The organism is Flavobacterium hibisci, assembly GCF_020026925.1.
Taxonomy (GTDB): Bacteria; Bacteroidota; Bacteroidia; order Flavobacteriales; family Flavobacteriaceae; genus Flavobacterium; species Flavobacterium hibisci.
Genome location: NZ_JAIQDW010000024.1, coordinates 1 through 57,671, shown reverse-complemented (window position 1 = coordinate 57,671; position 57,671 = coordinate 1). Strand labels below are relative to the sequence as shown.

Sequence of the window (57,671 nt, the reverse complement as noted above, 5' to 3'; positions counted from 1 at the left end):
GTAACGGCATCCTGTTGTTGCGGGGTTCGCAACAACAGATATAGTGGAGAGCAGGATTAGCTCCGGAAAATTATTATTAGAAAACAACATTCAAATTAAACCTTTTTTCAATACCAATGTCTAAGTTTATTAGCATTAGAAAAACCGAAATAAAATAGCTTTAAAAACACTTGTACATACAATTGTTAAATAACCATTAAGCCCTTTTGTATTCACACCAAAAAACTAAATTTGTAACACCAATTCAGACATAAAACTCATTTACCTCAATTTTCATGAAACTAAAACACCTAATTTACGCCCTTATCATTATAGTACTCGGAGGTTTTATCACGTATCGTGTGATATCCAACAAAAAGAAAAACGAAGAATCTAAGAAATTTGGAGATAAGGACAGACCTACAAGTGTAACCGGAATTGTGGTCAAAACTTCGGTTTTTGATAATAATTTATCGTTATCAGGATCTATTGAAGCTAATGAACAGGTGGAGATTCACAGTGAAATTTCCGGAATTGTTGAAGGGATTTACTTTAGCGAAGGAAGTAATGTAAAGAAAGGCCAGGTACTTTTTAAGGTAAATGATATTGAATTGAGAGCTCAGCTGAGACAGGCTCAGACAAAAGAAGGCCTGGCAGGCGAAAATCAAAGAAGGGCTAAACTATTATTGCAAAAAGAAGCCATAAGCCAGGAAGAATTTGATGTTGCCAATGCAGATTACGCTTCCGCTAAAGCACAGACGCAATTAATAAGTGCACAGATTGCGAAAACCTCTGTAAAAGCCCCTTTTTCAGGAAAAATCGGTTTGCGCTCTATTTCACCGGGAACTTATATCACACCAACTGTTTTAGTAGCCAAACTGGTAAACACAGGCAAATTAAAAATTACATTCTCCATTCCTGAGAAATATGCTGCTCAGGTAACTTCGGGATCAGTTATTGACTTTTCAGTTTCTGGATCTGACAAAACCTATAAAGCAAAAATATACGCAATTGAACCGGAAGTAGAAGTCGCAACACGTACTTTGAAAATCCGTGCGATTGCTGAAAATACCGACGGCAAACTTTTCCCGGGAACATTTGCAGATGTAAAATTGCCTTTGAACATCATTAAAGATGCAATCGTAATACCTTCGGAAGCTATTGTTCCGATACAGGATGGCAAAAAAGTGTACATCGCCAATATGGGCAAAGCCAAAGAAGTTAAGGTAGAAGCAGCCACCAGAACAGACGCTTCTGTTTTAATTTTATCCGGATTAAAAGCAGGCGACACTTTAATAACAAGTGGCGTAATGTCTTTAAAAGATGAAGCACCTATAAAGGTTAAAGTAAAATAGTTTTTAAGTTACGAGTCCGGAGTTATAAGTGCTGAAATTCGAATTATTATTTCAGGAATAACTCATAATTCATAACTAACAATTTATAATTCAACAAAATGAGTTTATCCACTACAAGTATAAAGAGACCTGTTTTAACTATTGTACTGAATCTTTTGATTATTTTATTCGGTTTTATTGGTTATACTTTTTTGGGTGTCCGTGAATTTCCTTCGATTGATCCGGCGCAGGTTTCTATCAGAACCAATTATACAGGAGCCAATTCTGATATTATTGAATCACAAATTACAGAACCTCTTGAAAAAGCTGTAAATGCGATTGACGGAATCCGAAATATTACGTCATCCAGTAATCAGGGAAGCAGTAATATTACTATCGAATTCAACTTAGATAAAAATCTTGAAGAAGCAGCAAATGATGTTCGTGACAAGGTTTCTCAAGCTGTTCGGAATTTGCCTCAGGATATTGATGCACCGCCGGTTGTTTCTAAAGCAGATGCCGATAGTGAATCTATTATTTCGATGACGGTTCAGAGTGATACCAGAAGCTCATTAGAATTAAGTGATTATGCCGAGAATGTAATTTCGCAGCGTTTAGAAACGATTCCGGGTGTGAGTGGTGTTCAGATTTGGGGTCAAAAACGTTACGCCATGCGTTTATGGATTGACCCTGTAAAATTAACGGCTTACAAATGCACCGTAGCTGATGTTCGTAATGCCTTAAATGCACAAAATGTTGAATTGCCTTCAGGAAAACTGACCGGAAACAACACCGAGTTAACTGTAAAAACAATTGGAAATCTTTCTAAACCAGAGGAATTCAACAACATTATCATTCGTACAGATGGTGATAAAATCATTCGTCTTAGCGATGTAGGAGGTGCCGAATTAGGACCAGAAAATATCGAAACCTCATTAACTTCTTCCGGACTTCCAATGATTGGTCTGGCAATTGTTCCGATGCCGGGAGCTAATTACCTGGATATCTCATCCGAATTTTATAAAAAATACGAAGCGCTAAAAAAAGATTTACCAAAGGATATCAAACTTAATATTGCGCTGGATAATACGTTGTTTGTAAAGAAATCAGTACTGGAAGTTGCTGAGACTTTAGGTATTTCTATTCTGTTAGTAATCATCATTATTTATTTGTTTTTCAGGGACTGGGCAATTGCGTTCAGACCTTTGATTGATATTCCTGTTTCTTTAATTGCCACATTTTTCATTATGTGGATGCTTGGGTTTTCCATAAACGTATTGACCCTTTTGGCTATTGTTTTGGCTACAGGACTTGTGGTAGATGACGGAATCGTGGTTACAGAAAATATCTTCAAAAAAGTCGAAGAAGGAATGTCTCCTATCGAAGCAGCTATAAAAGGTTCTAACGAAATTTTTTACGCTGTAATTTCGATATCAGTAACCCTTGCAGCTGTATTTTTACCGGTAATTTTCCTCGAAGGTTTCGTAGGAAGGCTTTTTAGGGAATTTGGTGTTGTCATTGGTTCGGCTGTATTGATTTCTGCCTTTGTATCATTGACCTTAACACCAATGTTAAATGCTTATCTGATGAAAGGCGGCGAACAGAAAAAATCCAAATTCTACATGAAGACGGAGCCTTTTTTCGAAAAGATGAACAGCACTTATGCAGAAAGTCTTTCTAAATTTATGGATCGAAAATGGATCAGTTTCCCGATTCTGATTGCCTGTTTTGGAATTATTTATCTCTTTTTTACCATACTCCCAAAAGAAACAGCGCCCTTAGATGACCGCAGTTCTGTGACAATGAGAATGACAACTCCTGAAGGGTCGTCTTATGAATATACCGATCGTTTTATGCAGGAGATTTCAAAATTGGTAGACGATTCTATTCCGGAGAAAAAAGTGAGTCTGGTGATTACTTCACCAGGATTTGGTTCTTCATCAGTAAACAGTGGTTTTATCAGGCTTTCGCTAAAGCAGCCCGACGAAAGAGTTCGTTCTCAAAAAGATATTGCGGATAAATTAACAAAATGGACCAAGCAATATCCGGATGCTAAAACATCCGTAATTCAACAGCCTACTATTGCTGTGAACAGACGTGGCGGTTTACCGATTCAATACATTATTCAGGCTCCAACTTTTGAGAAATTAAGAGAGAAAATCCCTGTTTTCATGGAAGAAGTGGGCAAAAGCGACGTGTTCTCTATTAGTGATGTCAACTTGAAATTCAACAAACCTGAAATCAACGTAAGTATCGATCGTGAAAAAGCAGAAAGTTTAGGGATTTCTATAATGGATATTGCACAGACCCTACAGCTTTCGCTGAGCGGACAACGTTTTGGATATTTCATCAAGAACGGAAAACAGTATCAGGTAATTGGCCAGTTTAATCAGGAAGACCGTTCTAAACCACTTGATTTAACTTCAATTTTCGTAAAAAACAAAAACGGTGAATTGATTCAGATGGATAACGTTGTAAAAATTGAAGAGCAGAGTAATCCGCCTCAATTGTACCACAATAACCGCTACATGTCGGCAACGGTTTCTGCTGGTCTGGCACCAGGAAAAAGCATCAGTGATGGTATTGAGGAAATGGACCGGATTAAAGCAAAAGTTTTAGACCAGAGTTTCACCACTGATTTAAGTGGGGAATCACGCGATTTTGTCGAAAGTAGTTCCAATACTTCATTCGCATTCGGATTAGCATTATTGTTGATTTTCCTTATTCTTGCTGCTCAGTTTGAAAGTTTTATAGATCCGTTAATTATCATCCTGACCGTACCAATGGCGGTCGCAGGTGCTTTATTCTCTTTATGGCTTTTCAATCAGACCTGGAACATTTTCAGCCAGATTGGAACCGTAATGCTTATTGGACTTGTAACTAAAAACGGTATTTTGATAGTAGAATTTGCCAACCAATTACGTGAACAGGGAAAACCAAAATTAGAAGCGATTCTTGAAGCTTCAGAAGCACGTTTAAGACCTATTTTAATGACGAGTCTTGCTATTGCCTTAGGAGCTTTGCCAATCGCAATGTCACTCGGAGCAGCTTCTACCAGCCGAATCGGTATGGGAGTTGTAATTGTCGGAGGAACGATTTTCTCTTTGGCATTAACCCTTTTTGTTATTCCGGCAATTTATCTGATGTGGTCTAAAGCCCGAAAACATTATCCGGAATTTGATCATATTGACGAATACGAAAAAGAAAGTATAAAATAGCGCTAAAATCATGAATTTTAAATTTAGGATTCATGATTTCAGTAAAAGAAAATAAACATGAATAATAGAAATTTATATCGCATTTTAATAATCCTCGTATTATGTATTGGCAAAACCAATGCGCAGGAAGTCCTGACTATTGAAGAGGCCATGAAAATAGCTTTAGAAAATAATTTTGAAATTAAAATTGCCAAAAACAATTCAAAAATATCTGAAACGAATGTAACAGTTGGAAATGCAGGAATGCTTCCAACCGCTACCGCTTCGATTACAGACAACAACAGTATCACCAACTCCTCTCAAACACGTCAGGACGGAACAACAACAGCTTTGGACAATGCCAAAAACAACAGCTTAAATTACGGGGTAAGCCTTGGCTGGACGGTTTTCGACGGAATGAAAATGTTCGCCAGGCTGGATCAATTAAAGGAACTTCAAAAATTGGGAGATGCAGAATTAAAAAGAACGATTTTACTAAAAATTGCTCAGGTTAATTCAGCCTATTATGACCTGGTACAGCAACAGCAGCAACTAGCCGCTTTAGACACCACTATTGTTATTTCAAACCAACGATTAGAACTGGCAAAAAACCGTTTTACAATTGGAAAAGCATCAAAATTGGAAGTTTTGAATGCACAGGTTGATTTGAATTCAGACCAGGTAGCTTTGTTGCGACAAAAAGAATCGTATACCAATTCAAAAATTTTACTTAATCAATATTTAGCCCGTGATCCAAAAATTGATTTCAAAGTCACAGACCAGCTTACCGTTGATGATAAATTAATTTTTGCTGATTTGTTGGATTTGGCACAAAAACAAAATCCTGCATTAGAAGCTCAAATAATCAATAAACGAATTGCAGAATTGGAATTGAAACAGGTAAAAGCAGACCGATATCCTGTGATTAACTTAACCACCGGATATAATTTTGCAGAAAGTCAATCCAGTCTGGGTTTTACAAGTGAAGCTTCTTCCAGAGGATTAAATTATGGTTTTAATGCTACGCTCAACATTTTCGATGGTTTTAATCAGCATAGAAATGAAAAAGTGGCGAAATTGCAAATCGAAAATTCTCAAATTGCTATCGAACAGCAAAATATGATCCTGAATACACAATTAAGTACTGCTTTTCAGACCTATTTAACCAACATCGAACTTATTGGACTGGAAGATGATAATGAAGAAATTGCAAAACAAAATCTTTCAATTACGCTCGATAAATTCAGGATTGGAACAATTACAACATTAGAATTCAGAACGGCTCAATTGAATTATGTGAATGCAAAAGTTCGTAACAGCAACGCTCAATATCAGGCAAAATTATCTGAAATTGCATTGAAAGAGTTAGCCGGAAATATTAGTTTTTAGTTTAATTTTGTCCGAAAAACATTTAAATGATTTCATACAATACAAAGGACTGGGTAACTTTTATATTTCGTTTTCACAAATCTGACACTATAAGAAAATTGTTTTCTGTCATGATTGTCATTGGAATTTATAGTGCAGGTGTCGGGTATCTGGAAGTTTATTATTTTAAAATCGGGAAAAACGATTACATACATAATATAAATATCATGCACGGCATGCTGGGTTTTGTCATCTCGTTGCTGCTCGTTTTCAGGACAAATACCGCTTATGACCGTTGGTGGGAAGGAAGAAAATTATGGGGCAGCCTTGTCAATAACAGCCGTAATCTCGCCATCAAGCTGTCTGCCATCTTAAAAGATGAAACTGACAGAAGTTTTTTCAGGAAATTTATTCCAATGTATGCCCATATTCTTCAAATCCATTTAAAAGATGATGACACAAGCAAACAGCTTTTTGAAGATGTTGATTTAGAAATCGATCACCATAAACACAAACCCAATCAGTTAAAAAAAATCATATATCAAAAAATTAATGATTTGTATGATGCAAAAAAAATCACCGGAGACCAGCTCATTATTTTAAACGAAGAATTAAGATCTTTTACTGATATCTGTGGTGCCTGTGAACGAATAAAAAACACTCCTATTCCGTATTCTTACAGTGCATTTATCAAAAAATTCATTTTCTTTTATACGATGACGCTTCCTTTTGGATATTCTGTGAGCCTGGGTTACTTTGTAGCGCCAGTCGTTGTTTTTGTATTTTATGTGCTGGCAAGTTTAGAATTAATTGCCGAAGAAATTGAAGATCCATTTGGAGATGATGAAAACGATTTGCCTATTAAAAAAATATCGGAAAACATCAAAAAGCATGTTGAGGAATTGATTTAGAAATTATATTTATTTGATTTTAATTTCTATTAATCCATTTCATTTAAACCGAAAACTATATTCTTTCGGAAGAATTATATGCTATAAAAAACAAAAAAATAGTTTCCAACTCCAGCAATCAATCCTTATATTTGTACCCTTATCAAGAATACTGAAATCAACATGAAAATATCTTACAACTGGTTAAAACAATTTATTAAAACAGACTGGACATCAGAGCAAACTTCAGAATTACTTACAGATTTAGGCCTGGAAGTTGAAGTAGTCGAAAAATACCAATCCGTAAAAGGAGGCTTAGAAGGAGTTGTTGTAGGACATGTACTTACCTGCGAAAAACATCCTGATGCTGACCGCTTAAAGGTTACTAGTTTAGATATTGGTTTAGAAAATCCTATTCAGGTAGTTTGTGGTGCTTCAAATGTTGCAGCAGGTCAAAAAGTCCCTGTAGCTACTATTGGAACCGTTTTATATGATAAAGAAGGAGGAGAATTTACCATTAAAAAAGGTAAAATTCGCGGACAGGAAAGCCACGGAATGATTTGTGCTGAAGATGAATTAGGTCTCGGAACAGGTCATGATGGCATTATGGTTCTGGATGAAAAACTAATTCCGGGAACTCCTGCTTCAGAAGTTTTCAAAATCGCAAATGATGAAGTTTTCGAAATCGGGTTAACTCCAAATCGTGCAGATGCCATGAGTCATTTTGGAACGGCACGTGATTTAAGAGCCGGAATGCTGCAGCGCGGAATAAATGTAGAATTGATTACGCCTTCTGTTAGCAATTTCAGGGTTGACATGCGTACTTTAAAAATTGATGTAAGCGTAGAAGAGCCTACCCTTGCACCAAGATATTGTGGCGTTACCATTTCAGGCATTACTGTAGAAGAATCGCCGGCATGGCTTAAAGACCGTTTAAAAGCTATCGGATTAACTCCAAAAAATAATATTGTAGACGTTACCAATTATGTCTTACACGAATTAGGACAGCCACTGCATGCGTTTGATGCTGCAAAAATCAACGGAAAAATAATTGTAAAAACACTTCCTGAAGGCACTAAATTTGTCACTTTAGATGATGTTGAAAGAACCTTACATAAGGAAGACCTTATGATTTGTGATGAAAAAGGACCTCTTTGCATTGCAGGTGTTTTTGGCGGAAAAAAATCAGGTGTTTCTGAAGTAACTACTTCTATATTTTTAGAAAGTGCTTATTTTGATGCCGTAAGTGTTCGTAAAACTGCCAAAAGGCATCAGTTAAATACCGATGCTTCTTTTAGATTTGAAAGAGGAATTGATCCAACTATCACAGAATATGCATTAAAACGTGCCGCACTTTTAATCCAGGAAGTGGCAGGCGGAAAAGTTACATCTGATATAATTGAAGTATATCCTAAAAAGGTAGAAGATTTTTCTGTTTTACTAAATTTTACCCATGTTTATAAAATCATCGGTCAGGAAATACCTAAAGACACCATCAAGAAAATATTAGTTTCCTTAGATATTAAAGTGAATAGTGTTTCTGAATCTGGTTTGGGATTAACTATTCCGGCATATCGCGTAGATGTTCAGCGCGAAATAGATGTGATCGAAGAAATTTTAAGGGTTTACGGATACAATAATATTGATTTTTCTAAGAAATTTAATGCTACAGTAGCCAACTCTCCAAGAACAGAAGACTACAAAGTTCAAAATATAATTTCATCACAATTGAACTCTCAGGGGTTTCATGAAATGATGGCAAATTCATTAACTACGGCTGATTACGCAAAATTATCTGCTGACCTGAAAGAAGAATATAATGTTACGATGCTGAATCCGTTGAGCAGTGATTTATCAACGATGCGTCAGTCGCTATTATTTTCAGGCCTGGAAGCGATTTCATATAATATCAACAGAAGAAATTCTGATTTGAAATTATTCGAATTCGGAAAAACGTACCATAAATACCTTAATGGATACGAAGAACACAAGCATTTAAGTTTGTTAATTTCGGGTAACCGAAATAAGGAGAGTTGGACAAATCCACAAAAAACTACTGATTTCTTTTTACTAAAAGGATATGTTACCGGTATTTTAAATCGTTTAGGAATAGATAAAATTTCAAATGTTCCATCAAAATCAGATGTGTTTTCAGAGGGAACTTCAAAAGTTTATAATAATGAAGTCTTAGTAGAGATTGGAGTAGTTAAAAAATCAATTTTAAAATATTTTGGAATCAAACAGGATGTTTATTATGCCGATTTTAACTGGGATTTGGTACTGAAAATAATCACAGGAAAAATTAAATATTCAGATATTCCTAAATATCCGGAAGTACGCAGGGATTTAGCATTACTAATTGACCAAAGCACAACTTATGAAAGTATTTATACACTGGCTAAACAAACGGAAAAGACACTTTTAAAAGATGTGAATTTATTCGATGTTTATGAAGGCAAAAACCTTCCTGAAGGTAAAAAGTCATATGCTCTGAGTTTCACAATTCAGGACAACACAAAAACACTAACCGATAGCCAGATTGATAAAATTATGTCTAAATTACAGCAGACTTTTGAAACTGAGCTAGGAGCAAGTTTAAGATAAGTTATAAAAAACACCAGCAGTTCATAATGCTGGTGTTTTTTTTATGACTTGCTGTTAATGTTTCATTTTGAAAATCTTTTTAAACAAATTTACGATTACCAAAACAACACAGCCTAAAACAAAACCGGTTACAAATTCTTTTACTATAGAAGGAAGCTCAATACCTTCCGCTAAATGATGAAAATATGGAATATAATGTACAAAGATTCCTCCAGCAACTAACAATAACGCAATTGTACCAATAACTGTTAAACCTTTGATAACTAACGGAAGTGCTTTTACAAGTATATTACCAATAAATTTTGAAATACTTTTTTCGTTTTTACTAAACTTAATAAGCTTGTATCCTGCTTCATCCATCCTGACAATAAGAGCTACAATTCCATAAACTCCAATAGTAGCAACTAAGGCAATTATTGACGTTACAATGATTTGCTGAATAATTGGCTTTCCAATAACGGTTCCCAAAGCGATAATTACAATTTCTACAGACAATATAAAATCAGTAATAATGGCTGATTTTACTTTTCCTTTTTCCATCTCAAGAATTTGTTCTTCAGTATAAGTCTTTTCAGTTATTCCTTCTGACTTTTCATCCGGATGAGGAAACACAAATTCATATATTTTTTCGGCTCCTTCGTAAGCCAGGAATAATCCACCCAGAACTAAAATTACAATGATAGCATCCGGCATAAAAGCACTCAATAAAAACGCTATTGGAAGAATAACTATTTTATTAAGTAAAGATCCTTTGCTAATTGCCCAAAGTACCGGAAGCTCTCTGGATGAAGCAAACCCTGAAGCTTTCTCGGCATTTACCGCTAAATCATCGCCTAAAATTCCTGCTGTTTTCTTTGCTGCAACCTTACTCATTACAGCAACGTCGTCCATAATTGCTGCTATATCGTCTAATAGTACGAAAAAACCTGATGCCATTATATTTTGCTTTTTTTAATGTTAGTGGCGCGAATCTACTACTTTTATCCTAAATCATTTTAAAGAATTCGGGATTTAATTTTAACTGCACTGACCCAACAAAAACCAAAGAATTATAAAAACGATTATGGTACCGAAACACCCTCCTCCTAATTTTTTTGCCCCGTATCCGGCGAGCAATCCTCTAAATATATTGTTCATAATAATCTATTTTTTAATGTTAATGTAAATTTGACAATTAATAGTGTCTATTATTTTATAATACTTTTTAAAAATCTTTCATTATTCACGGATTAAAACAAAAAAAACACCAGCATTTCTACTGGTGTCTATAATATTATCTATTTAATTTTACATTTATATCTAATTACACTACAGGTTGTGACTGATTTCTAAAAACCAGCTTACCATCAAACGCATCGATCAAAATAATACTTTCCGTTGTAATATTTCCAGCCAAAATTTCTTTCGATAACTGGTTTAAAACTTCTCTCTGCACTACACGTTTTACAGGTCTTGCTCCAAATTGAGGATCATATCCTTTGTCTGACAAATAAGCAATTGCTTCCGGAGTTGCATCCATTGTAATACCTTGTTGTGCCAGCATTTTGGTAACCCCTTTCAATTGTAAACTTACAATTCTTGATATATTATCTACTGTAAGTGGTGTAAACATGACTATTTCGTCAATACGGTTTATAAACTCTGGACGAACTGTTTGTTTCAATAATCCTAAAACTTCATTTTTCGCCGCCTCTGTGGCTGCTTCCACTCCGCCTTTTAGGTTTTCGAATTTTTCCTGAATAATCTGGCTTCCCATATTAGAGGTCATGATGATAATAGTGTTTTTGAAATCGGCTAAACGTCCTTTATTGTCTGTTAAACGTCCTTCATCTAGAACTTGCAGTAAAATATTAAAAGTATCAGGATGTGCTTTTTCAATCTCATCAAGCAAAACTACAGAATAAGGTTTTCTGCGAACCGCTTCTGTCAATTGCCCACCTTCATCGTAACCTACATATCCTGGAGGCGCACCTACTAAACGGCTCACACTGTGGCGTTCCTGATACTCACTCATATCAATACGAGTCATCGCATTTTCGTCATCAAAAAGATATTCTGCTAAAGCTTTGGCTAATTCTGTTTTACCAACTCCCGTTGTTCCTAAGAATAAGAATGTCCCAACTGGTTTTTTCATATCCTGTAAACCGGCACGGCTTCTTCGAACGGCATCACTCACTGCCTCTATAGCTTCTTCCTGACCTACTACACGTTTGTGCAATTCATCTTCTAAGCGCAATAGTTTTTCTCTCTCTGTCTGAAGCATTTTCATTACCGGAATTCCAGTCCATTTTGCTACAACTTCTGCAATATCTTCTCTGGTTACTTCTTCTTTGATTAAAGAATTTCCTGATTGAAATTCCTGCAATTGTTTCTGCAAATTTTCCTGACGCTCCTGTGCTTCTTTTATTTTTCCGTAACGAATCTCCGCTACTTTTCCGTAATCTCCGTCACGTTCTGCACGTTCTGCTTCGTATTTAAAGTCTTCGATTTCATGTTTTACAGCCTGAATTCCGTCAACGATATCTTTTTCTTGCTTCCATTTTGCATAGATTTCATTTCGTTCTTCTTTCAGGTTGGCCAATTCCATACCTAAAATCTTAAGTTTGCTTTCTTCTTTTTCACGTTTAATCGCTTCGATCTCAATTTCAAGCTGCATTATTTTACGATCCAAAACATCTAACTCTTCTGGTTTTGAATTGATTTCCATGCGTAGTTTAGAAGCAGCTTCGTCCATTAAGTCAATTGCTTTATCTGGTAAAAAACGATTCGTAATATATCTTTGTGAAAGCTCAACCGCAGCAATAATCGCTTCGTCTTTAATCTGGACTTTATGATGCGTTTCATATTTCTCTTTGATTCCACGAAGAATCGAAATAGCACTTTCTGTATCTGGTTCATCGATTAAAACCTTTTGGAAACGTCTTTCAAGCGCTTTATCTTTCTCAAAATATTTTTGATATTCATCTAAAGTAGTAGCGCCAATCGCTCTCAATTCACCACGAGCCAAAGCTGGTTTCAGGATATTGGCAGCGTCCATTGCACCTTCACCTCCACCCGCTCCTACAAGTGTGTGAATTTCATCAATAAACAAAACGATATCACCTTCTGCGGCCGTAACTTCTTTAACAACCGATTTTAAACGTTCCTCAAATTCTCCTTTGTATTTTGCTCCGGCAATCAAAGCTCCCATATCTAATGAAAAAACGATTTTTTCTTTTAGATTTTCCGGCACGTCTCCGTCAACAATTCTATGCGCTAAACCTTCTGCGATAGCCGTTTTACCAACTCCGGGTTCACCAATAAGCATTGGATTATTTTTAGTTCTGCGAGTTAAGATTTGCAACACACGACGAATTTCTTCATCACGGCCAATAACTGGGTCTAATTTTCCCGTACGGGCTAATTCATTTAAGTTTTTAGCGTATTTATTTAATGAATTATAGGTTTCTTCTGCTGAAGCCGAAGTTACTCTTTCACCTTTACGTAATTCTTCAATTGCCGCTTTAAGACCTTTTCCGGTAACGCCCTGATCTTTTAAAATTTGAGAAACTTTACTTTTTGAGTCAAAAATGGCTAAAATTAAATGTTCGATTGAAACGTATTCGTCGTTCATTTTTTGCGCAATAATTTCAGCTTCATTCAAAGCTTTATTTGCATCCCTTGAAAGCATAATTTCGCCTCCGGAAACTTTTGGAAAACTCTGAATTGTGCTGTCTAAAATTTGCAAAAACAACGGAACATTTACATTTAATTTTTTAAGAATAAAGGGTGCCACATTTTCGTCAACCTCAAAAATGGCTTTGAAAATATGCTCGTTTTCAATTTGCTGCTGTCCATTTCGCTGCGCTAACTGCTGTGAGAGTTGAATAGCTTCCTGCGATTTAATTGTAAATTTGTTAATGTTCATATTTTTATGATTTGATGATTATTTTTTTTTAATATTCGATATCATTAAAGTTAAGATTTATACAGTTCCATTTTTAGCTCAAAAAAATTAACTTTGTAATAAAATGGACAAATTATATTCCATAGTATAAAAACAGACAAAATGACTTTTTAAATCCGATTTTACCGATTCAAACATGTCAAAAAGTCATAAATTAAGCCAAATATGAGTTTTTTAAAATCAATCTTCGGAAGTTCAGATAATTCAGAAACCCCAAAAAGCAATGTAAACTGGACTGAATTAACCAATATTCTTCAATTACAGGAAGTAGAAGCAATATCACACGAAAAACCAGTCGTGATTTTCAAACACAGCACAAGATGCAGCATCAGCAGAATGGCTTTAAAACAATTTGAGAGAGAATATGATCTTGAAAATGTTATTGATGCTTATTTTTTAGATTTGATTGCACACAGAGATGTTTCTAATGAAATTGCCAGCAAATTTGGCGTATATCATGAATCACCACAATTGATTTTAATCAAAAACGGAAAAGCTGTTTACGATGTTTCACACAGCGATATTGATGCTACAGCATTAAAAAACAAGATTTAAGTCTCTTCGTTTTAAAGACACATTTCAAAGGCAGAGAAGTAACTCTGCCTTCGAAATTTCCACCAATTTCATTGACTTATCATTATAAATAAATCTTAATATCGACTTAGGTTGCTACCTTTTTCATAAATTTGAAAAAAATTAAATCAATTGAAGAAATTACTCTTTTTCATATCTTTTTGTTTGCTTATAGGAAGTTTCCAGATAGTTTCAGCCCAAACTCCTAAGAAAATAATAGTTGAAAACTCAGACTTTTCAGATGTCAACGAAGCAGAAATTCCCGGAGCACTTTTGCTTACCGGAAATGTAAAAATAAATCATGATGGCGTAGTACTTACTTGCAACAAAGCCTATTTTTTTCAAAAAGAAAATTATATAAAAGCCTTCGGTAACGTACAGCTTGTACAAGGTGACACCTTATTTTTAAATAGTAAATATGCTGAATACAGTGGTAACGTAAAAAAAGCTTTCGCAACCGGAAACGCTGTTATGACTTCTCCTGATGCAACATTGCAAACTGATACCATTAATTTTGACAGAAATGTTCAGGAAGTTTTTTACAATACCAAAGGCACAATTATAAACAAAGATAATACCCTGGTAAGTAAATCCGGAAGGTACTACGTGACACAGAAAAAATTTCAGTTTTTAACAGAAGTAGTACTTAAAAACCCTAAATATGTTATGAAATCTAATCACTTAGATTACTATAGTAACTCAGGGCACTCTTATTTATTTGGACCATCAACCATCACGAGTAAAACAAATTATATCTATACTGAAAATGGTTTTTATGACACGAAGAAAAACCTCGCCCATTTCCTGCGAAAATCATATATTAAATATGACGACCGGCGAATAGAGGGCGACAGTTTATACTACAATCGTAATACCGAATTTGCATCAGCAACACGAAATGTAAAAATTACAGACTCTATAAACAAGGGAATCGTAAAAGGTCATTACGCCGAATTATACAAACTAAAAGATTCAATGTTTGTAACCAAAAGAGCGGTTGCCATAAATCTGGTCGAAAATGATTCAGTCTATATTCATGGCAAAAAATTAATGGTCACCGGAAAAGAAGGCGAAAGAATTATCAGAGCTTTTAATAATGTTCGCTTTTTCAAAATAGATATGAGTGGCAAATGCGACTCGCTTCATTCAAACAGTAAAATAGCACTCACAAAATTAATAGGAAAACCCATTTTATGGAATGCTGAGAGCCAGATCACAGGGGACCTCATGCACTTAATTGGAGATAATAAAACCCGAAAAATAGACTCGCTTAAAGTGTTCAATAATACCTTTCTAATCTCTAAAGATACACTTGGCACAGGTTACAACCAGGTCAAGGGCATGAATCTTATCGGAAAATTTAAAGATGGGAAATTACACGATGTCGATATAATAAAAAACACCGAAGCGATTTATTACGCAAGAAATTCAGCAAACGAACTTGTGGGAATTGACAAAAGTGTAAGCAGCAGAATCAATCTTATTATAGAGAATAACAGAGTTGAAAACATAACTCTTTTTAAAAATGTTCAAAGTGATAGCTATCCAGAAGATGAGTTGGCGGAAAATGACCGAAAATTAAAAGGTTTTGTATGGCGTGGAGACGAAAGGATAAAATCAAAGGATGATATTTTTCCTCCTGAAGAAAACGAACTCAACGATAAATTAGTCAAAGAAGGCAAAGCAGAAGATGGCAAACCCAATGTTCCTATGAAAATCAGGAAGGAAACACTAAATTACGACAAAAAGAAACCTGCTGCTAAAGCCAGCAAAGGAACTAACAAAAAAGCTAAAAAATAATTTTAGTAAAAAGCAGGTTTTAAACAATCGAAAGAATCAAAACATCAAAATCTTAGTTCTCAAAAAATGAATCCAGATTTTATAAAATATCAGGCACAGACCTCCCCATATCCACTAGGAATGGAAGTTTCACATGCAATAGGCTCCTATATTTACGATACAAGTAATAAAAAATATTTAGATTTCGTTGCCGGTGTTTCAGCCTGTACACTTGGGCATCAGCACCCAAGGGTCAATCAGGCCATAAAGGATCAGTTGGACAAATATTCACATGTTATGGTTTATGGAGAATATTCACAAAGCCCTGCCGTACAATATTGTAAACTAATAGCTTCACTGCTTCCGGAATCATTAAACAAGACCTATTTGGTTAACTCTGGTACTGAAGCAATTGAAGGCGCACTTAAATTAGCCAAACGTTCTACAGGCCGCAGTCAATTAATATCATGTCATAATGCATACCACGGAAACACCATGGGATCTATGAGTGTTATGGGATTCGAAGAGCGCAAACAAGCCTTTCGTCCTTTGCTTCCTGATGTTGATTTTATCACTTTCAACAACGAAGAAGATTTACAAAAAATAACCACACGAACAGCCGCAATCTTACTTGAAACAATTCAGGGAGGAGCTGGTTTTATTGAACCTAAAGACAACTTTCTGCAAAAAGTACGCAAACGCTGTGACGAAGTTGGTGCTATGATGATTGTAGATGAAATTCAGCCTGGTTTTGGCCGAACCGGAAAATTATTCGGTTTCCAAAATTATGATGTCGTTCCGGATATTGTCGTTATGGGAAAAGGAATGGGTGGCGGAATGCCGGTAGGTGCTTTTACAGCATCCGCAGAAAAAATGGATCTTTTAACCGAGAATCCAAAATTAGGGCATATTACAACTTTTGGAGGCCATCCTGTCATTGCGTCAGCCTGCTTAGCAACTTTAAAGGAATTAACTGAGACTAATCTGATGCAGGAAACTTTAGAAAAGGAAAAACTCTTCAGATCACTTTTGGTACATCCTTTGATAACAGAAATTAGAGGAAAAGGATTAATGCTTGCCGCAATGACCGAAAGTGCCGAAATAACGAATCAGGTCATTTTAAACTGTCAGGCCAAGGGACTTATTTTATTCTGGCTATTATTTGAAGGATGCGCCATTAGAATAACACCGCCATTAACCATTTCTAAAGAAGAAATAAAAGAAGGATGTGCCGTAATTCTAGAAGTTATGGATGAAATTTTGAATAATAACGAAGAGCTTAATTAGGAGCTATTTCCAGCTATACGTTGCAATCTTTTTTGAAGCTGAAAATGCTTCAAAAAAGGATTTCCACTTCTATCTGGGCTATGGCTTCCCGTTAAAAAGAAACGTTAGAATAATAAACACATTAATCTTTTATAAATCAAAGATTAAAACTAAAAACAGAACATATATCCTGTCCATATTGTTAATTAAATTGTTCAAAACAATAAATTTCCTTTCCGCACAAAATAATATGGTTGCCTAAATTTATAACAGGCTAATTTCAAAAACAAAAAGTATGCAATTAAGCAACGAAGAAGAAGATTATAACCTATCCCTATCCAAATTTGAGTCGATGTTAAAAACCAACAAAGTACTCTTTTTTGATTCTGAAGAATTCGAAGAAATTATTCTTCATTATTTAGATATAGGTAAGGCTAATTTAGCAAAAAAAGCCTTAAAACTTGCATTAGACCAACATCCAAAATCTACAGGCTTAAAATTAGTACAAGTAGAAATGCTGGTTTATGATGACAAACTTGACATGGCTGAAAAGCTTTTGAACGAGTTGTATGCAATTGAACCTAACAACGAAGAAATTTACATCCAAAAAGCCAATATTTGTTCCAAAAGAGACCAACACGAAAAAGCAGTAGAATTGCTTAAAATTGCCCTGCAATATACAGATGATTTTGCTGACGTGTATAACTTAATGGGAATGGAATATCTTTTTATGGATAATCTTGAGATGGCAAAAGACAGTTTCATCAAATGTCTTGAAGAGGATATAGAAGACCAGTCAGCACTATACAACGTAGTTTACTGTTTTGAATTTTTAGACCAAAATCAGGAAGCTATCGCGTATCTTAATGAATATATCAACAAAAACCCATATAGCGAAATCGCCTGGCATCAGGTTGGACGATTGCATTACGGGATAAAAGAATATGAAAATGCGATTCGTGCTTTCGATTACGCAACGCTGATTGATGAAGAGTTTCTGGGAGCATTCATGGAAAAAGCAAAAGCATACGAACGTCTTAAAAAATATGCACAGGCAATAGAAAGCTACAATCGAACTATCGAATTAGATGATGCAACCTCTTATGCCTTATTGCGAATTGGTAAATGCTACGAAAAGCTGGGAAATAATGTCCTTGCATTAAAATATTACAACCAAACAGTTCACGAAGACCCTCTTCTGGACAAAGGATGGATTGCTATTACTGATTTTTATGTGCGCCAGAAAAATTTTCAGAAAGCATTATTTTTTGTCAATAAAGCATTGGCTATAGACAATCAAAATCGTTTATACTGGAAACGTTATGCTACTATAAACAAACAAATGAACTTTTTTGAAGAAGCTGAGTTTGGTTATAGAAAAGCAGTAGAATTTGGAGATTATGCATTAGATACCTGGTTATTTTGGGTAGATATTCTTCAGTTTTTAGGTGAATTTGAGAGCGCCATACAAACATTACTGCAAGCCTCTGAATATTTTCCGGAAGAAAACGAAATAGAATACCGTTTGGCCGGATTGTATTTTATGATTCAGGACAATACAAAAGCGAAGTTTCATTTAAGCAATGGTTTGCGTTTAAACTTTGATAACTACATTTTGATTGAAGATCTTTTCCCTGTTGTCTGGTCAAAAAAAATGGTTAAAAATTATATTGAAAAACATAGAAAAGAATAATGATTGATATTTTAAGAAGACGCTTTGGCTTATTAGGCCGTAATATTAGCTACTCCTTTTCAAAAGGATATTTTACAGAAAAATTTAATGACGAAATTTTCGCAGGCAACAGCTACGAAAATTTTGATATTTCTGAAATTAGTCATTTCACAGGCTTACTTAAAAACAATCCAGACTTAAAAGGCCTAAATGTTACGATTCCATACAAAGAACAGATCATTCCTTATCTGGACAAGCTTTCCAAAAAAGCAACTTTGATTGGTGCAGTAAACACTATAAAATTTACAAAAAACGGAAAATTAAAAGGATATAATACTGATTATTATGGCTTCAAAAAATCATTAAAGCCATTACTTGAACCACATCACAAAAAGGCACTCATTCTGGGTACTGGTGGTGCATCAAAAGGAGTAGCATTTGCACTTGATGAACTTGACATCCCATATACTTTTGTTTCAAGAGAAGCAAAAGAGAATATCATTGATTACAATTTAATTAATGCAACAACTTTTGACAATTATCAAATCATAATTAATTGTACTCCTGTTGGAACAAGTCCAAATATTGAGGCTTGCCCCGACCTTCCCTATGAGTTTTTTACAGATAAACATATCGCTTATGATTTGATTTATAATCCTGCTGAAACTCAGTTCTTAAAGAATGCCAAAGAAAGAGGAGCAGTAATAAAAAATGGTCATGATATGCTTATTTTTCAGGCAGAAAAAGCATGGAAAATCTGGAATAAATAACTTTCAAAACAATTTATAAGTTTGGCTACACTTAAAATGTAGCCTTTTTTATTCTGTAAATTTACAGGACCCAGTCTAAAAATTTTACTAAAACAATTAAACACATTAGATTTAATCGGTTTTTACGCTAAAAAAGATAAGATTTTTAAATCGAAAAACACATAAACAAACGATTTATTTTGTATTTAGAAACACCTTTACTATCTTTCGCAATGTTTAAAATATAAACCTTATACATTTAAAAATGTTAGAAGAAAAGAATGATAACCTGCAGGAAGCAGATGGAAAATCAGAAATCAACCTGAATGATTCTTCACAAAATGATGCAACAGAAACATCAATTTCTAAAGCAACTACAGAAAAGGAAATTACAGCTCCAGAAAATATTCAGGCTGAAGAAACAAATCATCAGGAAGTATTAGATGCTATAACAAATTCTAATGCTGAAGAAAGCGAAGACGAGACACTAAAGGAACGTCATGATATTCCTATGGAGGATTATGATACTTTTTCGTTAGACAAACTTGTTGATGAATTAAAAAAACTTGTAAACACAGACAGAGTGATGTCTGTAAAAGACCATATAGAAGAAATTAAAAAATCATTTTTACTTCAATTCAATCACTTTATAGAAGAAAAAAAAGAAGAATTCAATGCATCAAACCAAGATCCTAATGAAGAATTCCAATATCATTCTCCTTTAAAATCGAAGTTCGACGAATATTATAACATATTTCGAGAAAAAAGAAATGCACACTTTAAAAATTTACAAAGTAATTTAAAATCAAATTTAGAAATCCGACTTGCTATAGTAGAGGAACTAAAAGAACTTATAAATCCACAGGAAAACATCAAAGACACTCTCAAACATTTTAATGAATTAAGAGAGAGATGGAAAAACGCCGGACCTATTCCAAAAGACAAATACAATCACGTCTGGAACAATTATCATTTTCATGTTGAGAATTTTTATGATTATCTTCATCTAGACCGCGAAGCAAGAGACCTTGATTTCAAATACAATCTTGAACAAAAACAAAAGATAATTACCCGTGTTGAAGAATTAGTGAGCGAGCCTGACATTAATAAGGCATTTCGTGAATTACAAGATTTACACAGAATCTGGAAAGAAGATATTGGTCCTGTATCGAAAGAACATCGTGATACGATTTGGAATAAATTTAGTGAACTAACTAAAAAAATACACGATAAAAGGGAACTTTTGTTCGAAAGCCAAAGAGAAAATGAGCAAAAAAATCTTGAAATTAAAAAAGAAATCATTGCTACTATTGAAACTTTAGCCACTGAAAAAGTAGGTTCCCATTCGCAATGGCTAGTGCAAATACAAAAAGTTGAAGCACTTAGAAATGAGTTTTTTGCTGCCGGAAAAGTACCAAGTGATGTAAACGAACAAACCTGGGCTGCATTTAAAACTGCCGTAAGAAACTTTAATTCTTTTAAAAACTCGTTTTACAAAGACATCAAAAAAGACCAAAACGATAATTTAAACAAAAAAATGGCCTTGGTTGCAAAGGCCAAAGAATTACAAGAAAGTACAGATTTTAATGCGACTACTCCAATCATGAAACAAATTCAGGAAGAGTGGAAACAAATTGGTCATGTTCCTAAAAAATACTCTGACAAAATCTGGAAAGAATTTAAAGATGCCTGCAACCATTATTTTGACAAATTAAAAGAACACAAATCTGAAGAAAACGGAGAAGAAGTTGCTGCTTTTGATAATAAAAAAGCATATCTAGACACTTTAAGAACATTTGAACTTACAGGTGATCATAAAACAGATTTAGATGCCATTAAATCGCATATTGAAACATGGAAAGGATTTGGAAAAGTTCCTTTTTCAAGACGTCATATCGAAGGCAAATTCAATAAAATTCTGGATGCTCTTTTTGAAAAATTAAGTCTTAGTAAAAAAGATACAGAAATGATGCGTTTTTCCAACAGAATTGATTCTTTATCAGAAAGCAATGATACACGCAAGTTAGATAATGAAAAGATTTTCATTATGCGCAAAATTGAAGAAGTACAGAATGAAATATTCCAATTAGAAAATAACATTCAGTTCTTTACGAATACTAAAAATGCAAAAAAAGAAAACTCGATTGTTCTTGAAGTTCGCAAAAACATTGCTATCCATAAAGAGAGTCTTGAGCTATGGAAAGACAAACTTAAACAGTTAAGAAACCTAAATCAGGAATAGGTTTTTTAAATTTAATCACAAAAAAGGTGTAATGAGAAATTTTTCATTACACCTTTTTTAATTAATTTACTTTCCAGCAACAAATTAATAAAACTAATCTGTAAAATATTGACTATATTTGAAAAAGTCATCATTTGGCAATTTAAATGTATAATTATTAACTTTAATAACTACAAAATGAAATTTACAAGAAAAGCTAACGCAAACTGGAAAGGAACCGGTATGGAAGGAACCGGATTAATAAGCACACAAAGTACAACTCTAAATAATGCACAATTATCTTTCAAAACAAGATTTGCAGAAGGAGTAGGAACCAATCCTGAAGAACTTATTGCAGCAGCACATTCTGGCTGTTTTACAATGCAATTAAGCTTTTTATTAAACGAAGAAGGTTTCGTTGCAGACGATTTATCTACAGAAGCAACAGTTACTTTTGAAGATGGTTCTATTACTTTAATTCACTTAGAACTGAAAGGAAAAGTCCCTTCGATAACTGCTGAAAAGTTTTCAGAAATTGCAGCTAAAGCAAAAGAAATTTGCCCAATTTCTAAACTATTGAAAACAGAAATCACATTAAGTGTTAACCTGATTTAAATTTAAAATATTTAATCCATAAAAAAAGCTCTGAGTTTTCAGAGCTTTTTTAAATTTATTCAGATACTGCTTTGCTTTTAACTACAAGTCTAAAACCTTCTCCGTGAATGTTTAAAATTTCAACATCTTCATCGGCTTTTAGATATTTTCTAAGTTTCGCAATATAAACATCCATACTTCTTGATGTAAAATAATTATCATCCCTCCAGATTTTCGTCAAGGCTAACTCTCTTGGCATTAAGTCATTTTCGTGTAAAATAAGCATTTTAAGCAACTCATTTTCTTTAGGAGATAACTTGATTGGCTCTTCATCCTGGAAGGTTAAAAATCTTAATTTAGAATTTAAATGAAACTTACCAATATTAAATTCAAACTGAACTTGCTCTGCTTTTGTATCAGACGATTTTCTTTGAATAATAGCTTTTATTTTCATCAATAAAACTTCAGAATCAAAAGGTTTGTTCAGGTAGTCATCAGCACCCGCCTTATATCCTTTTAAAACATCTTCCTTCATAGATTTTGCCGTTAAAAAAATAATCGGCACTTCACTATTTTTTTCCCTGATTTCTTTAGCTAAAGTATAACCATCCTTATAAGGCATCATTACATCAAGAATACATAAATCATAAACGTCTTTCTTGAATTTTTCGAAACCTTCCATACCATTTTTTGCTAAGGTAACTTCAAAGTCATTTAGCATTAAATAATCTTTAAGAACTGCACCAAAATTAAGGTCATCTTCTACTAAAAGTATTCTTTTATTAATATTTTCCATATTTTAATTTATTAGTGGTATTTTTATTATGAAGGTACTACCTTTTCCCTTTTCGCTTTCTACATAAACCTGACCATTGTGGTCTTCAACTATTCTTTTTACATAGGCAAGTCCGAGTCCATGTCCTTTTACATTATGAAGATCTCCTGTATGTTCCCTGTAAAACTTCTCAAAAACTCTCTTCTGAGCTACTTTACTCATTCCTAATCCATGGTCTTTTATCTTTATCAGGATCATGTCTTTAATATTCTCTGTAAAAACCTCTATTTCAGGAATATCCGGAGAATACTTTATAGCATTTTCTAATATATTAACCAACACATTTGTAAAATGAACTTCATTTACCAGACATGTAGTTCTTGCTGCATTATAATGTTTTACAATTGTACCTTGTTTGTCTTCTAAAATTAAATTTACATGTTCAATTGCATCTTCGATAATATCGTGAATTACAGTAGGTTCTTTGGTGATATCCAGTTCCTTTTTCTCTAATTTCGAAATTCGGAGTACATTTTCTACCTGAGCATGCATCCTTTTATTTTCATCTCTGATCATTTGAAGATAACGATATACCTTCTCTTTATCTTCAATAATTTTGGGGTTACGAATCGCATCAAGAGCTAAATTTATGGTAGCAATAGGAGTTTTAAACTCATGCGTCATATTATTTATAAAATCTGTTTTAATTTCAGATATTTGCTTTTGTCGTATTAACTGATTTAGAGCACTTGTATATGCAATTACAATAATTAATGTAAAAATTATAGATAGTATTGTAATGCTCACCAGTTGAGATAACAAAAACTTCTTTTTATACGGAAAAGTAACTAATAGCTCATACTTACTATTCCCTTCATTGTCTGTAAAGACAGGAATACTGTAAGTCGCATCTTTATCATAATGAAAACCATCCGACTTAACTTTTGTAGGAATACCATTGCTATAAATCCCAAACTCAAATTTAGTTTTTATACCATGTTCTTTAAGTTCTTTCTTTAAAAGAGAATTTAATTTATCTTTGGTAATTCTTTCATCTATTGGCAATATTGACGCATAATCATTAGATGTAATTGTTAATTGAGCTTTATTTAAAATATCAAGATTACCATCTTTTTCAACTTTTATATCCGGAATTGTACTTTGATTTAAAACTGAATTATCAATAATATTATTATTGTAAACTTCTGTCAACCTCTTTGAACTAAAACTTTTAAAACCGTCTGAATTGAATTTCTTATTAAAAATTGATCCATTTGTATCATACTTTTCAGAAGTGATACTATTTTTATAAACTATAGTTTTATTTGTTTTAGTATTTCTCTGAACAAATAAAATTTCCAGCAAATCTTCTTTTTGTGGAATTTTACCTGTACTATCCCTTATATGATTGATTTTATCCCGAAAACTATATTCTTCCAGTTTTGCGAGTGTTTCTGAAACATCACTAACTACCTGCGTTACATGATATTTAAATTGTTCATCATTATTCTCTAACGAAGAATTGAACCAATATACCTGAACCAGAATTATCCCAATTAAGGACAAACTCATTAGCAAAACAAGTATTCTAAAAAATAATTTATTCATCGAAACAAAATTAATATTTTAACAATATACTAAATAATACATTAACCAAATATTAACATTTAAGAATGATTTTGTTTTATATTTAAAATTTTAAGAATTTTAACAACTTCTCGCTTTGCATTTTTATGACTATCATTAAAGATAATAAAATTACTCATTGGAATTCGTTTTTCATCATTCCATTGCATATTCATTCTTTCTAAGACCTGTTTTCTACTTGTTTTGTCACGTTTTATAACCCTTTCAATTTTTATTTCTTCAGGCGCTGTAACTGTAATAACAACATCACATTCTTTGTACCTTCCACTCTCAAACAAAATTGCTGCTTCATAAATTACATAATCATAATTTTTATTTTTTTGAAGCCATAATTCAAAATCTTTCTTAACAGCCGGGTGTATTATAGCATTTAACTGGTTAAGCTTATCGGCATTATTAAAAACAATATCTGCTAATTTTGCCCTGTTAAGCACTTCTTTTTCAAATATCGCCTCACCAAATACAGCTTTGATTTCTTTAATTATGGAATGAGATTGCATTATTTCCTTTGCTTTATCATCAGCTATATAAACAGGCACGCCCATTTCCTTAAAATAATTTGCAATAGTTGTCTTTCCACTTCCAATACCTCCTGTCAAACCAATAATCTTTGCCATCTTATATTCTGAAAAACATATTAGGAAAAGCTTTCTGAGGCTTTCTCTTTAAAATAATAATTTTTACAAAAGATTCTAAAAAACCTATTCCATAACCATAAAATTGTTTCCAAACAGCAATTACAGAAAGATATCCAATTTTAAAACTTTTATTAGCAACACTAGATGTAAGAAAAATTATAACGAAATATACAAAATATATTTGTAATAAAACATCAATATTTAAAATTAACAATAAAAAAGCTAATAATAATCCCAACATAAAAAAAGTAGGAAAGAAAAAAGTAAGCTTATTATGTTCCGGATACCAGCTATTCAATATTGGTCTTGCTTTTCCAAATTTATTTACCTGAATAGAGAACTTCTCCCAGTCTATCCTTCGTTTATGATAAACAAATGCATCAGGAAATAATCTCGTTTCAAAACCTAAATTCCATAATCTGATAGACAAATCGGGATCTTCACCAGGATGAATATTCCCAAAACCTTTTGATGCTTCAAAAGCTTTTTTTGAAATCCCCATATTGAAGCTTCTTGGTTGGAACTTCCCGATTTTCTCAGAACCACCACGTATTCCACCGGTAGTCAAAAAAGAAGTCATAGCAAAATTAATTGCTTTTTGTATGTCTGAAAAGCTATCCAAAGCCTTGTCAGGTCCGCCAAAACAATCTACATATTCCCTGTCTAATTCTTTACGGACTTCTGTCAAATAATTGGAAGGAATGATACAATCAGAATCGAAAATAATAAAATAATTACCTATTGCTTTTATCATCCCAAAATTCCTGGAATCTCCTGGTCCTGAATTAGGCTTAAAGTAATATGATATGTTTAGTTTTCCCTGATATTTCATTACTACACTCTTGCAAGGAATTGAAGATCCATCTTCAACAAGAACAATTTCAAAAGCTTCATTATAATCAGATTTCGTTAAACTTTCTAAAAGCTCATCTACTTCATCCGGGCGATTATAAACGGGTATAATTAAAGAAAAAACCATAATTAGGACATAGGAATTAAGGACAGTTTTATAAAATTAAAATTTTGCGCAAAGATAAGTTTTATTCATAAAAAAACCACCAACTTTGGGTTGATGGTTTTCCTTTGTAATGATTTAAATAAATTATTTAATACTTTCTACCTGAACCATTTCATTTGCTTCTGCTTTATAATCTATTCCGGCTAATTCAAAACCAAACAGATTTAAGAAATCGTTTCTATATCCTTCTAAATCACCAATAGCTGGTAACGTTTCCGTGGTAGTTTCCAACCAAAGTTTTGCCACTTCTGCCTGAACATCTTCGCGCATTTCCCAGTCATCAATCCTGATTCTTCCTTTATCATCAGTAAGAATTTCAGTCCCGGCGTACAATCTGTCTTTAAACAAACGCTGAATCTGCTCAATACAACCTTCATGAATTCCTTTTTCTTTCATTACTTTATATAAAAGAGAAATATACAAAGGCACAACCGGAATTGCAGAACTTGATTGTGTCACTAAAGCTTTATTAACAGAAACATAAGCTGTTCCTCCTATTGATTTCAAACTATCAGCAATAGTAAAAGCTGTAGCTTCTAAATCATCTTTTGCGCGACCAATAGTTCCTTTACGGTAAACTGCTTCTGTTAGTTCCGGCCCGATATACGAATAAGCTATAGTTTTAGCGCCATCACCCAATAAATTTTCATTTTTTAAAGCCTCAATCCACATTGCCCAGTCATCTCCTCCCATAACTTCAACTGTGTTAACAATGTCTTCCTCGTTAGCAGGAGCAATTGAAACTTCAGTTACTTTTCCTGTATGAAAATCAACCGTTTTATTAGTATATGTCTGACCTATCGGTTTCAAAACTGAACGATGTGTAACTCCTGTTTTAGGATTGGTACGTACCGGAGAAGCCAAACTATAAATTACAAGATCTACTTGCCCTAAATCTGCTTTTATCAAATCTAAAGTTTCTCTTTTTACCTCATTTGAAAAGGCATCCCCATTGATACTTTTTGCATATAATCCGGCTTTATGAGCTTCTGATTCAAAAGCCGCAGAATTGTACCAGCCCGGTGTAGCCGTTTTACCTTCAGCAGATGGTTTTTCAAAAAACACACCAATAGTTGCTGCATTAGATCCAAAAGCACTTGTAATTCTTGAAGCTAATCCAAAACCTGTTGAAGCACCAATTACCAATACTTTTTTAGCCCCTTCGATAGGCCCTTTTGATTTGATATATTCAATTTGATTTTTAACATTTTGCTCGCATCCTTTTGGGTGTGATGTCAAACAAATAAATCCTCTCATTCTAGGTTCTATGATCATCTTGTAATTATTTATTGTATTAATTCAATTTCAATTTTAATTTTTCAAAAATAGACATTTTATCCTTAACCCTTTTCATGTTTGCATCCATATTGTCTATAAAATTAGGATTTAAAGCATTCTTTTTGGCTAACTTATAGTAATTATAAGCAGCTAAATATTGATTCTCATACTCTGCCATCCTTCCCAATTCACTATTATAAGATGATGAATCGAAATTTTCCAGAGTTTTCATAGTAAAATTAATATGCTCTTTCGCTTCTTCATACCTTCCAATATCAATAAGGAGATAAGTATAATTTAAATAAGGCGCAGGATATTTAGGTTCAAATTTCATAGCCAGTTTATAATGATAAATTCCTTTATCATAATTACTCAGCTTATTGTAATAAATCCACCCTAAATGATTATGTGCTTTACCGAAATCCGGATATTGAGACAATATTTCTTCAAGCAACTCTTTCCCTTCAGCAATATTTCCGTCAGAGATTAATGAATCTGCTTTTATAAATTGATTTTCGTAATAACTAAGGCTTTCCATTTCTATTTTAACTTAATAATTGTTTTGCATGATTCAATGCAGAATCAGATATATTGGCCCCTGACAACATTTGAGCAATTTCTATAATTCTTTCGTCCTGAGACAAAAGCTTTAATTCCGATTGTGTGTCATCATTAATTGTAGATTTGAACACCTTAAAATGAGAGTCACCTTTAGCCGCAATCTGAGGCAAGTGTGTGATGGCAAATATTTGCATCTTGGTACTCATCTCTTTCATGATCTCTCCCATTCTAATCGCAATTTCACCGGAGACACCTGTATCTATTTCATCAAAAATTAAAGTTGGCAATTTAGAATATTGTGCCAATATTGCTTTTACAGCCAGCATTATACGGGACATTTCTCCACCAGAAGCAACTTTTTTCAGTAAGCCGAAGTCAGTTCCTTTATTTGCAGAAAACAAAAATTGCAACTCATCTTTTCCATTTTGAAAATAAGTATCCGATGCTGTTAATTCCATTTTAAACTGAACATTTGGCATTCCCAATGTTTCCAATATTGAAATTAGCTGTTTCGATAAAACCGGAATTGCTTCTTTTCTATTTTGATGGATTTTAGCTGAAAGTAAATCTAACTCTTCTGTTTTTTGTTCGATCGATCTCGACAGAATTGCTATTTCTTCTTCAATATTACCTAATTCCAACACAGATTTTTCCAAGTTTGACTGAATTTGCAACAATTCATCTACAGTAGTAACCTGATGCTTTTTCTGTAAATTATGAATCAACTGCAATTTCTGATTGGTCAATTCTAATTTCTCAGGATCATTTAATAACTTTTCAGTAGCATTTTGCAATTCTTTCGAGATATCGTCAAATTCAATTGCTACGCTTGTGATTCTATCAAACAAGCTTTGATATTCTGATGAAAAAGCTGCAATTTTTTGCAACGAGGCTTTAATCTCATTCAAATTATGAATAACACCAAATTGCTCTTCATTAGCAACTAAAAGCGACTTATCAATCGACTCCTTTATAATTTCAACATTATTCAGCTTTTCAAAATCAGCTTCCAGTTCTTCCTGTTCTCCTGATTTTAATTTTGCAGCGACCAGTTCATTCAATAAAAAAGTATTGTATTCCTGCTCCTTACCTGCATCACTTTGTTTTTTAAGCAAAGCATTTAATTTTGATTTATCTGATTTATATACTTTTAGCGATTTTTGATAAGAATCTATAATTCCTGAATTTTGAGCAATTGCGTCAATGATTTTAAACTGCACACCTTCATCTGAAAGTCCCTGGGTTTGCTGCTGCGAATGAATATCAATCAAAAACACACTCAGATCCTGTAATTCCTGAAGATTTACAGGGCTATCATTAATAAACGCACGTGATTTACCAGAAGGAAGAATCTCACGTCTAATAATTGTTTCATCTTCATAATCAAGATCATTCAATTCAAAAAAATCTTTCAGATTGTATTTAGAAATCTCAAACTGTGCTTCGATGACACATTTTTCTTCTTTGTTTTTAAGGGAAGTTAAATCAGCTCTCTTGCCTAAAACCAATCCTAAAGCTCCTAAAATAATTGATTTTCCAGCTCCGGTTTCTCCGGTTATTATAGAAAAACCTTTAGAAAAATCTATAGAAAGTTTTTCAATTAAGGCATAATTTTTAATTGACAGCGAAGTAATCATATAGCTTTAAAAGTAAAATTATTGAAGTATAAATTTCAGTTAGTATTTAATTTGAGACCATTTTGTAGAATTTAAAGGTGAAACCCTGTTTAAATTTTCTACCAAATCTGTAATTGTAATACTGGGTCCTCCTGAAAAAACAGATACTATCTCATCTGATTTTGCATCAAAAAATACTCTTGTCAAAAAGGCATTTGGTTTAACCGAATTCAATTTACCTATTAACATTAATGAAGATTTTATTTTTTCTTTTGCTTCTTTCAAATCCTGATTCATTATATCTAATCCTGAATAATATAAAAAAGCAGTTTGCCTCAAATCTGAATAAACAGGAGCAAGCATATCATTTATCAGGAAATATCGGTTTTGGAGTCCATCTGACTGAGTCCATCCTTTGGAACCGCCTTGTTGTGCAATATTGGCAATATTTTGGGCGGTTTCAAAATACGGATTTCCACCTGCGAACTGAAATGTATCACCATCCATCCCTAAAATCATATAACTGTAAAAGGATATTACCGATATTAAATTAGACTCAAATGTAGTGGGATTATACAACAAAGGCTCATATTCTGTATATCTGAAATTAAAATCTTTATCGTTAAAATTAAAAACAGGAGAAGAATAGGTAGAATTATAGATTAATCTTGAAGATTGCACCTGTATTGTCCCTGAAAACTGATCAGAATTATGTGAAGAAAGTGTAATGTACATGGAACAGTTAATTCGCTCATTTTGTTTCAAAACAGCTCCCATCCAATCTGTTTTATTGACAAATTCAGACAAAGAAGCCTGAAGTGTTTTATAGACCTGTAAATTTGGATTTGGCAGCCTTTCTGTATTTATAGTAACTGTACAATTTAACTGTTGTGCCTGTGCAAAACCAAAAAACAAAAACAATAAAAAAGTAACTAATTTACTCATAAAAATGCCCTATAACTTTATTTAAAATATCAACCGCAACAGATTCTTTTGATTTTAAATCCATTGGTTCAATTTTAAATTCCTTATCTATAAAAGTAACTTTATTAGTTTGATACTGAAAACCTGCTCCTTTATCCTGCAACGAATTTAAAACAATCAAATCTAAGTTTTTTTTCTGGATTTTCAACTTAGCATTTTCAATTTCATTTTCAGTTTCTAAAGCAAAACCAATTAAAAACTGATTTTTTTTAATTTTTCCTAAAGAAGACAAGATATCTTTTGTTTTTTCCAGTTCGATCGAAAACTCATCAGCAGCTTTCTTAATTTTCTGAACTGCAACGAACTTTGGTTTATAATCGGCTACTGCGGCGGCAGCAATAGCCACATCAGCATCATCAAAATTCAAGTGGCAGGCGTCATACATTTCCTGGGCAGAAACAACATTAATAACCTTAATCAAAGAATTTTCAACCTTTAACTGAGTAGGTCCTGTTATCAATATAACCGAAGCACCAAGATTAGCTGCTGCTTTTGCAATATCAAAGCCCATTTTTCCTGAAGAGTGATTCCCAATAAAACGCACCGGATCTATTGCTTCGTATGTAGGACCTGCAGTTACAAGTATTTTTTTTCCTTTTAAAGGAAGCTTACTTTCTAAATCAGCTTCCAAAAAAGAGACTATGTTTTCAGGTTCTGCCATTCTTCCTTCGCCTGACAAACCACTTGCCAACTCGCCATTTTCAGCTGGAATCATTACATTTCCAAATTGCTTTAAAGTATTAAAACCAGATAAAGTTGAAGGATGTTTGTACATATCCAAATCCATAGCCGGAGCAAAATAAACTGGACATTTAGCAGATAAATAAGTCGCGATTAAAAGATTATCACTATTTCCCGTTACCATTTTTGACAACGTATTGGCTGTAGCAGGAGCAATTATCATAAGATCAGCCCAGAGTGCCAAATCAACATGATTGTTCCAGACTGCATCCTGATCCTCTTCATTAAAAAAACTGGAATATACAGGATTTTTTGATAAGGTAGATAATGTAAGTGGAGTTACAAAATCCTTAGAAGCAGGTGTCATGATCACCTGAACATGTGCACCTGCTTTTATAAAGAGTCGTACTAATGAGGCTGTTTTATAGGCTGCTATTCCACCGGAAACCCCCAGTAAAATTTTCTTACCGTTTAAAACTGACATTGTACTGTATTATTTGTTTGAGCTTCTGTGGTATGTTTTACCGTCTAACCATTCCTGAACAGCTAAAGCGTGTGGTTTTGGTAATTTTTCGTAAAATTTAGAAACTTCAATTTGTTCTTTATTTTCAAAAACTTCTTCAAGACTGTCATTGTAAGTAGCAAATTCTTCTAATTTCTCAGTCAATTCTTTTTTAATTTCAGAATTAATCTGGTTTGCTCTTTTAGCCATAATAGTGATTGCCTCATACACATTTCCTGTTGGCTCTTCAATAACTGTTTTATTGTAAGTTATTGTATTTACAGGAGCATTCGTCTTTTTTAAATCCATGACTTTATTTATTTAGTAAATTTTTGTAAATCTGTTTCTACTCTGGCATTCATTTCGTCTGCCTGTTTTTTATATTTTGTATCGCTTTTAAACTTCAACAAGTTGTTATACGCCACTTTTGCAACATTTAAACGCTCTTCCATTTTTTGAGGAATACTGTTTATTGCTAATTGGTATGCTGAATCATATTTATAAAACAAGGCATCTTCTTTAAATGGAGTTCCTGGATAATCTGCGATAAAATTATCAAAGGCCACTAATGCCGATTTATAGTCAGAAATAGTATTATACCCTTTTGCATTTTCATACGCCTTTTTTTCAAGTTTACCACTTAATACCTTAACAGCCTCATTTGCCTGAGCAATGTATTCTGAATTTGGATAATTATCAATAAAAGCTTGTAATTTATCTAATGCTTTTACTGTATCTGTCTGATCAAGACTATAAACAGGAGCTAATTTAGAATAACTGTAAGCTCCTAAAAAAGCAGCCTCCTGAACTTTTTCACTTCGCGGATAACCCGAAACAAAACTTTCAAACTGATAACCTGCTAAATAATACTGTTTTGTTTTATAATATGACTGAGAAAACATATAGAATAGCTTTTCTGCCTGAGGTTTTCCTCTGTATGTAGGCGCTAATTGCTCAAAAAGTCTAATTGCTTTATTATACTTCCCTGCTTCATACATCTTTGTTGCGATTTCAAATTTTGCCGCAACATCTTCATTTTTCAATGCCTTCTGATAATCACTACAAGAGCAAAAAAGGGCAACAACAATTAACAGCGATACTAGTTTTTTCATTTTCTTACTTTTATTATGATTTCTTAGACAATTATGCCAAAGCAAAATCACACCGAAGTTTCGGTGGCAAATTTAGTTATTAATTTAGCTACTACAAAATATTTTTTGACACAATAAAATACGGGGAATATTGTATTTATTTTAATGCTGCTTTTACAAATTTATCTAATCGGTCTGCTAATGATTCATCAACTGAAACTAATGGTAAACGAACCGTATTATCAGCAATTCCTAAAGACTGCAACACCTGTTTAATTCCGGCAGGATTTCCCTGTTCAAAAATCATATCAATACAATCAGACAATAAGTATTGGGTTTTAAAAGCCTCATTTACTTTTCGGTTCAGGCCTAGACGAATCATTTCTGAGAATTCTTTTGGGAATCCCTGTCCAATAACCGATATAACTCCTGCCCCGCCAGCTAATACAATTGGCAAAGCAATCATATCATCTCCTGAGATTACCAAAAAATCCTTTGGTGCATTTTTAATGAGTTGCAAAGCCTGAGCCATGTCTCCTGCCGCTTCTTTTATCCCTACAATATTGTCAAAATCGTTTGCAAGACGAACTACTGTTGAAGGTGCCATATTACTTGATGTTCTTCCTGGAACATTATATAAAATTACCGGAACAGGAGAAGCTTCTGCAATGGTTTTAAAATGCTGATAAATCCCTTCTTGTGTAGGTTTATTATAGTAAGGAGAAACAGAAAGAATAGCTTCAAATGCTGAAAAATCCCTTGTTTTTAATTCTTCTACAATCTGCATTGTATTGTTGCCTCCAACTCCAAGAACTAAAGGCAATCTTCCGTTATTAACTTCAACAACCGTACTGATAACCAACTCTTTTTCTTCTAATGTTAAAGTTGCATTTTCTGCAGTTGTACCCATAACGACCAGATATTCCACTCCACCGTCAATCGAAAAATTAATGATTCGATGCAAAGCTTCAATATCAATTGAAAAATCTTTTTTAAATGGAGTGACAAGCGCAACACCAGTTCCTATTAATGATTGCATAATCTAAATTATATTTTTACTTTATATTTTTTAAATACCTGAACAATTCGAAAACGAAAAGTCTATAATTGCTTAAAGAAGTATTTATCATCCAACGATTTATATCTTTGTCTATTGATGCAAACCCAACTTTAAATTTTGCTTTTGATTGATTCGTAATCAGTTTCAAAATGGGTTTCTGAACATCATAATAACTAATCAAAAGATCAAATTCTGTTTCAATAAATTCAGTTAAAAAATCTACTTTACTATCCCCTTTCCAACCTATATGCTTTTGGGTGAAAGTTGGAAAAGAATATGTTTTTTTATCCTCAAACTTATCTCTGTACACCACAATTTTAATTCTGTCAGAATCAACCCCTTTAGAAACTAACTCCTCAATAAGTGCTTTTGAATGCCTGAAATCACTCTCATCAATCAACAAGCCAATTGTTTGTACATTACTGGTAAATACTTCTTTTTTTACATTACGTAAATTATTTTTTAATGTTTTTTTTATAAAAAAATCCTTTAAGTAATTTAAAAACATAGTACTTTTACCAGATTACAAAATTAATTATTTAAGTCTCATTTAAGATGGTAAAACTAAAAAAGTATAACGGATTTTTAAAACTTTTTGTTATATTCTTAACATTCTTATTTGCTTTATCATGCAGTAAAAAAAATTACCATCTGGATAAAATAGAAGGGAAACAACTTCCTATTACTGAAAAAAACAACCAGATTCCTGAGATAGAAAACTTTATTAAACCTTATCGTGATCACATCAATAAAGATTTAGACAGTGTATTAGCTTATTGTCCGGAAACACTTGATAAAAGTATTGGAAAGTGGCAAACCAATATTGGAAACCTGATAGCTGATGTTTGTTTACAAAAAGGAACTCAGGTTTTTAAGATCCGTGAAAAAAAAGACATCGATTTATGTTTGCTAAATCATGGCGGAATAAGGGCTATATTACCAAAAGGAAATGTAACAACAAGAACTGCTTTCGAAATTATGCCTTTTGAAAACAATCTCGTTGTATTAGCTTTAAAAGGTGATCAGATTCTGGAAATTGCTTCGGATATAATTAAGCAAAAGAAAGCCCATCCTTTAGCCGGTATGACTTTTACAATTTCAAAAGATAATACTGCTAAAAATATTCAAATTCAGGGAAAACCTCTTGACATTACTAAAACGTATTATGTAGCAACAAACGATTATCTGGCAAATGGCGGGGACAGCATGAATTTTTTCCTCAAAGCTTTACAGAAATATGACCTGGACTATAAACTTCGAAATGTATTAATTGATTATTTTAAAGAAGTAGATACGATTCCGATTCCAAAAGATATTAGAATTACAGAAGAATAATCAAAAACTTGAATCCAAAATAAAAAACAGGCGTTTTAGAGCCTGTTTAAATTTTATCTAATTGCTTTTTACGGATTATTTTCCGCTATATTTCGTTAAATTTACTCAAAAATAAGTCTATTATTCTTTCAAAATTTGCCTCATCTATCGAAAAATAATCTCATAAATATCTAAATATTTAAATTTTAAACAGGGTCTTAGTAAAAAAACACAAAATGAAAAGAAGAGAATTTATTGAGAAAACCGCTGCGGGGACGGCTTTATTAAGCCTGGGCCTTTCATTGAGCAGTTTTGAAACAAACGATATAAAGCATCTAACTGTTCTGCATACTAACGATGTGCACAGCCACATAGATCCTTTTCCTGCTGATGACCCTCGTAACCCAAACAAAGGTGGCGTATCGCGTAGAGCTGCTCTCATTGAAACCATTCGAAAAGAAAATCCAAATGTGCTTTTACTAGATGCCGGAGATATCTTTCAGGGAACCCCTTATTTCAATTATTATGGTGGAGAACTTGAATTCAAACTAATGAGCATGATGAAATATGATGCTTCTGCAATTGGAAACCATGATTTTGACAATGGTCTTAATGGATTGTACGCACAAATGCCGCATGCCAGTTTTGATTTTATCTGCTCGAATTATGATTTTAAAAACACAATCATGAACGGACATGTAAAACCATATAAAATTTTCAATAAAAACGGAATTAAGGTTGGTGTTTTTGGTTTAGGAATAGAACTTGCAGGATTGGTTGACAAAAAAATGTACAAGGAAACTGTTTACAATAATCCTGTAGAAATTGCACAGGATATGACGCAATTGTTAAAGAAAGAAGAGAAATGTGACCTTGTCATCTGTCTTTCTCACCTGGGCTATAAATACAAAGAAAACGAGACAAAAATTTGTGACTTAAAATTAGCCGAACTGACACAAGACATTGATTTGATTATTGGTGGTCATACACATACCTTTTTGGACAAACCTACTATTGTAAAAAATAAATCAGGCGAAGATGTTCTGATAAATCAGGTAGGATGCTACGGAATAAATTTAGGCCGAATCGATTTTTATTTTGACAAAAATAAGTCACATACTAATCAAGGGAAATCAATTATTGTTTAACCCTCTTTTTATTTGATACTATAAAATATTTTGCCATAAAAAAGTAGGCCAGAATCTGCGCAATGTCCCTAATTAGGATTAATACTAAAGAATAGGAGAAATATTCATTGAAAATAAAAAAGATATCAGAAATTATAAAACAGGTAATCATTACTGTTAGCAGTAAACTAACATAAGTTCCTCTGGTTATATATTTTGTATAACAAACAACCCCTAACACACTTAATACAATACCGTAAATACAGTATAGAAATTGAAAGTCTTTGATTTTATCAAACTGCAAACTTAAAACAGAAAACAATAAATAGATAATAATTAAGATTACCATAGCTACAGGCAACAGGTCTGCTCTTTTAAGTTTTATCTTTTCAACAATGATTTTTTTGATTAATATAGAGTAAACAAACAGAAAGCATATTGAAGATCCAAGGGTAGAAATTTCTACATCCATAAGATGAAATACTTCTCCGACAAAGCATAAAGCAAAAATTAAAATCTGAGTTGTATCAATTTTAAAATTATTTGACGAATAAAAATAAAAGAATACAGAAGGAATTACAATCGATTTCATACAAACCGTCAGATAATCATATTGAAGAATATCAAACACGATTGTAAAAAAAAATGCAATCGAGTATAAAATCAATGACGGCCTACTCGGTTTCATTCAGTTTGGTTATAAATTCCTGTTCAGATAGTATTGGAATATTTAATTTATTTGCCTTTTCTAATTTTGCCGGCCCCATATTATCTCCAGCTACTACAAAATCTGTTTTTGCAGAAATAGAACTTCCCACTTTACCGCCGTTATCTTCTATGGTTTTCTTTAATTCATCTCTTGAAAATTCAGTAAAAACTCCCGACACAACAAAGGTTTTCCCTAAGAACTTGTTGGTTGCATCAGGATTTACTTTCTCAACGATTTCAAACTGAACGCCATATCTTTTTAATCGTTCAATTATTTTTTGATTTTCTTCATTCTCAAAAAATTCAATAACGCTTTTTGCAATTCGTTCTCCAATTTCATCTACTAAAATCAATTCCATTAACGAAGCCTTACTTAGTGCATCAATATTTTTGTAATGTCTTGCTAACTTCTTGGCTACAGTTTCACCTACAAAACGAATTCCTAATGCAAAAAGAACACTTTCAAATGGAATTTCTTTTGATTTTTCAACACCGTTTACCAAATTTTCAGCTGATTTTTGTGCCATTCTTTCCAGATGCAGAATATCCTCTACTTTTAATTCATACAAATCAGCATAATTATGAACAAGACCATTTTTGAAAAGTAAGCCCACTGTTTCACCGCCAAGGCCTTCAATATCCATGGCTTTTCTTGAAATATAATGCTGGATTCTACCAATAATCTGGGGTGGACAACCGTAGAAATTTGGACAATAATGATTCGCTTCACCTTCGTTTCTGACCAATTCCGTCTGACATTCCGGACAATGAGTAATATAATGCGTTTTTTGTGAATCTTGAGGACGCTGTTCTAAATCCACAGCAATTATCTTCGGAATAATTTCGCCTCCTTTTTCAACAAAAACAGTGTCGTTTATTCGAATGTCTAATTTTTCGATTTGATCTGCATTATGCAATGAAGCTCTTTTTACAATAGTTCCAGCCAACTGTACCGGTTCTAAATTTGCCACCGGAGTAATTGCTCCGGTACGGCCCACCTGATACGAAATTGATTTTAACCTGGTCGAAACCTGCTCTGCTTTAAATTTATATGCTATTGCCCAACGAGGTGATTTTGCTGTATAGCCTAATTCTTCCTGATGACGGAAACTGTTTACTTTTACCACAACACCATCTGTTTCGTAAGGCAATTTGTGACGATGCGTATCCCAATAATCAATAAAATCAAAAACTTCCTGCATCGTATTGGCTAATTTTGCCTCACTTGGCACTTTAAATCCCCATTCTCTTGCTAATTGTAATCCTTCAATTTGAGAAGAAAAAGGTAAATTATTGCTTGTAACCGAATACAATAAACATTCTAAAGGACGTTTGGCAACCTCAGCACTGTCCTGTAGCTTTAAACTTCCGGAAGCTGTATTTCTTGGGTTTGAATATGGGGTTTCACCAATTTCAATTAAATCCTGATTCATTTTTTCGAAGCCTTTTAAAGGCAGGATGATTTCGCCACGAATGTCGAACTTATCAGGATAATTCCCTTTTAATTGCAATGGAACTGATTTAATGGTTTTAATATTATTGGTAACCTCATCTCCCTGAAAACCATCTCCACGTGTCAAAGCCTGAACCAGTTTGCCGTTTTCGTATGTAATGCTTATTGAAGCTCCGTCGTATTTTAGTTCACATGTATATTGTAAATCGACATTTCCAAGAACTCTCTGGATTCGGTTTTCCCATTCTACTAAATCTTCTTTTGAATAAGAGTTATCCAAAGAGTACATTCTGAACTGATGTGCAATGGTTTTAAAATTTTTGGTCACCATTCCGCCTACCCTTTGAGTCGGAGAATGTTCGTCAAAAAATTCAGGATGTTTTTTTTCTAAATCCTGAAGCTCTTTTAGTTTAGTATCAAAATCATAATCAGAAATTGTAGCATCATCAAGTACATAATAATTGTAATTGTGTTGATTAAGTTCGTTTCGTAAATTCTGAATTGTCTCCTGAATACTCATAAATATTAAAAATAGTACTGATTATAATGTATAAAAACCCAGTCTCAAAATTAGGATTATTTTTTATTGTAAAATATTAAAAACTAAAACTTTTTTTAGTACATGACAAAATTATATTTTGCTAAAAATCAATAATATACAGGTTAATTAATTTGCAAAAAAGACTGATATTTCGTACATTATAGAATTATTACGACATAATTTTTATAATGAAGAATACCAGTCTTGAGGGTAAAGATACAGAGCTTATTTCAGTTTTACAAGGTCATTTCAAAGGGAAACTCAATTTAGCAAGGGTCAAGCTCATTTGTTTATTTATAACGGCTTTATGCAAAATAAAAACAGTTAATTATGATAGGTTAGCATCGGGATTTGATACAACCGCCAATAAAAATAGCTCTTATAGGAGGGTCCAAAGATTCATGAAGGAATTTGACTTTCCTATGAAAATAGTTTTTTCTTTGATATTCAATATATTACCAGTAAAATGTGATTTGGTATTGGTCTTAGATAGAACCAATTGGAAGTTCGGAACTAAAAATATCAACATTCTAATGTTGGGAGTCAGTTATAAAAATGTTGCATTTCCATTGATGTTCAAAATGTTGGATAAACGAGGAAATTCAGATATACAAGAGAGGATTGATTTAATCAAAACCTACATAGAATGGTTCGGGAGGCAAAGTATAGATTGTCTCTTGGCTGATAGAGAGTTTTTTGGGGATAAATGGTTAGAGTTTCTAAACCAAAACAATATTAGGTATTATATTAGAATCAGAAATAATTTCAAAATTTATTCTTATCAAAAACAGGAAGAGATTAAGGCTTTTTGGTTATTCAATAATTTAAAAATAGGCGAGTTTTACCACTACCCGAGAATTGTGGAGTTACATGGTCAAAAATGCTATCTTTCTGGGAGCAAGACCATTGCTAGGGATGGAAAAATAGAATTTTTAATTATTGTATCATTCAATAAACCAGAACAAGCAATGGTTTATTATAAACGAAGATGGCAAATTGAAACTCTTTTTAGAGGTTTAAAAAGTAGTGGTTTTAACATAGAAGACACACATGTGACGGATTTAAAAAGATTAGAAAAACTATTTTCTCTAACAATGATTGCTTTTGTATGGTGTTATAAAATTGGCGACTATTTGGATGAATGCATCCAGAAAATAATAATAAAAAAACATGGCAGAAGAGCAGTAAGTGTTTTCAAGTATGGATTAGATTATTTGTCAAAATTTCTTTTGACAGGATTTAAATCTTTGGAAAACAATATGTTTTGCTTTTTGTCATGTACTTAAAAAAAATTAAAAAAAATATTTATCCTGTTTTAAATCAATTTATTAAAAATAAAAAATTTATTTTCAAAGAGAATTCCTCCCAGTATAAGTAATTTATTCGCTCAATAAAAAAATTAAAACTAATATGGAATTAAATTGAAGAGAATTGAAAGAAGCAGGTAAAAATACGGGTATAGAAATAGAAAAAAGATTAAACAAAAGTTAAAAACATTAGAAAACTTCAAAAAAAACAAAAAAAATATAACTATCTAAGTATCAGAATAAAAACCACTAAGATTCCAAAATTGAATTAATTTGTTTAAATAACTGCCCATCACTTAAAAAAGCCCCTTGTTTTATCAACTCAAAAATAGAAGAGTTTCGATCTTCAGTAAAAATTTTTTTTCCCCTTTTCATTTCTATCGCATCTGTAAACATATTATCACTTAACCATTGCAAACCATCTTTAGTCAGGAAATCAATTTCAACAACCAAAGATTTCAATACAATAGATTGCACATAAGTTTCAAAACACTGAAATAAAAATATATGATTTTTAGAAAAATGTTCTAAAAATTCTGCTCTTGACAAAACACCTTCCCAAATTAAATCCGAAAAAACATCCAATTCCTGTTCGGCAACTTCCGGCTTATTTAATTTTAAAGAATCCCACTCCGCTTTATCGATAGCCTGTGCAGCTAAAAAGCTGGTAAATTCTGCATGTAATTCCTCAAATTGTTCTTTTGTTAATCTTATATATTTCATTTTCTAAATATAAAACGCTTACTTTTTTTTTAAGCTTGCAAATTTATACTTTTAAAAGTTAATGAGAGACTTTCTTAAGAAAAAGACTTCTCTTATTGAAACAACATTTAACGGAAATTCAGCAATAACATGAAGCATACTTAAGAAATACAAAACTATAACACCAATCCTATAACTGTAAACATACAAAATCACTGATGTTAGCCATAAAATCAAAATTGACACTAAATAAGGTTTAGAAATGCCACTACACCATCCAATTATTGATGTTTTAGAAAACCAATTCAAATAATGATAGGTATATGAAAAAGCAATAAATGTTTGAATTTTTATAACTAGAACAGAATTAAAGTCAAAGTATGAAAATATTATTTAAAATTTGGTTTAAAGAAACAATAATATTTTTAAAACCAGTCTCTAAAAACATATCTTTCACTGATTCAGATGTATGAAATACAGACAAAAAGGGATTATACGAAATAAACAGAGGAATCAAAACAAAAAGAACAATTGTAATTACACCATAAACAGAACGATTTTTTAGAGTTCCAACAATAATAAATAATAGCGTAAAAAAATAAACATGAATAATCGTTGGTAAAAAGATACTTATAATAAAAAAATAAAAGGGTGAGGTTTTAAGAAACAATAACCCAAATGTAAAAGCGAAAATAAAGGCCGCAAAAATCTTTTTAGATTCTTTAAAAAACACCAATCCTATAGAAAATATTAAACTAGAAACAATCAAAACACCAAACAACAACACAAAATAGCTATTTAAATAACTAGAAAAAAAAGCTTCTAATTTTAAATATTTAAAAAGCATAAGAAAAGTGATTACTACAGTAATCACCATTAAAATCGAGATATATTTTCTGTCCTGAATAAAATAATTCTTTTGATGGAGCCAATTAATTTCAGTCAGGTAATGCAATGGCCCTAAAACCGCGTAAGAAAAAAGAAAAAGTTCAAATGGAAGCATTATAGACAGAAGCAAAGATATTAGAATCAAAATTATATTCAATACCTCAATTTTATTTGCTTTAGTCATATTAAACATTTCTAAAGTATAAATATAAAAAAAATCCCGAATTCATTTTTTAGAATGAAACGGGATTTTAATTTTATATATAAACTATTACTTTTCAGCAACAATTTCATATGGCAAATCAACAATAACATCTCTGTGTAAACGGATGCTTGCCGAGTATTTTCCAGTACGTTTTACGATACCGCTAGTGATGAATTTTCTATCAATAGCATTACCTGATTTCTCTAAAGCTTCTGCAATATCGATGTTTGTGATAGAACCAAAAAGTTTCTCTCCACCAGCTTTAGCAGTAAGTTTAATTTCAAGAGATTTTAAAGTTTCAGCTAACGCTTTTGCATCAGCAACAACTTTAGCTTCCTTGTGTGCTCTTTGTTTTAGGTTTTCAGCTAAAACTTTTTTAGCAGAAGGAGTTGCTAAAGTAGCAAAACCCTGAGGAATTAAAAAGTTACGACCGTAACCAGGTTTTACAGATACTACATCATCTTTAAATCCTAAGTTTTGTACGTCTTGTTTTAAAATAATTTCCATGTTGTTGTCCTTATAATTTTAGAAGTTAGGTTCTGCCTTACAGAAACCAGCGACTAGAGTTTTTTTATACTATTTTAATAAATCGGCCACGTATGGCATTAAAGCTAAGTGACGGGCTCTTTTTACAGCTACAGAAACTTTTCTTTGGTATTTTAATGAAGTTCCTGTTAAACGACGAGGAAGAATTTTTCCTTGCTCATTAACGAATTTCAATAAGAAATCAGCATCTTTATAATCGATATATTTGATTCCTGATTTTTTGAAACGACAATACTTTTTAGTTTTGTTAGTTTCTATGTTTAAAGGCGTTAGATATCTGATATCTCCGTCTTTTTTCCCTGAAGCAGATTGTTGTAATGTTGCCATAATAATTAAGCTTTTGTAGATTTAAGTTTAGCTCTTCTTCTTTCAGCCCATGAAATAGCATGTTTATCAAGACTTACAGTCAGAAAACGCATAACTCTTTCGTCACGTCTGAATTCAGTTTCAAAAGCAATCAGAACTTCTCCAGCTACTTTGAATTCGAATAAGTGATAAAAACCACTTTTTTTGTTTTGGATTTCGTAAGCCATTTTTTTAAGGCCCCAATCCTCTTTCGATACCATTTCAGCTCCTCTACTAGTAAGAAATTCTTCAAATTTCGTTACTGTTTCCTTTACCTGAACTTCAGATAAAACGGGATTTAAAATGAAAACAGTTTCATAATGATTCATAAATACAATATTTATTTGTTAAAATTGGGTGCAAAAGTAACCATTATATTTGAATAACCAACATTTTTTTTCTTTTATTCGTTGAAATGCAAAAAACAGGCTTCCATCTTAGTTTTTTTTCTAAAAAAATAATACATTTACTATTGTAAACTTGAATTTATTAAATCTAAACTCTTATGAAACTAAACTGTGTTGTTGTAGATGATAGTTCTATACAGAGGGCAATTATTGCAAAATTAGTCAACAATCATCCTGGCTTACACCTTATTGGTGATTTTTCTAATGCAATCGAGGCAAAAAGTTGCATGTCTTTAAACAATATCGATTTAATATTTCTGGATATTGAAATGCCTGTTATTAATGGCTTTGACTTTCTTGATGGTTTAAAATCTAAACCTCAGATTATATTTATTACTTCTAAAGCTGAATACGCATTGAAGGCTTTTGACTATGATGCTACAGATTATCTGCAAAAACCTATAGCCGTTGAGCGTTTTAATGCTTCTGTGAAAAGGGCAATTGATATGCATATACTTAAAAAAGAAGTAAAGGAAGAAGAAGGCGAACACATTTTTATCAAAAGCAACCTTAAGAAACTTAAAATTTTCACATCAAAAATCAAATGGATTGAAGCATTTGGAGATTACGTAAGAGTTGTTACTGAAGATGACAGCAATTTGGTATTGTCAACAATGAAATCTTTTGAGAATGATTTATCAAAAGAAAAATTTATCCGTGTTCATAAATCATATATCATTAACATTGATAAAGTGGAACGCTTCAACAGCAAATTTGCAGAAATTGGCATCACTAAGATTCCTCTTAGCCGAAACAAAAAAGAAGACTTAGTAAGAGCGTTGTCAACGCCTTAAATAACTAGTAAAAATCTACATTTACAACTACCTTTATAGCTCTGTATTGCGGAACTGCTTCAAAACTATTCAAGATTTTCTGAATAGTTTTTTTTGTTGCTCCTAAAGGAATATTGTGCGGAATCTTAATTAAAATTGTTCTGATATATTCGTTTCTTATCCTGTTAATTGCCGGTTCTTCAGGACCCAACACAGGCATATTCAAATTTTGGTTTAAAACCTGATACATCCACATAGTACCTTCTTTTAATTTATCAAAATCACGGTGTCTTAAAGTCAGTTTTATAATTCTGAAATAAGGAGGGTATTTATAGATTTTCCTGTCATACAATTGTTCCTTATACATACCTGCATAATTATGCATCGTAACCTGCTGAATTGTATTATGATTTGGATTATAAGTCTGAATCACCACTTTTCCTTGTTTTTCAGATCTTCCGGCTCTTCCTGCAACTTGTGTCATCATCTGAAAACTACGTTCAAAAGCTCTAAAATCAGGATGATGCAGCATATTATCGGCATTCATAATTCCGACCAGACTTACATTATCAAAATCAAGTCCTTTGGCGAGCATTTGGGTTCCAACTAGAATATCTATTTCTCTATTTTTAAAAGTATCTATGATTTTTTCAAAACCAAATTTTCCGCGGGTTGTATCCTGATCCATCCTTCCAGTTTTAGCTTTCGGAAAAAGAGAGAGCAGTTCTTGTTCTATTTGTTCTGTACCAAAACCTTTTGTAGTCAAGTCAATACTGGAACAACTATGACAATTTGTTGGCTTTGCTATTGAATAACCGCAATAATGACAACGAAGTTGATTTTTGTGTTTATGATAAGTCAAACTTACATTGCATTGCTGACAATGCGGCACATGACCACAGGTTAAGCATTCTATTACAGGAGAATAACCCCTCCTGTTCTGAAACAAAATCACTTGTTCTCCTAAAGACAATGCTTCAGCAATTTCTTCAATTAGAAGGTCGCTAAAGTGTCCTGTCATTCTTTTCCTAAAATGCTTGTCTTTTAAATCTACCAAAACAACTTCCGGCATTCGGACATTATTATAACGTTCTATAATCGTAACCAAACCAAATTTTTCAATTTGAGTATTATAATAAGTTTCAATACTTGGAGTTGCAGATCCTAAAAGTACTTTGGCACTATGAAAATTAGCCAAAACTATTGCTGCGTCACGGGCATGATATCTTGGGGCAGGATCAGTCTGCTTGAAAGTCTGTTCATGTTCTTCATCAACAATCAATAAACCCAGATTATTAAAAGGTAAAAACAAAGCTGATCTCGCCCCTATTACAATTTGAGCCTTTTCTGAGTTTTCGAGTGTCTGTCTCCATACTTCTACTCTTTCATTATTACTGTATTTAGAATGAAAAATAGCTACTTTATCCCCAAAATGAAGTCGCAAACGAGAAACTAATTGTGTCGTAAGTGCAATTTCAGGTAAAAGATATAAAACTTGTTTTCCTGTTACTAAATATTCCTCAATTAACTTAATATATATTTCTGTTTTGCCGCTTGAAGTAACACCATGAAGCAGACAAACCTCTTTTTCTGATAAGCTATTTTTAATTTCATTTAAAGCTGTATCCTGAGCTTTGCTTAACAATAATTGTTTCTCTGAGACACTTCCTTCAAAAGAAACTCTGTCATGCTGTAGATAATATTCTTCAAAAATTTCTTTTTCAATTAATGCTTTTACAACTGTAGGTGTCGAATTTGAAACCTCAGTCAATTTTTTTACTGTAATAGGCTTTTTTTCTGAAGCACTAATTTGAAAATAGGCTAAAACAATTTCTTTCTGTTTATTGGCATTTTTCAGTATTTCTAACAATTCATTCAAACCACTGTCCGATTCATATTTCGAATGCAGTTTTACATAGCGGACCAATTTTGGCTTATAACTTTCTTTTATTTCTTCTTCTAAAACAATAATATCTTTTGAAATCATTTTTTGAAGAACCGGAAGTATATTTTTCTTATTCAGAATTGAAATGATATCCTGAACCTTAAGTGAACTTTGATGGTGTAAAGCTTCATAAATCAAAAATTCATCATCAGAAAGTTCACTATCCTTTACCGTAACATTTGGTTTATGCGAAATAATCGTTTCACTTTCCAGCAATAACCCAACAGGAAACGCCCCTCGATACACATCTCCAATTCCACACATATAATAGTTTGCTATCCAAAGCCAGTGTTTAATCTGGATTTCTGTTGCAATTGGCTTTTCGTCTAATATCTGATGGATTTCTTTCGCTTCATACAAGCCTGGTTCATTTTGATGCAGATCAATAACCAATGCTGTGTAAATTTTGCTTTTGCCAAAAGGTACTGCTACCCTCATTCCTTTTTTAATAAAATGGAATTCAGCTTCAGAAATGCGATACGTAAAAGTTTTAGCTAAAGAAAGCGGTAAAACAACTTCGACAAAAAACATGTAATTATTTTAAATTGATGAATTATTTTTTACCCGAAGTTTGTACCACATTATATTTCCGGACCATATCCAAAGTATGTTTCAGAGATTCTTTATTCGTCCAATCATCATGACCAGGAATAATATAAAATGGATTCTTAAATTTCGCTTGTACCTTTTGGATTGATTTCTCCCATTCTTTCACATCAGCATCGCCCAGGTAGCCTAAATCTTTTGCTTCTGTACTTTTAACAAAACAGCCTCCATAAAGCACTTTCTCTTTATCAAACCAAACTACAATATTATCCGGAGTATGTCCTTTTCCTGGGTAATAAACTTCAAAGGTGTGTTGTCCTACTGTAAAAGTAGTATCATTCGGAATTATAAATTCGGCTTTTTTTTTGTTTTCAATCTTAAGGATTTGATCTGTCGCTTTAATGGTATACGTTTTAATTCCTTTTTGTCTGTAAAAATTCAAACCTCCTGCCCGATCTTCATGAGAATGTGTTGCAAAATACATTACTACATTTTTATTGTGCTTTGCTTTTATACTATCTAACAAAGGCTGATACTGTGTTTCATCCCAGGGTGCATCAAACAAAACAACACCTTTACCTGTCACAAGATACATACCATTTGCAGAAACCAGTGTTCCTTTGTAATCATGAAACGTCTTATAAATATAAAAGCCACCTGCAAGATGACTTATTTGTAATGGTGAATTCTTAGATTGTCCGAAGCTATCAAATAGTATTGCTAAGAATAAAATTATGGATGCTAAATTTCGCATTTTATTGAATTAATTTTTAACTCGCGCCCAGTATTGTGTTCTTCCTACAATAGAAATTCCAATATAACCACGTAGTTTTAATTTATCAGCAGAATCGAGAGTAATATAGCACTTGTATTTTTTTCCATTTGTTGGATCTAAAATTGTTCCTCCATTATACTCAGCCCCGTCTTTTTTAAGCCCGTTAATAATTATCATACCTAAAATAGGCTTATTTTTTTCGGCTCCATCACACTTTGTACATACATCTTTTTTATGATCAGCACGTAGTATATCTACAACCTTTCCGTATATTTTTCCAGATTTTTCATAAATCTCTACTATTGATTTTGCTTCACCAGTTTCATCATCAATTGTTTTCCATTTCCCAACCACACTTTGCGCCTGAACAGTATTTAACGTTAGAAAAAAAACACTAATGGCTAATATCAAATTTTTCATAATCCTATTTATTTTTTTGTCTTAATTTCCTGATCGAAGCATTGAGTTCAAACCCCAGCAACAGTATCATACAGTTTATCCAAATATAAAACATTAGAATTAATAATGTGCCAATAGAACCATAAAGTTCGTTGTATTTTGAAAATTTTATAACCCAAATCCCAAAAAAGAACGAAGATATAACAATTAATACTGTTGTAAAAACTGACCCGATACTAATAAAAGGCACCTTATTATATTGTCTGGTTCCATAACGCAATAATATTGAAGTTGTTATCAAAATCATAAGCATAACAAATAAATATCTTCCTAAAATAATCAAAGGAATTCGGTCGCTCAGTACATCCTGAATCATCGTTTTTTGAATGAACACCTCAAAAACAACAATTGTAGCAACAGTTACAAATAATATAATCGTCATTACAAGCGAAATCGCAATAGCTACTAAATATTGACTAAAGAAGCCGCGCTTATCAAAAACATGCTTAGACGATTCGAAACCGCTAAGAATACCGTTAATACCATTTGCCATCAAAAAAATTGAAAGCAAAAATCCCGATGACAATAAGCCTGAGTGACTATTGTTTAAAATATCACTGATAATTTTACTAATAGCATCGTAAGTATTTGGCGGAACTCCCTGTTGCACAAATTGCAGAAAATCATTCTGAAATCCTTCAATTGGAATATAAGGAATCAAATTCAGGATGAATAGTGCAAAAGGAAATAAAGCCATAAAGAAACTAAACGATACTGCACTGGCATGGTATGAAAAAGCCCCTTCCAGGATACCCAAAATATACATTTCGAGTAAGTCATACAACGAAAAACCTTCTAACCATGGTAATTTAATATTCTTTAAAAATCGAACCAAAAAACGCACAACTGGCATTTTTTCTAAACGATCTCCTATTTCCTGCGACATGTATTATAGTTTTAGTTAGTTGAGTCTAAATTTTAGATTACAAACTCTAATGTACTACGATAAGTTGTTTCTAGAAAGCTTTTAAACTAAGATCCATATTATAAACTGAATGTGTCAAAGCACCTGATGAAATATAATTTACACCGCAAAGCCCATATTCCCGAATCGTTTTTTCGCTAATGTTACCTGAAGATTCTGTCTGGCATTTGTTACCAATTAATGCTACCGCCGTTTTCGTATCTTCATAATTAAAGTTATCAATTAAAATTCTGTGAACTCCGTCGCTCAATAAGATTTCACGGATTTCATCCAGATTTCTGGCCTCAACAATAATCTTTAAATCCAGATTATTAGCTTTCAAATATTCTTTTGTTTTATTTATTGCTAATGTAATTCCTCCTGCAAAATCAATATGATTATCTTTTAACATTATCATATCATACAAAGCAAAACGATGATTTTCTCCGCCCCCGATTTTTACTGCCCATTTTTCGGCCACTCTGAAATTGGGAGTTGTTTTGCGTGTATCTAATATTTTAGCACCAGTTCCTTCCAAAAGCTGCATCAAATGATTTGTTTTGGTAGCAATAGCAGACATGCGCTGCATGGTGTTCAAAACCACTCTTTCAGCCTTCAAAATAGCTTGTGAACTTCCTGAAACTTCAAAAACAACTTCGCCATATTCCACGTGAGAACCGTCTTCTATAAAAGTTTTCACTTTCAATTTTGGGTCAACATATTGAAATACCATTTTGGCAAGCTCAACTCCTGCAATTATACCCTGGTCTTTTACCAATAATTTAGCTTGTCCGTTTGCTGTATCAGGAATACATGCCAATGAACTAAAATCTCCCGGACCTACATCTTCCCGAATTGCATTACTTATCAATAATTGTAATTCAGTTTGAAATTGTGCTTCGCTAATCATTTTCTAAAATTTTATAAGATGCTAAAATAGGACTTATTTTGGGGATTTAAAAGTCTCAATAACATGAAAAGTTATACAAAATACCAAAAAAATTATTTTAACTATTAACAGATTAAGAAAATTTAAGTTCAACTTTCCAATATAACTTTCTGTTTTTAATTGAATAGTAAAACATTAAATACTTCTTTTTAAAGAACTAAGAAATTAAGAAAATTGAAGTTAAAAATCTTAATAAACTTAATATATTAATTCTAGACAAATAGAAGAACATTAAATACCTTTGAGGTTCATTCAAACAAAATTATGGGATTAATTAAAGATATTTACTCGGTTTCTTTTTACGAAAAATTTGGTCAGGCTGTCGTCGAAGTGATTCCTTCATTCAACAAACAGAAATTCATCCAAACTATTTATGAAGGTGATTTCGCTCAAAAAGAATGGAAAGACCGAATGAAACATACAACAGTTGTCCTGCATCAGTTCATGCCTCAAAATTTTCCCGAAGCTGTTGCTGTAATTGACAAAATCATAGAGAACCTAAAGAAAAATAGTTTTGCCGATGGCAATCTGGCTTTTATTTTTTTTGCAGATTATATCGAAATGTACGGTTTAGATGATTTTGAAACTTCAGCAAAAGCTTTCGTTTCCATAACCAAGTTTATAAGCTGTGAGTTTGCTGTTCGTCCTTTTATTTTAAGATATAAAGAAAAAATGATTGACGAAATGATAAAATGGTCTCTACATGACAATCACCATGTACGCCGATTAGCAAGTGAAGGTTCGCGACCAAGATTACCATGGGCAATGGCAATTCCATTTTTAAAAAAAGATCCAACTTCTATTCTTCCAATTTTAGAAAATTTAAAAAATGATTCTTCCGAATATGTCCGCAGAAGTGTTGCTAATAATTTGAACGATATTGCAAAAGATAATCCGGAAATTGTACTCGAAATCGCTTCCAGATGGAAAAATCATAGCAAAGAAACTGATGGAATCATCAAACATGGATGCCGCACTTTATTAAAGCAGGGACACCCTGAAATTTTAAGTCATTACGGCTTAGAAAGCACAAATATTGAACTCTCATCTTTTCAAATCAAAACACCTGTTGTAAAAATTGGAGATTATCTGCAATTTCATTTTCATATAAACAACAAAAATGAAGAACCTAAAACAGTTCGTTTAGAATATGCGGTTCATTACAAAAAAGCTAAAGGGCATCTGACTAAAAAAGTGTTTAAAATCAGTGAGAAAAATTATTCCCCGAACCAATTAACAAAAATTGAAAGAAACCAGTCTTTTAAACTGATTACAACCCGTGTTTTTCATCCGGGAGTTCACCAGTTATCAATTATAATTAACGGAACTGAAAGTGACGTTTTAGAATTTGAACTAATTGATTAAAACATATTTCTCAACTTAGCATGAATTGATTTGTTACAATTTGTATAGTTCAATGTCTTTTATTTCTTATTTTTATAAATACAAATCTATAATGACTTTTCTTAATCTAAATTAAGTTACACACTCGTACCACTGCTGTAATTTTGTTTTCAAATAAAATCAATCATGTCAAATATCAGTTTAATTATCGAAGAACGTGCTGCCAATATTGGCAATTTTATGGTAGGCAGATTATTACCTTTCCGTGAAAAAAGAGCCGTTGGACCATTTGTATTCATCGATCATATGGGACCGGCACATTTAAATCAATACCAAAATATGGATGTTCCGCCGCATCCGCATATCGGACTTTCAACGCTAACTTTTTTGTTTGAAGGAAGCATTATGCACCGCGATAGTTTAGGAACTGAATTAGAAATAAAACCAGGTGCCGTAAACTGGATGACAGCCGGAAAAGGTATTGTCCATTCTGAGAGAACTCCCGAATATCTAAGACATTCAGACAAAATGCTTCACGGATTACAGATTTGGGTAGCGCTTCCGAAAGAACTGGAACAAATGGATCCGAATTTCACTCATGTTGAGGCTCAGGATATTCCTGCCTGGGAAGAAAATGGCGTTTCATATAAACTGATTGCCGGTGAAGCTTTCGGGAAAAAATCTCCGGTTCCTGTTTACAGTCCATTATATTTTATTGAGATTAAAAGCAAAGAAGCTCGAAAAATCAATATCGGAAAAGATTTATTCGGCGAAAGTGGTCTGTATATTTTAGAAGGGAGCATTACAAGCGGTGGACACGTTTACGATCCAAAACAAATTTTGATTACACATGACAGTACGCTTTGTGAGTTTGAAATTGCAGCCCATTCAACTGTGTACATTTTTGGTGGACAACCTTTTCCTGAAGAACATTTTATCTTTTGGAATTTCGTATCTTCTGATAAAAACCTTATAGAGAAAGCCAAACAAGACTGGACATCGCAGACTTTCCCAAAAGTTCCGGGAGAAACCGAATTTGTCCCATTACCAGAACCAAGAATTAAATAACTTATGGAAACATTATCAGCAAAAATAGATACACGATTGTATCGCACCGAAATAACATCAGCCAGCGGGAATATTGTAATCGCAGACGAACCACAGGAAGCTGGAGGGAAAAATTTAGGATTCAGTCCTTCTGAACTTTTGGCTTCTGCTTTAGCTTCCTGTACTTTAATTACTTTACGAATGTATATCAACAGAAAACAATGGAATGTTTCGGAAATAGATATCAAAGTAGATTTAGAAAAAGACAGCGAACAAAATATTTCTTTATTCACCCGGAAAATTGAAATAACAGGAGAGATTGATGAAAGCCAAAGACAAAAACTGCATATAATTGCCGATAAGTGTCCAATTCATAAAACACTTACCAACACTATTATAATACAAACAACTATAATTTAATTATCATGGAAATTAAACAAATAAACGATATCAAAAGAGGCTATTTTGAAGCTATAGAAGACGACAAACAAGCTGGAAAAATGACCTATACCTGGGCCGGGGATGCCAAATTCATCATTGACCATACTGAAGTAAATGAAGAATTTAACGGAAAGGGTGTTGGCAAAAAACTAGTTATGGCGGCTGTAGAATACGCCAGAAATAATGGCCTGAAAATTATTCCGCTTTGTCCTTTTGCAAAAAGTGTTTTTGACAAAACAGAAGATATTCATGATGTATTATTCCGTTAAGTATTAAGGCCTAAGAAAATAGTTATTTCAAGAGGTAGATCAAACTCGTTCTCAAAAAATATCAATTGCCTTTTGTAAACAGTTTCAATCAAATAGTGATTTCCTCTAAAATACGTTCTTCTCACTTTAACTTCCAAATCAGAATGCTCAACCATGATCAACTGATACGGATAAACTAATAATTTTTCAGATTCATCTTCGGAAAGTCGCAATAAATGAGTTGGAATCTCATTAACTTCTCCAAAAAGAGATGCAACATATTTCGAAGATGGATTTGTATAAATTTCCGCCGGATTTCCTTTAGTAATAATTTCACCGTTGCGCATAACGATAGCTTCATTGGCAAATGATAAAGCATCTGTACTGTCATGTGTAGCAATAATACAGGTAATTTTTTTCTGTTTTAAATACCGGAACAGATTTCGTCGTAAAGCATTTTTTCTAAAAGCATCAATCTGGCTAAAAGGTTCATCAAGCAAAATCACTTCAGGTTCTAATGCCAAAACACGAACTAATGCTACTCTTTGCTGCTGTCCGCCACTTAAAAATTTTGCTTTAACATTTGAAAACTGCTCCATCTCAACCATTTCTAAAAGCTCCTGAACACGCAGCTTTTTCATATTAGCAAAACCATTAGAAAGAAACTTTCCTACGTTTTCAGCAACTGTTTCATAAGGAGATAAATCAAAATCCTGAGCCAGATATTTCATGTAAGGCATTCCTGGTATTAAGTTATATTTTGGACCTAAAACTGGTTTGCCTTCATAAAAAATTTTTCCTTCATCCAGATCATACAGTCCATATATTAGTTTTAAAAGCGTGCTTTTTCCACAGCCGCTTTCGCCAATAATAGCAATATTTTCACCTTTATTTATGGCGAAAGAAACGTTTTTTATAACCGGTTTATCAGTGTACGAAAATGAAATATTTTGAATGTCAAGCATGTGTTCTAATTGAGAGTTCAAATTTACAATGTTTAATTTCGAAAGGCAAAAAAAAGCTGCTTCAATTAAGAAACAGCTTTTAATAAATTTTATTGCAATTTAATTATTTTCCAGCCTGCGCTTTAGCCTCATTGACCATTTTATCATTTGCAGTAATCGCAAACTCAACACGACGGTTTTGAGATCTTCCTTCAACAGTTTCATTAGATGCAATCGGATCAGCAATTCCTAAACCTGATGTCTTAAAACGACTTGATTGTAATCCTTTTGAAACTAAATAAGCTTTAACAGATGCAGCTCTTTGTCCTGAAAGAGTTAAATTATATTCTGGTTTACCAGTATTGTCCGTATATCCAAAAATTTGAATATCAGTATCTCCGTACTCATTAAATACCGGAACTAATTTATCTAAGTTTGCTTTTGCCTGAGAAGTCAAAGTTGATTTATTGGTATCAAAGCGAACAGCATTTTCGTTAAGAGTTAAGTGAATACCTTCACCTACACGTTCTACATCAGCACCTGGCAAAGCCTGATCAATTTCACGAGCCTGTTTGTCCATTTTATTTCCAATAAGTGCTCCGGTACCTCCACCAACAGCAGCTCCAATTGCGGCTCCCAGAGCAGCGTTTCCACCTTTACCTAAATTATTTCCTAATACAGCTCCAATTACACCTCCTGCAACGGCACCAATTCCGGCACCCTTTTGAGTATTATTAGCATTTTTAACTGAATCGCAGCCTGCAAACAAACTAACTAATACAAGTAAGCTGCTCAATCCTAAAACTGTTATCTTTTTCATCTTTTTTATTCTTCTTTAAAATTAATTAGCTCTTTGAAATTGGTAAGTGACATCTTTAGATTGTCCACCAACATTAATTGTATCAATCAACTGAAATGAATTATCAGTTAATCCTGCCACTTTTAGCAAGTATCCTGTTCTCACATTTTTTGATTTTGTTCCCGGATCAACAATTTTCAACACAAAAAGTCCTTGATTATTAATACTCCATACAATTGGAGAAGTAAAGGCCGTACAACTCGGAGAATTCAATGTCATCGTACCTTTATTATTATTTGAAATAAAATTCCAGGTACTTCCTATAAAACATTTAGAATCTGCAAGGTCAAAAGAATTAACTTTGATATAATCAGATCCTGCATAAGAAACATTTGTAAGCACCCAGTTTCCTTTGATAGCTACTTGAGTTGGTCTGTCAAGTTTTTTTGAAATTTCTGTTTCTGTTGAAGCAGTAGTTGATGAAGCTGATTTACACGCAAATAAGATCGTGGACATCATGCAAATGAAAATAAATTTCTTCATTTTGTAGAATTATTTAAGTTATTACTTACACATTTAACAATTATTGTATCACAAAGATACGATTCATTAAAATATATTGAGTTCCAAAATCCTATTATTTTCTTTCAAAATTAACATATGCGACATTTTGTCATTATAAAAAAATTGGTATTTAATTTGAATAAGTGAAAATCATCTAATTAAACTAAAAAATTAAAAAAATATGACAACAGGTAAAATTAATGTTTCCGTAGAAAACATCTTTCCCTTAATCAAAAAGTTCTTATATAGCGATCACGAAATCTTCTTACGTGAGCTGGTATCGAATGGTACAGATGCTACTTTAAAATTAAAACACCTGATTAGCATTGGGGAAGCAAAAGTAGAGTACGGAAATCCAATTATTGAAGTTAAAGTGGATAAAGAAGGTAAAAAAATCCACATTATCGATCAAGGTTTAGGAATGACAGCTGATGAAGTTGAAAAATACATTAATCAGGTAGCTTTTTCTGGTGCTGAGGAGTTTTTAGACAAATATAAAGACTCTGCGAAAGATTCCGGAATCATCGGACATTTTGGTCTTGGCTTCTACTCTGCTTTTATGGTGGCTGAAAAAGTTGAAATCATTACAAAATCGTATAAAGATGAACCAGCTGCACACTGGACTTGTGACGGAAGCCCTGAATTTACTTTAGAACCAGCTGACAAAACTTCACGCGGTACTGAAATTATTTTGCATATTGCAGAAGATTCTCTTGAGTTTTTAGAAGATTCTAAAATTAGTGGGTTATTGAATAAATATAATAAATTCATGCCTATTCCGATTAAATTCGGAACCAGAACAGAAACACTTCCAAAACCAGAAGATGCACCTGAAGATTACGTTAATGAAACTGTAGAAACTGACAACATCATTAATAATCCAAATCCTGCCTGGACAAAACAACCTTCTGAATTATCTGATGAAGATTACAAAAAATTCTACAGAGAATTGTATCCAATGCAATTTGAAGAACCGTTATTCAATATTCATTTAAATGTTGATTATCCATTTAACTTAACAGGGATTTTATACTTTCCTAAATTAGGTTCTGATATGCAAATTCAGAAAGATAAGATTCAATTGTACCAAAATCAGGTTTATGTTACCGACAATGTTGAAGGAATTGTACCTGAATTTTTAACAATGTTAAAAGGAGTTATCGATTCTCCGGATATTCCATTGAATGTCTCTCGTTCAGGATTACAAGCTGATGGTGCAGTAAAGAAAATTTCAAATTATATTACTCGTAAAGTTGCCGATAAATTAAAAGCATTATTTAATGAAAACCGTTCTGATTTTGAGCAAAAATGGAACGATATCAAAATTGTTTTAGAATATGGAATGCTTTCTGAGGATAAATTCTACGAAAAAGCTGGTGCATTTGTATTGTACCCGACTGTAGATGACACGTATTTTACTCTTGAAGAATTAAAAGAGAAGATAAAAGAAAATCAAACAGATAAAGACGGGAAACTTGTAGTTCTATATGCAGGAAATAAAGATGCTCAGCACTCTTATATTCAAACAGCAAAAGAAAAGGGGTATGAAGTATTACTTTTAGATTCTCCAATTATTTCGCATTTAATTCAAAAAATAGAAGGTGACAACAGAGATCTAACTTTTGTTCGTGTAGATTCTGATCACATTGACAATCTAATTAAAAAGGATGAGAATACAATTTCTAAATTATCTGATGAAGAAAAAGAAACTTTAAAAACTTCATTAGAAGCTTACATTCCAAAAGCATATTCTGTTCAATTAGAAGCGATGGACAGTCAAGCCGCACCATTTATAATCACTCAGCCAGAATTTATGCGCAGAATGAAAGAAATGAGTCAGTCAGGTGGTGGTGGAATGTTCGGAATGGGTAACATGCCGGAAATGTACAATTTAGTAGTAAACACTAATTCTGATTTAGCTTCCAATATTTTAAATACCGAAGACAAATCAACTCAGGAAAATTTGGTCAAACAAGCTTTAGATCTTGCCAAATTATCTCAAAACTTATTAAAAGGAGAAGAACTTACAGCTTTTGTAAAAAGAAGTTTTGATTTAATTAAATAAACATATTTAAATCATAATAATTATTAAACCTGCAAACTTACATTTGCAGGTTTTTTTATTTTAAAAATCTGTATTATAATTTTTTAATATCAGCCTATATAAAAAAGCTTTTTTAATAATATCTAAGATTATTTAGGTATTACTATTTGATTTGAACTTTTTAGTATCTATATCTTTATGGCGTTACCCTATGGGTCTGGCTGTCCGCTGTATCTTTTGTTCGGGGATGTTTTGGATATACAAGAATATTTAAAGACTCACAAAAGGATGCCGCTTCCATCCCTAACGCAATATGGGATAAG

At 32.8% G+C, this 57,671-nt stretch carries 51 protein-coding genes; 21 read left to right on the top strand and 30 right to left on the bottom strand.

Features of this window, described 5'->3' with window-relative positions; genetic code table 11:
* The first annotated feature begins 275 nt into the window (after positions 1 to 275).
* The 5 genes from K8B81_RS18615 (at position 276) to pheT (ending at position 9,372) form a co-directional block, all read left to right on the top strand.
* Positions 276 to 1,334, top strand: coding sequence for an efflux RND transporter periplasmic adaptor subunit (locus K8B81_RS18615; protein WP_223683058.1), 1,059 nt, complete (start codon positions 276 to 278; stop codon positions 1,332 to 1,334).
* Positions 1,335 to 1,432: 98 nt separating this feature from the next.
* Positions 1,433 to 4,531 (top strand): efflux RND transporter permease subunit, encoded by a 3,099-nt coding sequence (locus K8B81_RS18610; protein ID WP_223683057.1) that lies wholly within the window; start codon positions 1,433 to 1,435, stop codon positions 4,529 to 4,531.
* A 57-nt stretch (positions 4,532 to 4,588) separates the two neighbouring features.
* A complete protein-coding gene (locus K8B81_RS18605) occupies positions 4,589 to 5,899 on the top strand; it encodes a TolC family protein (RefSeq protein WP_223683056.1) in 1,311 nt (436 codons plus the stop codon).
* A 26-nt stretch (positions 5,900 to 5,925) separates the two neighbouring features.
* The gene (locus K8B81_RS18600) at positions 5,926 to 6,789 is read left to right on the top strand and encodes a bestrophin family protein (RefSeq protein WP_223683055.1); all 864 of its coding nucleotides are present in this window, start codon (positions 5,926 to 5,928) and stop codon (positions 6,787 to 6,789) included.
* 162 nt (positions 6,790 to 6,951) lie between these two features.
* Entirely contained in the window at positions 6,952 to 9,372 is a 2,421-nt protein-coding gene (gene pheT, locus K8B81_RS18595; RefSeq protein WP_223683054.1) for a phenylalanine--tRNA ligase subunit beta, read from the top strand.
* 54 nt (positions 9,373 to 9,426) lie between these two features.
* Here pheT and K8B81_RS18590 read toward each other — a convergent pair whose 3' ends face one another.
* A complete protein-coding gene (locus K8B81_RS18590) occupies positions 9,427 to 10,308 on the bottom strand; it encodes a DUF808 domain-containing protein (RefSeq protein WP_223683053.1) in 882 nt (293 codons plus the stop codon).
* 367 nt (positions 10,309 to 10,675) lie between these two features.
* Positions 10,676 to 13,279 (bottom strand): ATP-dependent chaperone ClpB, encoded by a 2,604-nt coding sequence (clpB, locus tag K8B81_RS18585; RefSeq protein WP_223683052.1) that lies wholly within the window; start codon positions 13,277 to 13,279, stop codon positions 10,676 to 10,678.
* Positions 13,280 to 13,483: 204 nt separating this feature from the next.
* Between clpB and ytxJ the strand changes: the two genes are divergently transcribed.
* From ytxJ to K8B81_RS18550, 7 genes are all read left to right on the top strand, one after another.
* Complete coding sequence (gene ytxJ / locus K8B81_RS18580; protein WP_223683051.1) at positions 13,484 to 13,873, top strand: bacillithiol system redox-active protein YtxJ; 390 nt, start codon at positions 13,484 to 13,486, stop codon at positions 13,871 to 13,873.
* 150 nt (positions 13,874 to 14,023) lie between these two features.
* Positions 14,024 to 15,691 (top strand): OstA-like protein, encoded by a 1,668-nt coding sequence (locus tag K8B81_RS18575; RefSeq protein ID WP_223683050.1) that lies wholly within the window; start codon positions 14,024 to 14,026, stop codon positions 15,689 to 15,691.
* 66 nt (positions 15,692 to 15,757) lie between these two features.
* Positions 15,758 to 16,957, top strand: a complete 1,200-nt coding sequence (locus K8B81_RS18570; RefSeq protein WP_223683049.1) for an aspartate aminotransferase family protein — start codon at positions 15,758 to 15,760, stop codon at positions 16,955 to 16,957.
* Positions 16,958 to 17,231: 274 nt separating this feature from the next.
* Positions 17,232 to 18,629, top strand: a complete 1,398-nt coding sequence (locus K8B81_RS18565; protein WP_223683048.1) for a tetratricopeptide repeat protein — start codon at positions 17,232 to 17,234, stop codon at positions 18,627 to 18,629.
* The gene (locus K8B81_RS18560) at positions 18,629 to 19,378 is read left to right on the top strand and encodes a shikimate dehydrogenase family protein (RefSeq protein ID WP_223683047.1); all 750 of its coding nucleotides are present in this window, start codon (positions 18,629 to 18,631) and stop codon (positions 19,376 to 19,378) included. Before K8B81_RS18565 ends, K8B81_RS18560 begins: the two co-directional genes overlap by 1 nt.
* 244 nt (positions 19,379 to 19,622) lie before the next feature.
* Positions 19,623 to 21,599, top strand: coding sequence for a DUF349 domain-containing protein (locus K8B81_RS18555; protein ID WP_223683046.1), 1,977 nt, complete (start codon positions 19,623 to 19,625; stop codon positions 21,597 to 21,599).
* A 177-nt stretch (positions 21,600 to 21,776) separates the two neighbouring features.
* Entirely contained in the window at positions 21,777 to 22,193 is a 417-nt protein-coding gene (locus K8B81_RS18550) for an OsmC family protein (RefSeq protein WP_223683045.1), read from the top strand.
* A 55-nt stretch (positions 22,194 to 22,248) separates the two neighbouring features.
* Here K8B81_RS18550 and K8B81_RS18545 read toward each other — a convergent pair whose 3' ends face one another.
* From K8B81_RS18545 to K8B81_RS18485, 13 genes are all read right to left on the bottom strand, one after another.
* Positions 22,249 to 22,968 carry a response regulator transcription factor gene (locus K8B81_RS18545; RefSeq protein ID WP_223683044.1) on the bottom strand — a complete coding sequence of 240 codons (720 nt, stop codon included), beginning with the start codon at positions 22,966 to 22,968 and terminating at the stop codon, positions 22,249 to 22,251.
* Positions 22,969 to 22,971: 3 nt separating this feature from the next.
* Entirely contained in the window at positions 22,972 to 24,555 is a 1,584-nt protein-coding gene (locus K8B81_RS18540; protein WP_223683043.1) for a sensor histidine kinase, read from the bottom strand.
* Between the two features lie 59 nt (positions 24,556 to 24,614).
* A complete protein-coding gene (coaE, locus tag K8B81_RS18535; RefSeq protein WP_223683042.1) occupies positions 24,615 to 25,211 on the bottom strand; it encodes a dephospho-CoA kinase in 597 nt (198 codons plus the stop codon).
* 1 nt (position 25,212) lies between these two features.
* Positions 25,213 to 26,211, bottom strand: a complete 999-nt coding sequence (locus K8B81_RS18530; protein WP_223683041.1) for a glycosyltransferase — start codon at positions 26,209 to 26,211, stop codon at positions 25,213 to 25,215.
* A gap of 123 nt (positions 26,212 to 26,334) precedes the next feature.
* Positions 26,335 to 27,525 (bottom strand): enoyl-ACP reductase FabV, encoded by a 1,191-nt coding sequence (gene fabV / locus K8B81_RS18525; protein ID WP_223683040.1) that lies wholly within the window; start codon positions 27,523 to 27,525, stop codon positions 26,335 to 26,337.
* A 19-nt stretch (positions 27,526 to 27,544) separates the two neighbouring features.
* The gene (locus K8B81_RS18520; protein ID WP_223683039.1) at positions 27,545 to 28,066 is read right to left on the bottom strand and encodes a tetratricopeptide repeat protein; all 522 of its coding nucleotides are present in this window, start codon (positions 28,064 to 28,066) and stop codon (positions 27,545 to 27,547) included.
* 7 nt (positions 28,067 to 28,073) lie between these two features.
* Positions 28,074 to 29,726, bottom strand: coding sequence for a DNA repair protein RecN (gene recN, locus K8B81_RS18515; protein WP_223683038.1), 1,653 nt, complete (start codon positions 29,724 to 29,726; stop codon positions 28,074 to 28,076).
* Positions 29,727 to 29,765: 39 nt separating this feature from the next.
* Positions 29,766 to 30,650: a type IX secretion system protein PorD gene (gene porD / locus K8B81_RS18510; protein WP_223683037.1), complete on the bottom strand. Its 885-nt coding sequence runs from the start codon at positions 30,648 to 30,650 to the stop codon at positions 29,766 to 29,768.
* Positions 30,643 to 31,854, bottom strand: a complete 1,212-nt coding sequence (gene coaBC / locus K8B81_RS18505; protein WP_223683036.1) for a bifunctional phosphopantothenoylcysteine decarboxylase/phosphopantothenate--cysteine ligase CoaBC — start codon at positions 31,852 to 31,854, stop codon at positions 30,643 to 30,645. Before coaBC ends, porD begins: the two co-directional genes overlap by 8 nt.
* A gap of 9 nt (positions 31,855 to 31,863) precedes the next feature.
* Positions 31,864 to 32,181 carry a DNA-directed RNA polymerase subunit omega gene (locus tag K8B81_RS18500; protein ID WP_008463064.1) on the bottom strand — a complete coding sequence of 106 codons (318 nt, stop codon included), beginning with the start codon at positions 32,179 to 32,181 and terminating at the stop codon, positions 31,864 to 31,866.
* 8 nt (positions 32,182 to 32,189) lie between these two features.
* Positions 32,190 to 32,984, bottom strand: coding sequence for an outer membrane protein assembly factor BamD (locus tag K8B81_RS18495; RefSeq protein ID WP_223683035.1), 795 nt, complete (start codon positions 32,982 to 32,984; stop codon positions 32,190 to 32,192).
* 136 nt (positions 32,985 to 33,120) lie between these two features.
* Complete coding sequence (dapA, locus tag K8B81_RS18490; protein WP_223683034.1) at positions 33,121 to 34,002, bottom strand: 4-hydroxy-tetrahydrodipicolinate synthase; 882 nt, start codon at positions 34,000 to 34,002, stop codon at positions 33,121 to 33,123.
* A 16-nt stretch (positions 34,003 to 34,018) separates the two neighbouring features.
* On the bottom strand, positions 34,019 to 34,531 hold the full coding sequence (locus K8B81_RS18485; RefSeq protein ID WP_223683033.1) for a DUF6913 domain-containing protein: 513 nt from the start codon (positions 34,529 to 34,531) through the stop codon (positions 34,019 to 34,021).
* A gap of 47 nt (positions 34,532 to 34,578) precedes the next feature.
* On the opposite strand from K8B81_RS18485, the gene K8B81_RS18480 reads away from it, so the two are divergent.
* Together K8B81_RS18480 and K8B81_RS18475 are read left to right on the top strand one after the other, a co-directional pair.
* The gene (locus tag K8B81_RS18480) at positions 34,579 to 35,358 is read left to right on the top strand and encodes a 5'-nucleotidase C-terminal domain-containing protein (RefSeq protein WP_223683032.1); all 780 of its coding nucleotides are present in this window, start codon (positions 34,579 to 34,581) and stop codon (positions 35,356 to 35,358) included.
* Positions 35,359 to 35,573: 215 nt separating this feature from the next.
* Entirely contained in the window at positions 35,574 to 36,485 is a 912-nt protein-coding gene (locus K8B81_RS18475) for a bifunctional metallophosphatase/5'-nucleotidase (protein ID WP_223683031.1), read from the top strand.
* Here K8B81_RS18475 and K8B81_RS18470 read toward each other — a convergent pair.
* Together K8B81_RS18470 and ligA are read right to left on the bottom strand one after the other, a co-directional pair.
* Complete coding sequence (locus K8B81_RS18470; RefSeq protein ID WP_223683030.1) at positions 36,475 to 37,152, bottom strand: hypothetical protein; 678 nt, start codon at positions 37,150 to 37,152, stop codon at positions 36,475 to 36,477. The genes K8B81_RS18475 and K8B81_RS18470 overlap by 11 nt on opposite strands.
* The gene (gene ligA, locus K8B81_RS18465) at positions 37,139 to 39,145 is read right to left on the bottom strand and encodes an NAD-dependent DNA ligase LigA (protein ID WP_223683029.1); all 2,007 of its coding nucleotides are present in this window, start codon (positions 39,143 to 39,145) and stop codon (positions 37,139 to 37,141) included. Before ligA ends, K8B81_RS18470 begins: the two co-directional genes overlap by 14 nt.
* A 209-nt stretch (positions 39,146 to 39,354) precedes the next feature.
* On the opposite strand from ligA, the gene K8B81_RS18460 reads away from it, so the two are divergent.
* Positions 39,355 to 40,452 carry an IS4 family transposase gene (locus K8B81_RS18460; protein ID WP_223683028.1) on the top strand — a complete coding sequence of 366 codons (1,098 nt, stop codon included), beginning with the start codon at positions 39,355 to 39,357 and terminating at the stop codon, positions 40,450 to 40,452.
* Positions 40,453 to 40,722: 270 nt separating this feature from the next.
* On the opposite strand, the gene K8B81_RS18455 is transcribed toward K8B81_RS18460, so the two are convergent.
* The 5 genes from K8B81_RS18455 to rpsF form a co-directional block, all read right to left on the bottom strand.
* Positions 40,723 to 41,196 (bottom strand): DUF6495 family protein, encoded by a 474-nt coding sequence (locus K8B81_RS18455; RefSeq protein ID WP_223683027.1) that lies wholly within the window; start codon positions 41,194 to 41,196, stop codon positions 40,723 to 40,725.
* Between the two features lie 352 nt (positions 41,197 to 41,548).
* Positions 41,549 to 42,247, bottom strand: a complete 699-nt coding sequence (locus tag K8B81_RS18450; RefSeq protein WP_223683026.1) for a hypothetical protein — start codon at positions 42,245 to 42,247, stop codon at positions 41,549 to 41,551.
* A gap of 87 nt (positions 42,248 to 42,334) precedes the next feature.
* Complete coding sequence (rplI, locus tag K8B81_RS18445; protein ID WP_223683025.1) at positions 42,335 to 42,775, bottom strand: 50S ribosomal protein L9; 441 nt, start codon at positions 42,773 to 42,775, stop codon at positions 42,335 to 42,337.
* 69 nt (positions 42,776 to 42,844) lie between these two features.
* On the bottom strand, positions 42,845 to 43,141 hold the full coding sequence (rpsR, locus tag K8B81_RS18440) for a 30S ribosomal protein S18 (protein WP_007138295.1): 297 nt from the start codon (positions 43,139 to 43,141) through the stop codon (positions 42,845 to 42,847).
* Between the two features lie 5 nt (positions 43,142 to 43,146).
* Complete coding sequence (gene rpsF / locus K8B81_RS18435) at positions 43,147 to 43,488, bottom strand: 30S ribosomal protein S6 (protein ID WP_007810575.1); 342 nt, start codon at positions 43,486 to 43,488, stop codon at positions 43,147 to 43,149.
* 176 nt (positions 43,489 to 43,664) lie between these two features.
* Here rpsF and K8B81_RS18430 point away from each other — a divergent pair, with 176 nt between their 5' ends.
* The gene (locus K8B81_RS18430; protein WP_223683024.1) at positions 43,665 to 44,360 is read left to right on the top strand and encodes a LytR/AlgR family response regulator transcription factor; all 696 of its coding nucleotides are present in this window, start codon (positions 43,665 to 43,667) and stop codon (positions 44,358 to 44,360) included.
* A 4-nt stretch (positions 44,361 to 44,364) separates the two neighbouring features.
* Here K8B81_RS18430 and priA read toward each other — a convergent pair whose 3' ends face one another.
* The 5 genes from priA to nadC form a co-directional block, all read right to left on the bottom strand.
* A complete protein-coding gene (gene priA / locus K8B81_RS18425) occupies positions 44,365 to 46,815 on the bottom strand; it encodes a replication restart helicase PriA (RefSeq protein ID WP_223683023.1) in 2,451 nt (816 codons plus the stop codon).
* Between the two features lie 22 nt (positions 46,816 to 46,837).
* Complete coding sequence (gene bla-B1-FLAV, locus K8B81_RS18420) at positions 46,838 to 47,584, bottom strand: subclass B1 metallo-beta-lactamase (RefSeq protein ID WP_223683022.1); 747 nt, start codon at positions 47,582 to 47,584, stop codon at positions 46,838 to 46,840.
* 9 nt (positions 47,585 to 47,593) lie between these two features.
* Entirely contained in the window at positions 47,594 to 48,025 is a 432-nt protein-coding gene (locus K8B81_RS18415; RefSeq protein WP_223683021.1) for a DUF2147 domain-containing protein, read from the bottom strand.
* Positions 48,026 to 48,029: 4 nt separating this feature from the next.
* Positions 48,030 to 48,950 carry a YihY/virulence factor BrkB family protein gene (locus tag K8B81_RS18410; RefSeq protein ID WP_223683020.1) on the bottom strand — a complete coding sequence of 307 codons (921 nt, stop codon included), beginning with the start codon at positions 48,948 to 48,950 and terminating at the stop codon, positions 48,030 to 48,032.
* Positions 48,951 to 49,020: 70 nt separating this feature from the next.
* Complete coding sequence (nadC, locus tag K8B81_RS18405; RefSeq protein ID WP_223683019.1) at positions 49,021 to 49,878, bottom strand: carboxylating nicotinate-nucleotide diphosphorylase; 858 nt, start codon at positions 49,876 to 49,878, stop codon at positions 49,021 to 49,023.
* Positions 49,879 to 50,181: 303 nt separating this feature from the next.
* Between nadC and K8B81_RS18400 the strand changes: the two genes are divergently transcribed.
* The 4 genes from K8B81_RS18400 to K8B81_RS18385 all read left to right on the top strand — a co-directional run bounded on the left by K8B81_RS18400 (position 50,182) and on the right by K8B81_RS18385 (position 53,018).
* Positions 50,182 to 51,282 carry a DNA alkylation repair protein gene (locus K8B81_RS18400; RefSeq protein WP_223683018.1) on the top strand — a complete coding sequence of 367 codons (1,101 nt, stop codon included), beginning with the start codon at positions 50,182 to 50,184 and terminating at the stop codon, positions 51,280 to 51,282.
* A gap of 165 nt (positions 51,283 to 51,447) precedes the next feature.
* Positions 51,448 to 52,329, top strand: coding sequence for a pirin family protein (locus K8B81_RS18395; protein WP_223683017.1), 882 nt, complete (start codon positions 51,448 to 51,450; stop codon positions 52,327 to 52,329).
* A gap of 3 nt (positions 52,330 to 52,332) precedes the next feature.
* Positions 52,333 to 52,728, top strand: a complete 396-nt coding sequence (locus K8B81_RS18390; protein WP_223683016.1) for an OsmC family protein — start codon at positions 52,333 to 52,335, stop codon at positions 52,726 to 52,728.
* 5 nt (positions 52,729 to 52,733) lie between these two features.
* Positions 52,734 to 53,018, top strand: a complete 285-nt coding sequence (locus K8B81_RS18385; RefSeq protein WP_223683015.1) for a GNAT family N-acetyltransferase — start codon at positions 52,734 to 52,736, stop codon at positions 53,016 to 53,018.
* Here the strand turns inward: K8B81_RS18385 and K8B81_RS18380 are convergent.
* From K8B81_RS18380 to K8B81_RS18370, 3 genes are all read right to left on the bottom strand, one after another.
* Entirely contained in the window at positions 53,015 to 53,962 is a 948-nt protein-coding gene (locus K8B81_RS18380; RefSeq protein WP_223683061.1) for an ABC transporter ATP-binding protein, read from the bottom strand. The genes K8B81_RS18385 and K8B81_RS18380 overlap by 4 nt on opposite strands.
* A gap of 103 nt (positions 53,963 to 54,065) precedes the next feature.
* Complete coding sequence (locus K8B81_RS18375; protein ID WP_223683014.1) at positions 54,066 to 54,761, bottom strand: OmpA family protein; 696 nt, start codon at positions 54,759 to 54,761, stop codon at positions 54,066 to 54,068.
* Positions 54,762 to 54,782: 21 nt separating this feature from the next.
* Positions 54,783 to 55,283, bottom strand: coding sequence for a lipocalin family protein (locus K8B81_RS18370; protein ID WP_223683013.1), 501 nt, complete (start codon positions 55,281 to 55,283; stop codon positions 54,783 to 54,785).
* A 202-nt stretch (positions 55,284 to 55,485) separates the two neighbouring features.
* Here K8B81_RS18370 and htpG point away from each other — a divergent pair, with 202 nt between their 5' ends.
* The gene (gene htpG / locus K8B81_RS18365) at positions 55,486 to 57,369 is read left to right on the top strand and encodes a molecular chaperone HtpG (RefSeq protein ID WP_223683012.1); all 1,884 of its coding nucleotides are present in this window, start codon (positions 55,486 to 55,488) and stop codon (positions 57,367 to 57,369) included.
* Positions 57,370 to 57,671 lie beyond the last annotated feature (302 nt).

Coding starts and splice junctions, on each gene's coding strand:
- K8B81_RS18410 (WP_223683020.1), bottom strand. CDS start 48,950: ATGTCGCAGGAAATAGGAGATCGTTTAGAAAAAATGCCAGTTGTGCGT.
- recN (WP_223683038.1), bottom strand. CDS start 29,726: ATGATTACTTCGCTGTCAATTAAAAATTATGCCTTAATTGAAAAACTT.
- K8B81_RS18395 (WP_223683017.1), top strand. CDS start 51,448: ATGTCAAATATCAGTTTAATTATCGAAGAACGTGCTGCCAATATTGGC.
- ligA (WP_223683029.1), bottom strand. CDS start 39,145: ATGAGTATTCAGGAGACAATTCAGAATTTACGAAACGAACTTAATCAA.
- htpG (WP_223683012.1), top strand. CDS start 55,486: ATGACAACAGGTAAAATTAATGTTTCCGTAGAAAACATCTTTCCCTTA.
- K8B81_RS18545 (WP_223683044.1), bottom strand. CDS start 22,968: ATGGAAAATATTAATAAAAGAATACTTTTAGTAGAAGATGACCTTAAT.
- K8B81_RS18460 (WP_223683028.1), top strand. CDS start 39,355: ATGAAGAATACCAGTCTTGAGGGTAAAGATACAGAGCTTATTTCAGTT.
- K8B81_RS18400 (WP_223683018.1), top strand. CDS start 50,182: ATGGGATTAATTAAAGATATTTACTCGGTTTCTTTTTACGAAAAATTT.
- rpsR (WP_007138295.1), bottom strand. CDS start 43,141: ATGGCAACATTACAACAATCTGCTTCAGGGAAAAAAGACGGAGATATC.
- K8B81_RS18385 (WP_223683015.1), top strand. CDS start 52,734: ATGGAAATTAAACAAATAAACGATATCAAAAGAGGCTATTTTGAAGCT.
- pheT (WP_223683054.1), top strand. CDS start 6,952: ATGAAAATATCTTACAACTGGTTAAAACAATTTATTAAAACAGACTGG.
- K8B81_RS18375 (WP_223683014.1), bottom strand. CDS start 54,761: ATGAAAAAGATAACAGTTTTAGGATTGAGCAGCTTACTTGTATTAGTT.
- K8B81_RS18610 (WP_223683057.1), top strand. CDS start 1,433: ATGAGTTTATCCACTACAAGTATAAAGAGACCTGTTTTAACTATTGTA.
- porD (WP_223683037.1), bottom strand. CDS start 30,650: ATGAGTAAATTAGTTACTTTTTTATTGTTTTTGTTTTTTGGTTTTGCA.
- coaE (WP_223683042.1), bottom strand. CDS start 25,211: ATGGCAAAGATTATTGGTTTGACAGGAGGTATTGGAAGTGGAAAGACA.
- K8B81_RS18415 (WP_223683021.1), bottom strand. CDS start 48,025: ATGAAAAATTTGATATTAGCCATTAGTGTTTTTTTTCTAACGTTAAAT.
- K8B81_RS18590 (WP_223683053.1), bottom strand. CDS start 10,308: ATGGCATCAGGTTTTTTCGTACTATTAGACGATATAGCAGCAATTATG.
- K8B81_RS18380 (WP_223683061.1), bottom strand. CDS start 53,962: ATGCTTGACATTCAAAATATTTCATTTTCGTACACTGATAAACCGGTT.
- coaBC (WP_223683036.1), bottom strand. CDS start 31,854: ATGTCAGTTTTAAACGGTAAGAAAATTTTACTGGGGGTTTCCGGTGGA.
- dapA (WP_223683034.1), bottom strand. CDS start 34,002: ATGCAATCATTAATAGGAACTGGTGTTGCGCTTGTCACTCCATTTAAA.
- K8B81_RS18450 (WP_223683026.1), bottom strand. CDS start 42,247: ATGACTAAAGCAAATAAAATTGAGGTATTGAATATAATTTTGATTCTA.
- K8B81_RS18370 (WP_223683013.1), bottom strand. CDS start 55,283: ATGAAGAAATTTATTTTCATTTGCATGATGTCCACGATCTTATTTGCG.
- K8B81_RS18550 (WP_223683045.1), top strand. CDS start 21,777: ATGAAATTTACAAGAAAAGCTAACGCAAACTGGAAAGGAACCGGTATG.
- K8B81_RS18605 (WP_223683056.1), top strand. CDS start 4,589: ATGAATAATAGAAATTTATATCGCATTTTAATAATCCTCGTATTATGT.
- K8B81_RS18560 (WP_223683047.1), top strand. CDS start 18,629: ATGATTGATATTTTAAGAAGACGCTTTGGCTTATTAGGCCGTAATATT.
- K8B81_RS18520 (WP_223683039.1), bottom strand. CDS start 28,066: ATGGAAAGCCTTAGTTATTACGAAAATCAATTTATAAAAGCAGATTCA.
- K8B81_RS18570 (WP_223683049.1), top strand. CDS start 15,758: ATGAATCCAGATTTTATAAAATATCAGGCACAGACCTCCCCATATCCA.
- bla-B1-FLAV (WP_223683022.1), bottom strand. CDS start 47,584: ATGCGAAATTTAGCATCCATAATTTTATTCTTAGCAATACTATTTGAT.
- K8B81_RS18565 (WP_223683048.1), top strand. CDS start 17,232: ATGCAATTAAGCAACGAAGAAGAAGATTATAACCTATCCCTATCCAAA.
- K8B81_RS18540 (WP_223683043.1), bottom strand. CDS start 24,555: ATGAATAAATTATTTTTTAGAATACTTGTTTTGCTAATGAGTTTGTCC.
- rplI (WP_223683025.1), bottom strand. CDS start 42,775: ATGGAAATTATTTTAAAACAAGACGTACAAAACTTAGGATTTAAAGAT.
- K8B81_RS18390 (WP_223683016.1), top strand. CDS start 52,333: ATGGAAACATTATCAGCAAAAATAGATACACGATTGTATCGCACCGAA.
- K8B81_RS18555 (WP_223683046.1), top strand. CDS start 19,623: ATGTTAGAAGAAAAGAATGATAACCTGCAGGAAGCAGATGGAAAATCA.
- K8B81_RS18615 (WP_223683058.1), top strand. CDS start 276: ATGAAACTAAAACACCTAATTTACGCCCTTATCATTATAGTACTCGGA.
- K8B81_RS18495 (WP_223683035.1), bottom strand. CDS start 32,984: ATGAAAAAACTAGTATCGCTGTTAATTGTTGTTGCCCTTTTTTGCTCT.
- clpB (WP_223683052.1), bottom strand. CDS start 13,279: ATGAACATTAACAAATTTACAATTAAATCGCAGGAAGCTATTCAACTC.
- K8B81_RS18430 (WP_223683024.1), top strand. CDS start 43,665: ATGAAACTAAACTGTGTTGTTGTAGATGATAGTTCTATACAGAGGGCA.
- K8B81_RS18485 (WP_223683033.1), bottom strand. CDS start 34,531: ATGTTTTTAAATTACTTAAAGGATTTTTTTATAAAAAAAACATTAAAA.
- fabV (WP_223683040.1), bottom strand. CDS start 27,525: ATGATCATAGAACCTAGAATGAGAGGATTTATTTGTTTGACATCACAC.
- ytxJ (WP_223683051.1), top strand. CDS start 13,484: ATGAGTTTTTTAAAATCAATCTTCGGAAGTTCAGATAATTCAGAAACC.
- K8B81_RS18475 (WP_223683031.1), top strand. CDS start 35,574: ATGAAAAGAAGAGAATTTATTGAGAAAACCGCTGCGGGGACGGCTTTA.
- K8B81_RS18500 (WP_008463064.1), bottom strand. CDS start 32,181: ATGGATTTAAAAAAGACGAATGCTCCTGTAAATACAATAACTTACAAT.
- K8B81_RS18530 (WP_223683041.1), bottom strand. CDS start 26,211: ATGGTTTTTTCTTTAATTATACCCGTTTATAATCGCCCGGATGAAGTA.
- K8B81_RS18470 (WP_223683030.1), bottom strand. CDS start 37,152: ATGAAACCGAGTAGGCCGTCATTGATTTTATACTCGATTGCATTTTTT.
- rpsF (WP_007810575.1), bottom strand. CDS start 43,488: ATGAATCATTATGAAACTGTTTTCATTTTAAATCCCGTTTTATCTGAA.
- K8B81_RS18455 (WP_223683027.1), bottom strand. CDS start 41,196: ATGAAATATATAAGATTAACAAAAGAACAATTTGAGGAATTACATGCA.
- nadC (WP_223683019.1), bottom strand. CDS start 49,878: ATGATTAGCGAAGCACAATTTCAAACTGAATTACAATTATTGATAAGT.
- priA (WP_223683023.1), bottom strand. CDS start 46,815: ATGTTTTTTGTCGAAGTTGTTTTACCGCTTTCTTTAGCTAAAACTTTT.
- K8B81_RS18480 (WP_223683032.1), top strand. CDS start 34,579: ATGGTAAAACTAAAAAAGTATAACGGATTTTTAAAACTTTTTGTTATA.
- K8B81_RS18600 (WP_223683055.1), top strand. CDS start 5,926: ATGATTTCATACAATACAAAGGACTGGGTAACTTTTATATTTCGTTTT.